The sequence below is a fragment of the Streptomyces sp. DSM 106670 genome (genome assembly GCF_055792845.1).
Window position 1 is genome coordinate 8122709 of the sequence record NZ_CM147704.1, and the last position, 56731, is coordinate 8179439.

53 protein-coding genes and 1 pseudogene (1 of these 54 only partly in view) are annotated in these 56731 nt (G+C 70.0%); 32 read left to right on the top strand and 22 right to left on the bottom strand.

The window, feature by feature from the left end; translation table 11 throughout:
* Positions 1–1132, bottom strand: the 5' portion of a protein-coding gene (locus tag ACSMXR_RS35785; RefSeq protein ID WP_473172488.1) for a helicase associated domain-containing protein. The gene continues 1475 nt to the left of window position 1, outside the view; the window shows 1132 of its 2607 coding nt (coding positions 1–1132); the start codon lies at positions 1130–1132; its stop codon lies off the left edge, out of view.
* 193 nt (positions 1133–1325) lie between these two features.
* Here ACSMXR_RS35785 and ACSMXR_RS35790 point away from each other — a divergent pair, with 193 nt between their 5' ends.
* The 6 genes from ACSMXR_RS35790 to ACSMXR_RS35815 all read left to right on the top strand — a co-directional run bounded on the left by ACSMXR_RS35790 (position 1326) and on the right by ACSMXR_RS35815 (position 7154).
* Positions 1326–2948, top strand: a complete 1623-nt coding sequence (locus tag ACSMXR_RS35790) for a helix-turn-helix domain-containing protein (RefSeq protein ID WP_473170844.1) — start codon at positions 1326–1328, stop codon at positions 2946–2948.
* Complete coding sequence (locus ACSMXR_RS35795; protein WP_137233095.1) at positions 2948–3523, top strand: transcriptional regulator; 576 nt, start codon at positions 2948–2950, stop codon at positions 3521–3523. The genes ACSMXR_RS35790 and ACSMXR_RS35795 overlap by 1 nt, the downstream gene beginning before the upstream one ends.
* A 53-nt stretch (positions 3524–3576) precedes the next feature.
* Positions 3577–4203 carry a methyltransferase domain-containing protein gene (locus ACSMXR_RS35800; RefSeq protein WP_473170845.1) on the top strand — a complete coding sequence of 209 codons (627 nt, stop codon included), beginning with the start codon at positions 3577–3579 and terminating at the stop codon, positions 4201–4203.
* An 82-nt stretch (positions 4204–4285) separates the two neighbouring features.
* Positions 4286–4972 (top strand): response regulator, encoded by a 687-nt coding sequence (locus ACSMXR_RS35805; RefSeq protein ID WP_473170846.1) that lies wholly within the window; start codon positions 4286–4288, stop codon positions 4970–4972.
* On the top strand, positions 4969–6555 hold the full coding sequence (locus ACSMXR_RS35810) for an ATP-binding protein (RefSeq protein WP_473170847.1): 1587 nt from the start codon (positions 4969–4971) through the stop codon (positions 6553–6555). The genes ACSMXR_RS35805 and ACSMXR_RS35810 overlap by 4 nt, the downstream gene beginning before the upstream one ends.
* Positions 6552–7154 (top strand): hypothetical protein, encoded by a 603-nt coding sequence (locus ACSMXR_RS35815; RefSeq protein WP_473170848.1) that lies wholly within the window; start codon positions 6552–6554, stop codon positions 7152–7154. The genes ACSMXR_RS35810 and ACSMXR_RS35815 overlap by 4 nt, the downstream gene beginning before the upstream one ends.
* Positions 7155–7326: 172 nt before the next feature.
* Here ACSMXR_RS35815 and ACSMXR_RS35820 read toward each other — a convergent pair whose 3' ends face one another.
* The 7 genes from ACSMXR_RS35820 to ACSMXR_RS35850 all read right to left on the bottom strand — a co-directional run bounded on the left by ACSMXR_RS35820 (position 7327) and on the right by ACSMXR_RS35850 (position 18094).
* On the bottom strand, positions 7327–10668 hold the full coding sequence (locus ACSMXR_RS35820) for a S8 family peptidase (protein ID WP_473170849.1): 3342 nt from the start codon (positions 10666–10668) through the stop codon (positions 7327–7329).
* A gap of 171 nt (positions 10669–10839) precedes the next feature.
* On the bottom strand, positions 10840–12075 hold the full coding sequence (locus tag ACSMXR_RS35825) for a hypothetical protein (RefSeq protein WP_473170850.1): 1236 nt from the start codon (positions 12073–12075) through the stop codon (positions 10840–10842).
* A gap of 57 nt (positions 12076–12132) precedes the next feature.
* Entirely contained in the window at positions 12133–13389 is a 1257-nt protein-coding gene (locus ACSMXR_RS35830) for a sugar ABC transporter permease (protein ID WP_473172489.1), read from the bottom strand.
* 29 nt (positions 13390–13418) lie between these two features.
* A complete protein-coding gene (locus ACSMXR_RS35835; RefSeq protein WP_381908597.1) occupies positions 13419–14261 on the bottom strand; it encodes an ATP-binding cassette domain-containing protein in 843 nt (280 codons plus the stop codon).
* Between the two features lie 61 nt (positions 14262–14322).
* The gene (locus ACSMXR_RS35840) at positions 14323–15402 is read right to left on the bottom strand and encodes a substrate-binding domain-containing protein (RefSeq protein ID WP_473170851.1); all 1080 of its coding nucleotides are present in this window, start codon (positions 15400–15402) and stop codon (positions 14323–14325) included.
* A 109-nt stretch (positions 15403–15511) separates the two neighbouring features.
* Positions 15512–16984, bottom strand: a complete 1473-nt coding sequence (locus tag ACSMXR_RS35845) for an FGGY family carbohydrate kinase (protein WP_473170852.1) — start codon at positions 16982–16984, stop codon at positions 15512–15514.
* A 54-nt stretch (positions 16985–17038) separates the two neighbouring features.
* Positions 17039–18094 carry a 2-hydroxyacid dehydrogenase gene (locus tag ACSMXR_RS35850; RefSeq protein ID WP_218527279.1) on the bottom strand — a complete coding sequence of 352 codons (1056 nt, stop codon included), beginning with the start codon at positions 18092–18094 and terminating at the stop codon, positions 17039–17041.
* A gap of 205 nt (positions 18095–18299) precedes the next feature.
* Here ACSMXR_RS35850 and ACSMXR_RS35855 point away from each other — a divergent pair, with 205 nt between their 5' ends.
* From ACSMXR_RS35855 to ACSMXR_RS35865, 3 genes are all read left to right on the top strand, one after another.
* Positions 18300–18950, top strand: coding sequence for a histidine phosphatase family protein (locus ACSMXR_RS35855; RefSeq protein WP_473170853.1), 651 nt, complete (start codon positions 18300–18302; stop codon positions 18948–18950).
* A 5-nt stretch (positions 18951–18955) separates the two neighbouring features.
* Positions 18956–19732: a DeoR/GlpR family DNA-binding transcription regulator gene (locus ACSMXR_RS35860; RefSeq protein WP_473170854.1), complete on the top strand. Its 777-nt coding sequence runs from the start codon at positions 18956–18958 to the stop codon at positions 19730–19732.
* Positions 19733–19836: 104 nt separating this feature from the next.
* On the top strand, positions 19837–21321 hold the full coding sequence (locus ACSMXR_RS35865) for an FGGY-family carbohydrate kinase (RefSeq protein ID WP_473170855.1): 1485 nt from the start codon (positions 19837–19839) through the stop codon (positions 21319–21321).
* A 22-nt stretch (positions 21322–21343) separates the two neighbouring features.
* Here the strand turns inward: ACSMXR_RS35865 and ACSMXR_RS35870 are convergent, their stop codons facing one another.
* A complete protein-coding gene (locus ACSMXR_RS35870; protein ID WP_364891459.1) occupies positions 21344–22342 on the bottom strand; it encodes a helix-turn-helix transcriptional regulator in 999 nt (332 codons plus the stop codon).
* 116 nt (positions 22343–22458) lie between these two features.
* The gene (locus ACSMXR_RS35875; RefSeq protein ID WP_473170856.1) at positions 22459–26214 is read right to left on the bottom strand and encodes a S8 family serine peptidase; all 3756 of its coding nucleotides are present in this window, start codon (positions 26212–26214) and stop codon (positions 22459–22461) included.
* Positions 26215–26439: 225 nt separating this feature from the next.
* Here ACSMXR_RS35875 and ACSMXR_RS35880 point away from each other — a divergent pair, with 225 nt between their 5' ends.
* From ACSMXR_RS35880 to ACSMXR_RS35890, 3 genes are all read left to right on the top strand, one after another.
* A complete protein-coding gene (locus ACSMXR_RS35880; RefSeq protein WP_103512629.1) occupies positions 26440–26748 on the top strand; it encodes a GNAT family N-acetyltransferase in 309 nt (102 codons plus the stop codon).
* 101 nt (positions 26749–26849) lie between these two features.
* Positions 26850–27155: a GNAT family N-acetyltransferase gene (locus tag ACSMXR_RS35885; RefSeq protein WP_137233079.1), complete on the top strand. Its 306-nt coding sequence runs from the start codon at positions 26850–26852 to the stop codon at positions 27153–27155.
* Positions 27156–27197: 42 nt separating this feature from the next.
* Entirely contained in the window at positions 27198–28136 is a 939-nt protein-coding gene (locus tag ACSMXR_RS35890; RefSeq protein ID WP_137233078.1) for a zinc-binding dehydrogenase, read from the top strand.
* Positions 28137–28202: 66 nt separating this feature from the next.
* On the opposite strand, the gene ACSMXR_RS35895 is transcribed toward ACSMXR_RS35890, so the two are convergent.
* Together ACSMXR_RS35895 and ACSMXR_RS35900 are read right to left on the bottom strand one after the other, a co-directional pair.
* Positions 28203–29756 (bottom strand): MFS transporter, encoded by a 1554-nt coding sequence (locus tag ACSMXR_RS35895; protein ID WP_473170857.1) that lies wholly within the window; start codon positions 29754–29756, stop codon positions 28203–28205.
* A 396-nt stretch (positions 29757–30152) separates the two neighbouring features.
* Positions 30153–30605, bottom strand: coding sequence for a MarR family winged helix-turn-helix transcriptional regulator (locus tag ACSMXR_RS35900; RefSeq protein WP_137233076.1), 453 nt, complete (start codon positions 30603–30605; stop codon positions 30153–30155).
* Between the two features lie 120 nt (positions 30606–30725).
* On the opposite strand from ACSMXR_RS35900, the gene ACSMXR_RS35905 reads away from it, so the two are divergent.
* A complete protein-coding gene (locus tag ACSMXR_RS35905; RefSeq protein ID WP_473170858.1) occupies positions 30726–31631 on the top strand; it encodes an NADP-dependent oxidoreductase in 906 nt (301 codons plus the stop codon).
* Positions 31632–31743: 112 nt separating this feature from the next.
* Here ACSMXR_RS35905 and ACSMXR_RS35910 read toward each other — a convergent pair whose 3' ends face one another.
* The 4 genes from ACSMXR_RS35910 to ACSMXR_RS35925 form a co-directional block, all read right to left on the bottom strand.
* Positions 31744–32325 (bottom strand): TetR/AcrR family transcriptional regulator, encoded by a 582-nt coding sequence (locus ACSMXR_RS35910; RefSeq protein WP_218527286.1) that lies wholly within the window; start codon positions 32323–32325, stop codon positions 31744–31746.
* Between the two features lie 190 nt (positions 32326–32515).
* Complete coding sequence (locus tag ACSMXR_RS35915; protein WP_473170859.1) at positions 32516–33502, bottom strand: hypothetical protein; 987 nt, start codon at positions 33500–33502, stop codon at positions 32516–32518.
* Between the two features lie 72 nt (positions 33503–33574).
* The gene (locus ACSMXR_RS35920; RefSeq protein ID WP_364891472.1) at positions 33575–35314 is read right to left on the bottom strand and encodes a pyruvate dehydrogenase; all 1740 of its coding nucleotides are present in this window, start codon (positions 35312–35314) and stop codon (positions 33575–33577) included.
* 320 nt (positions 35315–35634) lie between these two features.
* On the bottom strand, positions 35635–36111 hold the full coding sequence (locus tag ACSMXR_RS35925) for a carboxymuconolactone decarboxylase family protein (RefSeq protein ID WP_137233071.1): 477 nt from the start codon (positions 36109–36111) through the stop codon (positions 35635–35637).
* Positions 36112–36172: 61 nt separating this feature from the next.
* On the opposite strand from ACSMXR_RS35925, the gene ACSMXR_RS35930 reads away from it, so the two are divergent.
* Entirely contained in the window at positions 36173–37159 is a 987-nt protein-coding gene (locus ACSMXR_RS35930; RefSeq protein ID WP_473170860.1) for a pirin family protein, read from the top strand.
* 57 nt (positions 37160–37216) lie between these two features.
* On the opposite strand, the gene ACSMXR_RS35935 is transcribed toward ACSMXR_RS35930, so the two are convergent.
* The 3 genes from ACSMXR_RS35935 to ACSMXR_RS35945 form a co-directional block, all read right to left on the bottom strand.
* Complete coding sequence (locus ACSMXR_RS35935) at positions 37217–39010, bottom strand: carboxylesterase family protein (protein WP_473170861.1); 1794 nt, start codon at positions 39008–39010, stop codon at positions 37217–37219.
* Between the two features lie 306 nt (positions 39011–39316).
* Positions 39317–40156 carry an alpha/beta fold hydrolase gene (locus ACSMXR_RS35940; RefSeq protein ID WP_473170862.1) on the bottom strand — a complete coding sequence of 280 codons (840 nt, stop codon included), beginning with the start codon at positions 40154–40156 and terminating at the stop codon, positions 39317–39319.
* A 54-nt stretch (positions 40157–40210) separates the two neighbouring features.
* Complete coding sequence (locus tag ACSMXR_RS35945) at positions 40211–40573, bottom strand: nuclear transport factor 2 family protein (RefSeq protein WP_030089380.1); 363 nt, start codon at positions 40571–40573, stop codon at positions 40211–40213.
* Between the two features lie 392 nt (positions 40574–40965).
* Between ACSMXR_RS35945 and ACSMXR_RS35950 the strand changes: the two genes are divergently transcribed.
* The 6 genes from ACSMXR_RS35950 (at position 40966) to ACSMXR_RS35975 (ending at position 44656) form a co-directional block, all read left to right on the top strand.
* Positions 40966–41529, top strand: a complete 564-nt coding sequence (locus tag ACSMXR_RS35950) for a MarR family winged helix-turn-helix transcriptional regulator (RefSeq protein WP_473170863.1) — start codon at positions 40966–40968, stop codon at positions 41527–41529.
* Positions 41530–41989: 460 nt separating this feature from the next.
* Positions 41990–42715 (top strand): flavodoxin family protein, encoded by a 726-nt coding sequence (locus ACSMXR_RS35955; protein ID WP_137233067.1) that lies wholly within the window; start codon positions 41990–41992, stop codon positions 42713–42715.
* 35 nt (positions 42716–42750) lie between these two features.
* Positions 42751–43707, top strand: a complete 957-nt coding sequence (locus ACSMXR_RS35960; RefSeq protein WP_473170864.1) for a DUF5996 family protein — start codon at positions 42751–42753, stop codon at positions 43705–43707.
* 113 nt (positions 43708–43820) lie between these two features.
* A complete protein-coding gene (locus ACSMXR_RS35965) occupies positions 43821–43997 on the top strand; it encodes a hypothetical protein (protein WP_218527293.1) in 177 nt (58 codons plus the stop codon).
* Positions 43998–44012: 15 nt separating this feature from the next.
* Entirely contained in the window at positions 44013–44330 is a 318-nt protein-coding gene (locus tag ACSMXR_RS35970; RefSeq protein WP_473170865.1) for a hypothetical protein, read from the top strand.
* Between the two features lie 17 nt (positions 44331–44347).
* Positions 44348–44656: a hypothetical protein gene (locus ACSMXR_RS35975; RefSeq protein ID WP_473170866.1), complete on the top strand. Its 309-nt coding sequence runs from the start codon at positions 44348–44350 to the stop codon at positions 44654–44656.
* On the opposite strand, the gene ACSMXR_RS35980 is transcribed toward ACSMXR_RS35975, so the two are convergent.
* Entirely contained in the window at positions 44643–44954 is a 312-nt protein-coding gene (locus ACSMXR_RS35980; RefSeq protein WP_103512646.1) for a MoaF-related domain-containing protein, read from the bottom strand. The two genes, ACSMXR_RS35975 and ACSMXR_RS35980, sit on opposite strands and share 14 nt — an antisense overlap.
* 447 nt (positions 44955–45401) lie before the next feature.
* On the opposite strand from ACSMXR_RS35980, the gene ACSMXR_RS35985 reads away from it, so the two are divergent.
* From ACSMXR_RS35985 to ACSMXR_RS36035, 11 genes and pseudogenes are all read left to right on the top strand, one after another.
* The gene (locus ACSMXR_RS35985) at positions 45402–46472 is read left to right on the top strand and encodes an LLM class flavin-dependent oxidoreductase (RefSeq protein ID WP_137233065.1); all 1071 of its coding nucleotides are present in this window, start codon (positions 45402–45404) and stop codon (positions 46470–46472) included.
* Positions 46469–47125 carry an NADPH-dependent F420 reductase gene (locus ACSMXR_RS35990; protein WP_137233064.1) on the top strand — a complete coding sequence of 219 codons (657 nt, stop codon included), beginning with the start codon at positions 46469–46471 and terminating at the stop codon, positions 47123–47125. The genes ACSMXR_RS35985 and ACSMXR_RS35990 overlap by 4 nt, the downstream gene beginning before the upstream one ends.
* A gap of 66 nt (positions 47126–47191) precedes the next feature.
* The gene (locus ACSMXR_RS35995; protein ID WP_473170867.1) at positions 47192–47701 is read left to right on the top strand and encodes a GNAT family protein; all 510 of its coding nucleotides are present in this window, start codon (positions 47192–47194) and stop codon (positions 47699–47701) included.
* Positions 47674–49005 carry a glutaminase gene (locus ACSMXR_RS36000; protein ID WP_473170868.1) on the top strand — a complete coding sequence of 444 codons (1332 nt, stop codon included), beginning with the start codon at positions 47674–47676 and terminating at the stop codon, positions 49003–49005. Before ACSMXR_RS35995 ends, ACSMXR_RS36000 begins: the two co-directional genes overlap by 28 nt.
* 286 nt (positions 49006–49291) lie before the next feature.
* Positions 49292–49756, top strand: coding sequence for a MarR family winged helix-turn-helix transcriptional regulator (locus ACSMXR_RS36005; protein ID WP_381795874.1), 465 nt, complete (start codon positions 49292–49294; stop codon positions 49754–49756).
* A 176-nt stretch (positions 49757–49932) separates the two neighbouring features.
* On the top strand, positions 49933–50373 hold the full coding sequence (locus tag ACSMXR_RS36010) for a DUF6086 family protein (protein WP_473170869.1): 441 nt from the start codon (positions 49933–49935) through the stop codon (positions 50371–50373).
* A 537-nt stretch (positions 50374–50910) separates the two neighbouring features.
* On the top strand, positions 50911–51579 hold the full coding sequence (locus ACSMXR_RS36015; RefSeq protein ID WP_364886583.1) for a ScbR family autoregulator-binding transcription factor: 669 nt from the start codon (positions 50911–50913) through the stop codon (positions 51577–51579).
* A 28-nt stretch (positions 51580–51607) separates the two neighbouring features.
* Positions 51608–51943 (top strand): annotated as a pseudogene (locus tag ACSMXR_RS36020) (DNA-binding protein); the annotation flags it as partial.
* Between the two features lie 215 nt (positions 51944–52158).
* Positions 52159–52368, top strand: a complete 210-nt coding sequence (locus tag ACSMXR_RS36025) for a hypothetical protein (protein WP_473170870.1) — start codon at positions 52159–52161, stop codon at positions 52366–52368.
* 306 nt (positions 52369–52674) lie between these two features.
* A complete protein-coding gene (locus ACSMXR_RS36030) occupies positions 52675–52884 on the top strand; it encodes a hypothetical protein (protein WP_218523516.1) in 210 nt (69 codons plus the stop codon).
* Positions 52885–52914: 30 nt separating this feature from the next.
* Positions 52915–53709 (top strand): restriction endonuclease, encoded by a 795-nt coding sequence (locus tag ACSMXR_RS36035; RefSeq protein WP_473170871.1) that lies wholly within the window; start codon positions 52915–52917, stop codon positions 53707–53709.
* A 469-nt stretch (positions 53710–54178) separates the two neighbouring features.
* On the opposite strand, the gene ACSMXR_RS36040 is transcribed toward ACSMXR_RS36035, so the two are convergent.
* Positions 54179–55072: a hypothetical protein gene (locus ACSMXR_RS36040; RefSeq protein ID WP_473170872.1), complete on the bottom strand. Its 894-nt coding sequence runs from the start codon at positions 55070–55072 to the stop codon at positions 54179–54181.
* 282 nt (positions 55073–55354) lie between these two features.
* Between ACSMXR_RS36040 and ACSMXR_RS36045 the strand changes: the two genes are divergently transcribed.
* Positions 55355–55696, top strand: coding sequence for a hypothetical protein (locus ACSMXR_RS36045; RefSeq protein WP_473170873.1), 342 nt, complete (start codon positions 55355–55357; stop codon positions 55694–55696).
* Positions 55697–55833: 137 nt separating this feature from the next.
* Here the strand turns inward: ACSMXR_RS36045 and ACSMXR_RS36050 are convergent, their stop codons facing one another.
* The gene (locus ACSMXR_RS36050) at positions 55834–56601 is read right to left on the bottom strand and encodes a hypothetical protein (RefSeq protein WP_473170874.1); all 768 of its coding nucleotides are present in this window, start codon (positions 56599–56601) and stop codon (positions 55834–55836) included.
* Between the last annotated feature and the right edge of the window lie 130 nt (positions 56602–56731).

Here is a 56731-nt window from a genome sequence, read left to right on the forward strand (position 1 = left end):
CCTCCGCGTCCAGCCCGTCCGCGAACCGGCCCAGCACGGCACGGCGGTGCGCGGCCGGGTGCTCACCGCACAGCCAGTCCGCGCCGATCCGCTTCGGATACGCGACCGGGTCCACCGCGTGCAGTTCGGCGGCGGTCCCCGGGAGCCCGCGGGCGAAGGCCATGGCGTCCAGGGTGCGGGAGTGGAACGTCATGAACGACCGCATCCCCGTGGTGTCCGCATGCTTCAGCAGCGCCGCCTGCAGCGCGGCGATCCGCCGACCCCGTCGTTCCTCCGGAGACGCGTCCGGCCCGGGCGGTGCGGGGTCGTGGATTTCCAGTACGTCGATCTCGAACCGCGCCAGGACCCCGCGCTCGACACTCTCCATCAGCCCGAACTCGTACAGCACCGGGCCGTAGAGCTCTTCGTCGTCCATCGAGGCCACCGGCCCGCCGCCGGGCCCGTCCGTCGCGGTGCCGGCACCCGGTGACGCCGCCCACAGGCGTGGGGTGGCCGTCATGTACAGCCGTCGCGCGGCGGGGATCCGCCGCTGGTCGTGGACGGCCGCCCACGCCTTCCCGGGATCGCCGGAGGTCCGGTGGGCCTCGTCGACGACCAGGAGGTCGAAGGCGCCCATGCGCTGTCCGTACGAGCCGAGCAGGGCCCGCTCCAGCACACCCGGGGCCGCGCCGGCCTCGCCCTGGCCGTCCCGGTCGCCCTGGTCGTCCTCCAGACCCTGGGGCGAGAGGCTCGCGTACGTGGCGAACACCAGCATCGGCCCGCTGCCGGCCCACAGCGCCAACTGCGTGGGGTTCGTCGTGCACCGGACATCGAGAGCTTCGAGCAGCGGGTCGGAACCCAGACCGCACACCGCGACCGCCGGGCCGTCGTGCCCCACGGCACGCCAGGACTCGACCGTCTGCGTCAGCAGATCCAGCGTCGGCACCAGGACGCCGACCAGGCCGCGCGGGACCAACCGCCGGGCTGCCACCGCCGCCATGATGGTCTTGCCCGTGCCGGTCGCCATCCGGACCTGTCCGCGTCGGCCCCGAGCGGCCCCCGAACCGTCCGCGGGCGACGCGGTGGGGGAAAGGCCCTCGACAACGGCATCGACGGCCTCCGCCTGATGCGGGCGAAGGCTGATCCCCTGCACACTCACCACTCCTGACTCCCCGTGTCCGACGGATTCGAGGGATACGACGGATCCGACGAGCCCGGACATCAGACAATAGCGAGGCCCCGGTGCTCCGGCCGCGCGCCTCGGCCCGGAGAATCGCATCGGACCTCGCGTCCAACACGCGTCCAATGTATGCGCAGATGATGTCCAATTGTTGTACGGTGGGGCGGTGAGTGAGAACAGTGTCGAAGCGCTCCTCGAAGAGGCCCGACTGACGGCCGCCATTCCGCCGCCGGCCGAGCGGCAGCGGCTGCGTGAAGCGGCCGGTCTGTCCCGCGCCCAGGTCGCGTCGGCGGTCGGCGTCGGACGTTCCACCGTCGCCAACTGGGAGACCGGCGTCTCCGATCCGCAGCCGCCCGCGCGCCTTTCCTACCTGCGCCTGCTGAAGGGTCTCGTCGAGATCTACCCGGCCGCCCCGGCGTCCGCTCCCGCCCCGGCCCCGGACCCCGCGCCTGCTCCCGGGCCCATGTCCGAACTCGCTCCCACTCCCGCGCCTGCTGCGGTCGCCGGCCCCGAACCGACCGTGCCGGTGCCCGCGTTCACCAGCCATGACACGCTGCGCGGCCCGGACGGGCTCGCCGTCGAGGGCGAGCCGGGCCCCTGCGTCCGTTGCGGAGTCACCACCACCTTCCGGTCCACCGGCGGCCACCCGTTGCACGCCGGCGCCTTCTGTGTACCCGCGGCCCCCTCGAACGCGGTCGCGCCCGCCCCCGCCGCAACTCCGGCGACAACCGTCCCCGCCCCGGCGGCCGCCTCACCCACCCCGGCGCCGGTCCCGACCCGCCCGCAGCGCCGGGCGAGGTCCGCCGCCCGCGCCCAGGCCGAGACGACGTCGCTCATCGGCCGGGCCGTCCAGGAAGAGGCCGAGCGCTCCGGAGGGGACGAGGAAGCCGCGCTCAAGGCTCTGATCAAGCGGGCGATCCCGGACGTGATGCACCTGTTCAACGCGACCCGGGCCACCGCCCGCTACGACTACACCGCCTACCCCGCCCTGCCGGACATCCTGAAGAAGCCCTCGAAGAAGGACCCGGACCAGATCTGGGAAGCCCGCCCCCGCTTCCACCACCCCGGCTACTCCCTCAAGGCCCCCGGCGACATCCGGGTCACCGCGCTCGACGTCAACGCCGCCTATCTGTCCGCGCTGAAGTGCTGGCTCCCCATCGGGAAGCTGGACCACAGCACCGGCACCGACGGCGTCGAACCCAAACGCTCCGGTGTCCACCTGATCACCCCCGCCCCCTGGGCCCACCCGCATCTGCCGGACCCGATCGGCGACCGCGACGAACCCGGCGCCCTCTGGGTCACCAACGCCACCCTGCGCCTGCTGCAACGCCTCTCCGGCCCCAAGTACGCGCTCACCGAGGCGCCCGTCATCCACGAGTCGTGGACGTCCGGTGCCACGGAGAACTTCCTCGACGCCCTGCGCAAGACCCTCGGGGCCGCCCGCGAGGAAGCCATCGCCGAGGACGACTTCCTGACGCTGGAGTACGTCAAGGCGATGTACAGCAAGTTCATCTCGACGATGGGGGAGTCGATCCACAACCGGGAGATGGTCCGCCCGGACTGGATGCACATCATCCACTCCCAGGCGTACGCCAACCTCTGGGGCAAGGCCTACAAGGCCCACCAGGCCGGGCTGGACGTCGTCGCCATGACGGGCACCGACGAACTCCACGTCACGGGCGACTGGCGGCAGGTCTTCCCCGAGGGCCGGGGCGTGGCCCAGATGAAGATCAAGTACGGCGAGGGCAAGGCTTCCGGTGAGTACACGATCGGCACGGTGACCCGCTGATGGCAGGCCGCTGGATGAACCTCGGCCAGTACAACGCCAACGGCGTTCCCGGCGCCGACGCCCTCGGTATCGCGATCGAGAACATGGTCACCGGCATCGCCTCACCGGTCGACACCGAGCGCGGCCTCGCCGCCCGCCTGCGCTATCTCACCACCACCGACGCCGGCTACGAGGCCATGGACCGGGCCGGCATCCATGTCTCCCCCCGTACCCTCATCGCCTGGCTCGCCGAGGAACGCACCCCCAACCGCGCCAACCGCACCCGCCTGGACGCCGCCTACTGGGACCTGCGCCGCCGCAACGTCGCCGCCGACCTCAAGCACCGGCTCAACAACAACGGCCGCGGCACCCGCGTCGAGATCAACCCCGTCGACCAGTCCGAGGTGGAGCGCAAGTACCGCCGCGATCTGGCCGGCCGCAGCATCAACGTCCGCGGTGTCTGGGACCGGGCCGTCGACGCCTGGCTCGACGACGACGCCCAGGAACTCGACGCCATCTGGGACCGGATCATCGAGGACCTCGGCTCCGACTACGACAGCTACAGCAACGTCTCCTCCATCGGCTGGGCCGCCTGACCAGGCCCACCGCACACGAACCGGCGGAGCCTGAACGGAAGACAGAAAGAAACATGACTGGGCAACGCGACCGTTGGGCGGAACTGACCGGTGGAGAGGCCGGGGAGGAATACGCCCGGCGGTTCGCCCGGCTCGCCGCGTCGGGCCACGACATCCACGGCGAGGCCACCTTCTGCGACACGCTGCTGGAGCCCGCCGCCCGGGTGCTCGACGCCGGCTGCGGCACCGGCCGGATCGCGATCCGGCTCGCCGAACTGGGCCACCACTGCACCGGCGTGGACGTCGACTCCTCGATGCTCGCCGTCGCACGCCGCGAGGCCCCCACCCAGGAGTGGCGTCTCGGCGACCTGTCCCATCTGGACGCCCTCGGCCTGGAACCGGGCTTCGACCTGGCGCTCGCCGCCGGAAACGTCATCCCCCTGCTGGCTTCCGGCACCGGACCGGCCGTCGTCGCGCACCTGGCAGCCGCACTGCGCCCCGGCGGCCTGCTGGTCACGGGCATGGGACTGGACGCGGCGCATCTGCCGCTGCCGGAACCGCCCATGACCATCACCGAGTTCGACGACTGGTGCGCCCGGGCCGGACTGACGCTGCGGCAGCGCTACGCGACCTGGAGCGGCGACCCCTACGAGCACGGCTGCGGCTACGCCGTGAGTGTGCACTCACGCCCCACCGCATGAGCACACGGCCCGTCCGCCGCACACCTCGTCGCGGTCTTCTCCGTCGCGGCTTCCTCCTCCTCACGACACCGGAGACTCCTCCATGCCACGCGTCCTCCTCGTCGAAGACGACCCTTCCGTACGTGAGGGCGTCGAGCTGGGGCTGCGCCGGCGCGGGCACGAGGTCCTCGCCACCGCCACCGGCGAGACCGGCCTGGAGGCCCTGCACACCTTCCGCCCCGATCTCCTGCTGCTCGATCTGATGCTGCCCGCCATGGACGGCGTCGAGGTATGCCTCCGCGTCCGCGAGACCAGCCAGTTGCCGATCATCATGCTGACCGCGCTCGGCGACGGCCTGGACATCGTCGTCGGCCTGGACGCGGGCGCGGACGACTACATCGTCAAACCCGCCCGCACCGCGGTCATCGAGGCCCGCATACGCGCCGTACTGCGCCGGCTGGAGAGACCGGCGGCCGACGCCAGACCCGCCGTCGAGCACCACGGTGAACTCGACATCGACCGCGCCGGCCACACCGTCCTCAAGGCGGGCGAGCCCGTCGCCCTCGCACCCTCCGAACTGAAGCTGCTCCTGTACCTGTCCGCGACACCCCATCAGGTCTTCAGCCGGCAGCGGCTCCTGGAAGCCGTCTGGGAGCACACTTACCACAGCGACGTCCGGCTGGTGGACGCCTGCGTACGCCGACTGCGCATCAAGATCGAGGACCCGGCCCACAGCCCTCGGTACATCCAGACCCTGCGAGGCTTCGGCTACCGCTTCGGCCCGCTGTGAGAAGGCCCGCGACGAGCGCCGCGTTCGGGCTGCGCACCCGCCTCGTACTCGCGTTCCTGCTGGTGGCCGCCGTCAGCGCCGTCACCACCGCCGCACTGACCTACCGGGAGGCCCGCAGCGCGGTCCTCGAACGCGCCCAGGACACCGCCGTCGTCTCCTTCCGCGAGGAAGCCGAACGCTTCGTCCCCAGCCTGCCCCTGGACCCGGAATCGCTCCGCTGGCACCTCTACGACATCGCGGCACGCTCCAAACCCCATCCATGGATCGTCTTCGCCGAATACGGCACGGTCCGCGTCTCCTCGGGCGACCGCCCCGCCTCCGGGGTGCTGACCGCGAAACTCCGCCGCACCGCGCTCACATCACCGCACGGCAGCTTCCAACGGGTCGTCAAGGACGGTCGCGCCTACCTGACCATCGGGATGCCGGTGATGACCCGGATCGTGGCGGGCGGCGACGCGGTGCCCAGCGGCCTGGTCCTCTACGCCGTGATGCCCATGACGAACGAGGAGGTGGACATCGACGCACTGGTGACCGCCGCCCGCGACGGCGCGCTGCCGGGACTGGCCGTCGCCCTGGTGCCCGCCCTGCTCGCCGCACGCAGCGTGCTGCGCCCCGTCCGCGCACTGCGGCGCGCCGCGCACTCCATGGGCGGCGGGCAGCTCGACACCCGTATCCCCGTCCACGGCCGGGACGAAATGGCGGACCTGGCCCGGACGTTCAATGATTCGGCCGCCCGCCTCGAACACTCCGTACGGGAGCTGCGGGACGCGGGAGGCCGGGCCCGGCGCTTCGCCTCGGACGTCTCGCACGAGCTGCGCACCCCGCTCGCCGGGATGCTCGCCGTCACGGACGTGCTGGACGAGGACGCCGGGACGCTCGACCCGGACACCGCACGCGCGGTACGTCTGATCAGCGCCGAGACCGGCAAACTGGCCGTGCTGGTGGAGGACCTGATGGAGATCTCCCGCTTCGACGCCCGCGCGGCGGAGCTCAACGCCGACGAGGTGGACGCGGCGGAGGCCGTACGCAGCACCCTGTCCGGCAGGCAGTGGCAGGGCCGGGTCCAGGCGGAGCTGCCCGAGGGGCTCCGTATCCGCCTCGACCCGCGCCGCTACGACGTCATCGTCGCCAACCTTGTCGGCAACGCGCTGAGCCACGGCGCCGAACCGGTCACCGTACGGCTCACGGCAGACGGCGGCGCGCTGATCACCGAGGTGCGTGACAGCGGCCCCGGGATCGCCCCCGACGCGCTGCCGCACATCTTCGACCGCTTCTACAAGGCCGACGCCGCACGGTCCCGCTCCTCGGGCAGCGGTCTCGGCCTCGCGATCACCGAGGAGAACGTACGGCTGCACGGCGGCACGATCCACGCGGAGAACGCCCCTGACGGCGGGGCCCGCTTCACGGTACGGCTGCCCTTCGACGGGCCCGCCGCCGGGAACAGCGCGCCGGACGTCCCGGCTCCGGCCCACGACACGGAACCGGCGGACAGCCACGACCGAAGTCGCAACCGAAGACGTGACCGCATGGGCGACCGCATGCGTGACCGAACCCGCGATCGGGGAAAGGAGGCCACCGGATGAGGAAGCAGATGTTCCGAAGGCGACCGGCGGTCGGCCTCGCCGCGCTCCTGGTGCTCGCCGGAGGACCGCTCGCCGGCTGCGGCATCCAGGAGACGGACGTGATCGAGGCGGGCCGGCCGGCCGTCGGCGATCTGCTTCCTCCGCGTGAGGGACGCGTCCTGTTGTTCTTCTTCTCTCCCGACGACGAACTGCTGCCCGTGCCCCGGATCGTCCAGGATCCCTGGGAGAGCGCGAACGCGGGTGCCACCGGACCGGCCACCACGGATGAGGGAACGGGCGCGTCCTCGCCGCTCGCGGCCGTCACCGCTCTGCTCACCGGACCGGACAAGGCCGAACGGCGGGCCGGACTGCGCAACGCCCCCACCCTGCCGCGCGCCGCGACCGCCGCGGACCGGGTCCTGGTGGACGGCTCCACCGTCGAGGTCGAGCTGCGGCTGCCGGTGAGGCGGCTGGCCGCACCCGCCCGCGACCAGCTCGTCTGCACGGCGGCGTACGCGGCGCACACGAAGGGGGCCGTGTCCGTCAGCCTGGTCGGGCAGGACGGACGCCTCGCCCCGGCCGACTGCCCCGTACGCCCGGCCCCGGCCCCGGCACGCTGATCCCGTACGAGAGCAACGGCCGGCCCGTGCGAGACGGACCGGCCCGCAGACGGGAGGCCGACCCGCCCGCACGCACCCACGCAGAGGCAGCGGCTCGCCGGAACCGAAGCTCCGGCGGGCCGCTCTCCTCACCTCACGCCGAGCCGTGTCCAGCCCGCCCGGCGGCGGCGCTTCACCTGCCGAAGAAGGCGTTGTGAATCGTGACCGTCGACTCGTTGTCCTTCTTGTCGATGACGACGGCCTTCAGCGATATCGCCTTGCCCTTCTCCGGGGCGCGTACGGTGACCTTGCCCGCGGTGACCTTGGCGGGCAGCCACTTCCCGTCCTCGTACGAGACCTGCACCCGCAGCGACTTCGGACCGGCGTCGGCCGCCGCGCCCTGCACCACGACGGGGAACGTCTGCGTGCCGCCCGCCGGAACGGTGGAGTCCAGCGCGAGCCGCGGCAGGAAACGGACCGTCGAGACCGGCAGCGTGACCGGCGCTTCGGTGCGGGCCGAGGTGAAGGTCCACGAGGCGTCGATCCGGGTGCCGGCGCGGTGGACGGCCGGATTCCGGCTGATCGTGGTCGCCACCTTGTACGTCGCGGACTCCGGCGGCAGCGCGAAGAACCGCTCGTCGATCGCCGCGTCCTCCTTCGCGTACAGCACACCGTCGCGGTGGATGGTGGTGCTCGCACCGGCGTACCGGGTGAACCCGGGATGGCCCGCCCCGTCACTGACCAGCGTCAGCGAGCCGTGGATGTCGTCGCCTTCGCGGACGATCCCGTCGCCCGCGTTCAGCTTCGGCCCCATCACACCGGTCTGGAAGCTCTCGGTGTGCGTGGTCCCCGGCTCGAACCGCCGCGTCCCGTCGAAGGAGTGGACCGCCTCGATCTGCCGGTTGCCCGCCGGGTCCTTCTCGCCCAGCACACCCGCCGCGATGTTCCAGACGGCCTCGTCGTCCGTCGACAGATACACCTTCCGGGTTCCCGGCGCCTTGTGGACGGAGAAGAGCGGGTCGACGCCCCCGTGGGCCAGTTCGCCGTACGCCTTGACGATGCCGTCGACACCGGGCACGGACGAGCCGATGCCCACCTTCACCAGAGCCATGTTCTTGGTCGTGTAGGTCTTGCCGTAGCCGGTGGCCAGCTCCGGGACCAGGCTGCCCGCGAGCGCGTTGTACTCGGTGTCACCCCGCTCCCAGTGGGCGGACCACTGCTGGTAGAGGGAGGACTCGCCGGTCACCGGGGGTCCCTGGTGCGCGGTGCGGACGTTGTCGAAGCTCGTGAAGTCGCTCCACAGCGTGATGCCCGTCTCGGGCGTGTTGAGGGCGTACATCATGCCCGCGCGCGTCGGCGTGGCCGTCGCGTCCGGCACCGTGAAGGACACCGGCCGGGTGGTCCGGGCGTCGAGCTCGACCGTGGTGGGGCCGGTCACCGAGAACTGCGGGTTGTTGATCAGGTCGGCGCCCTTGCCCGGGGCCGCCGGGTCGACCAGCAGATCGGCCGACAGGTTGTAGGTGCCGCGCGGCAGCCGGACCGTGGCTGAACCGGACGACAGGTCGGGGAAGAACCGCAGGCCCGCGGCGGAACCGCCGTGCCCCTTCAGGTCGGCCTGCCAGCCGGTGCTGGGCGCGCCGTCCCGTCCGGTGGTGTTGAAGGTGACCTCGTACGACTCCGGTTCACGCTCCACCGCGACCGCCGTGCGCACACTCTGCCCGCCCCCGGACGCGACGACGGTGGCCGAGTAGGAACCGTCGACCGTACCGCCCAGGCGGGTGTCGGCCGTCAGGTCCACGGCGGCGGTGCCGCCCGCCGGGACCGTGACCCGCGGTGCCCCGAGGGTGAAGAACCCGGCCGGGGCCGGCTGTCCGTCCGCGCCGGCGGGCGCCGCCAGCGACAGATCCAGCGTCACATCGGCGCTGCCGCCGTTCCGGTAGGTCACCTTCCTGGTGACGGGGGAGTCGTCGGCGTGCGGCCACGGCTGGGTGCCCAGCGAGACCGACACCGGCTCGGCGACGACCGTCTGATCGAGCGCCCGGTCGACCGCGAGCCGGCCCGCGCCCTGCTGGAACACCGAGTGGGAGCCGCCCTCGGCCGAGCCCGTCAGAGCGGCCTTGAGCTGTGCGCCCGTCCACGCGGGGTTCTTCTGCTTGAGGATCGCCGCCGCGCCCGCGACATGCGGCGTCGCCATCGACGTACCGCTCAGGCTGTGGTAGCCGGGCGGGTCCTGCCCCTCCACACCCGCCGCGGCGGCCGCCGTGATGGACACGCCCGGCGCGGTGATGTCGGGCTTGACGGCCTTGTCACCGGTACGGGGTCCGACGCTGGAGAAGTCGGCGATCAGGTCGTCGTCGTCCACGGCGCCGACGGTCAGGGCCGCCTCCGCGCTGCCCGGCGATGCGACCGTGCCCTGCTCCGGCCCGTTGTTGCCCGCGGCTATCGTGAACAGGACGCCCTTTTCCGCGGAGACCTTGTTGACCTGGGCCTCCAGCGGGTCGATGCCGGGGGAGTCGAGGCCGCCCAGGCTCATGCTGATGACGTCGGCGCCCTGCGAGACGGCCCAGTCGACCCCCGCGATGATGCCGGAGTCGTCACCGACGCCATGATCGTCCAGCACCTTGGCGTTGATCAGCCGGGCCCCGGGCGCAACTCCCTTGAACCGGGCGTCCTTCGCCCCGGTGCCGGCCGCCGTGGACGCCACGTGCGTGCCGTGCCCGTCACGGTCGCGGGCGTCCGCGGAGGCGCTGAAGTTGCGCTCGGCCGCGACCCGGCCCGCCAGGTCCGGATGGGTGGAGTCGATGCCCGTGTCCACGACGGCGATCTTCACACCGGTGCCGTCGAGCGACCGGGCCCAGGCCGCCGGGGCGCCGATCCGGCCGGTGCTGCGGTCGAGCGACGCCTTGCGCACACCGTCCAGCCAGATCCGCGCGATACCGGACGTGGTGGCCGCCGAACCGTCGCGCCGCTGACGCGTCAGGGCGTCCCACAGAGCGCCCGTGCTGTCGGTCGCGGCGGACGCGGTGACGGCATCGGCGTCCAGCGCCGGCAGGGTCCTGCGGACGGTGGTCCCGTCGGCGGACCGCACCCCGGCCCGGGCGGACCCGGCCGTGGCTCCCCGGTAACCGACGATCACCTTGAGACCGGCCCGATGAGCCCTGCGGCTCTCCGGCTCGGCGAGCGCGGTGATGTCGAACAGCCGCCGGTCCAGAACGCCGTCGGCGATCAACTGCCGTGCGTCACGCGGCACTACATGGGTGCGGCCGTCGTGGATCTCGGTGAAGAAGGGAATGTCCTCCCGGCCCTCGGCCCGCTGAATGCCACCGACCCGGCCCTCGGCGTCCACGAGAACCCGGTCGCCGGTGATCAGGGTGACGGTGTGCACGGTTCCTTCGGCCGCCGCCAAGCCCGTGGAGGTGGCCGGGGCCGCCGCGCCCGGGCCGTCGGTCTTCCCCGACGCCGGGCCGGTCATGCCCATCGTCACGGCGACGGCGGCCGCCGCGACGGCACCGGCCTTCAATGATCGTTTACGCAAAATAGTCCCTGCTCAGGAGTGATTCGGACGGGTGAAGACCCGCCCGCGCGGGACGTGTTGAAGAGGTGGACGTCCCGGATTCCTGAAGTATGCAGAGGCCGTTCGAACGCACTCAATGATCGTTGTGTAACAGCCGCTCGGCGCGATTCGGCTTACTCGGCCTGCGTGACCTCATCGAGCGCGCCCCGGCGCGGTGAAGGGATCGGGCACCGCTCCCGTCCAGCGCTGCAGCACCGCCCGGCCGGTCTGCAACGTGGTGCCGCCGGAGTCGGCCGTACCCGCCTCGCCCAGGTAGTAGCGGCCGTCGTCGAGCGAGACCAGACCGTACTGCCCCGCCGACTCGTACCCGTACACACCGGACGGCTCGTGGAACAGCCCGCGCGGAAGAAGGGACAGGAGACGGCCGTACTCGGGGCGCGGCTGCCCCTTCACCACTCCCCGGCGGGCGGGCTTCGACCCGTCCACCACGTAGAGCGAGTAGTTCGGGAACGCCGTCTTCTTGCCCTTGTACACGGCCATCAGCCAGTTGCCGCTGTGCCCGTCGTACTCCAGGTTCTGGACGCCGTAGGTGGTGTTGCCGGTGTGGGCGAAGAACTTGCCGTCGGGGGAGCCGGGGCCGCTGGTGTGCTGCGCGTCTTCCGTGAGCGGCCGCTCGTACCTTCGCCAGTCGCGCACGTCGTACTGGAGCAGCACCTGGTGGTCGTTGTCGGTGCGGGCGGTGTTGGAGTAGATCCCGTACGCGACCGTGAGCAGCCGGCCGCCGCCCCTGCGGTTCAGGTCGGGGCCGAAGGCGACCCCGTCGATCCCGCTGCAGCCGTAGCGGTGGTCGGGGGTGTCGCCGGTGTCGCCGTCGAAGACCCCGTCGCCGTTCATGTCGGCGGCGTAGTCCCGCACGACCTCCCGGAGATGGACCGTGGAGACCACATCGGTGGTCCGGGCGTCCATGTTCATCCGCGTGATCCGGGACCCGTCGAAGATCGCGATGTAGAACGCCTCGGCGGCCTTGTATTCGAGAGAGCCGTAGACCCGGCCGTCGCCGGTGTCGAAGTCCAGATCACCCAGATGCCCGGTGAAACCGGTGACCGAGCCGATCGGCCGGCCCGCCAGGTCGGTCTTCACCAGCAGATCGGTGAAGGAGAAGTACATGTGGCCCCTGCGGCGGTCGACGGCCATGCCCTGGAGATGCCCGGACCGCCAGGCCCCGCCGTCGACGGAAGCGGGCGGCGAAGGCGGGCGCGGCGGCACAGCGCCCGTGTGCCCGCTCCGCCCGGTGGCCGGTGTGGCCGGTGTGGCCGGTGTGTCCGAGGTACGGGCATGGGCCAGGCCCCCGCCCGCCGCCAGGAGGGCCGACGCGAGGACGGTGGACAGGAACAGGGCGGCGCTGTGAGCGAGTGCGCGGCTTCGCATGGTTCCTCCGATATCGAGATCCTGGGGTGAGCGGCGCCACCGGATGCGAGCGGTACCTCAGGCCCTGCCGTGCGAGACCCGCGAACGCCGGGCCACGGCATCCAACGACACCGCCAGCAGCAGTACCCCGCCGGTGACCATGAAGCGGTAGGCGGAGTCGAGATTCAGCAGGGTGAGCCCACTGGAGATCGACTGGATCACCAGAACGCCGAGCAGCGCGGCGAACGCCGTGCCCCGGCCGCCGAACAGACTGGTCCCGCCGATGACGGCCGCTGCGATGGCGTTGAGGTTGACGTCACCGCCGCCGCTGCTCTGGTTGGCCGCCGCGAGCCGCGAGGCGGAAAGTATCCCGCCGACGCACGCGAGCGTCGTGCACAGCACGAACGCGGTGGTGAGGACGGCCTTCACCTTCACGCCCGCACGCCGGGCGGCCTCCATGTTGCCGCCGACCGCGTACATCGACTTGCCGAACGAGGTACGGGACAGGACGTAGTGCAACGCCAGCACCAGGGCGAGGAAGAACACGAACATCCAGCCCACCCCCCGGTCCCGGTTGAGATACCAGACCGCTGTGCCGAGACCGGCCAGCAACGCCAGGCTCCGCCCGACGAGCAGACGCCGCGAGGCGGCGGCGAGACCCGCCCGCCGGCGCTCCCCGGCACGCGCCGCACCGGTCGCGTACAGCACCGCCGCTCCGACGACGACCAGCGTGTACGCCAGCCAGGGCGGCAGGAACTGGAGTTGGGCGAACGTCACCAGGCCCGAATCGAAGGGCAGGTTGATCGACCCCTTCGGCCCGAGTATCCACAACTGCACGCCGAGGAAGCCGAGAAGACCGCCCAGCGTGATGACGAAACTGGGCACGCCGATCCGGTTGTGGACCTGGGCGTAGAACCAGCCGATCAGACCCGCCAGGGCCAGCGAGGCGGCCACGGCGAGCCAGGCCGGCAGACCCCGGTCCACGAAGAGGACCGCCAGGACGGCGGCGCTCAGTCCGCTGACCGAGCCGACCGACAGATCGATCTGCCCGACGAGGAGGACGCAGACGACCCCGAGGGCGATGATCCCGACCGGCACGCTTTCGAGGGCGAGGTTCGTGAGGTTCGCGCTCGACAGGAAGATCGGGTTGAGGATCTGCATCACGACCCAGATCACGACGAGCCCGGCGAGAACGGGCAGGAGACCGAGGTCGCCGCCGCGCAGCCTGGCGGAGACCGCCCGCCACCGGTCGCGCACCCCGTCGGACCGGTTCGTCGGCTTCCGTGGCCCGCCCCGGGAAAGCTCCGGGCCCGTGACCGTGGCCGGTTCCGTCACGACGTCTCCTGTGCCCGCGGCCGGTTCCGTCATGACGCTTCCCCCTTGCCCGAGGCTTCCGTTCCGCCGCTCGCGCTCCGGTCCCGGCCGGCGCGGCGGCTGACCACGTTGTCCGTGGCCCCGGTGATGGCCGCCACCAGGTCCGACGCCGTCGCCTCGGCCGCGTCGAAGACGCCGTTGTTGCGGCCGAGCCGCAGGACGGCCACGGTGTCGGCGACGGCCCGCACATCGGCCATGTTGTGGCTGACCATGATGACGCCCAGGCCACGCTCCTTCAGACGCTCGATCAGGTTGAGCACCTCCGCCGTCTGCGCCACACCCAGCGCGGCCGTCGGCTCGTCGAGGATGATCACCTTGGGGTCGCCCAGCAGGGTCCGTGCGATGGCCACCGTCTGCCGCTGTCCGCCGGACAGGGCCGCGACCGGTACGCGCACCGAGGGGATCTTCGCCGACAGCTCGCCGAGCAGGGCGCGGGAGCGGACCTCCATGGTCACCTCGTCCAGCCGCAGACCGCGCAACTCCCTTCCGAGGAAGAGGTTTTCCACCACGTTCAGGTTCTCGCACAGGGCGAGGTCCTGGAACACGGTCGCGATGCCGAGCTGCTGCGCGGTTGCGGGGGAGGGGATGGAAACGATCTCGTCGCCGAAGCCGACGGTACCGGTGTCCGGCCGGTGCACCCCGGAGAGGACCTTGACCAGGGTGGACTTCCCCGCGCCGTTGTCGCCCACCAGCGCGACGACCTCGCCCGCGGCGACGTCGAGGGCCACATCGGTGAGCGCGGCGACCGCACCGAAGGACTTGCTGATCCCGCGCAGCGAGAGCAGCGGCCCTCCGGACGCCTCTCGCGGGGAGGGAAAGGACTCAGCAGACATCGACCGACCTTCCGAGGCGGGCGGGGCAGAGGAGGTGGCGCGGAGTCGTCCGTTCTCGCGTCTACGTGACACCCGCCTCGGCGCAGGCGGCCGCGTACGTCGCCGTGCACACCTCGGCGGTCTTCAGCGGCTTCCCGTCGCCCACCAGAACCTCCGCGATGTTCTTCCGGGTGACCACGGTCGGGGTGAAGAGTTCGGAGGGGGTGCCGAAGAGCGTCGTGTCACCCCGGGGCTTCTTCCCCTGGGCGAAGGCATAGGCCGCGGTCGCCGCCGCTTCCGCGACGATCTTGATGGGCTTGGAGATGGTGTTGTACTGATCGCCCTTGACGATCCGCTGCGCGGCGGCGAGTTCGGCGTCGTTCCCCGTCACCGGCGGCACGGTCGCCCCGGCCGCCTTGAACGCGGCGATGGAACCGCCGCCCGTTCCGTCGTTGGCGGCCACCACACCGGCGATCTTCCCCGGGAACTTGCTGATCTGGCCGCTGACCCAGCTCTGCGCCTTGCCCGGTTCCCAGGCCGGGGTGTCGTACTCGGCGAGCAGATCGAATCCGCTGGAATCGACCGCGCTGTGGATGCCCTTCTTGATCAGGCCCGCCGCCGCGTCGGTCGGTGACCCGTTGACCTGGAGGAGACCGCCCTCGGCTTTCGTGGCCTTCAGGTGCTCCACCAGGGACGCGCCGATCATGGCGCCGATCTTCTCGTTGTCGAAGGAGACGTAGTAGTCCGCCTTGACCGCCGGGATCGGCCGGTCGTACGCGATCACGGGAACCCCTCGTCCCTGTGCCGTACGGACGGTGCTCGCCGCCGCGGCGGAGTCCACCGGATCGATCACGATGACATCGGCGCCCTGCGCGAGAGCGGAGTCGGCCTGCTGCTGTTGCTTCGCGGCATCGCCCCCCGCGTTCTGGTACAGCACCTCGCAGCCGCCGCAGAGATCTCTCACCTTGGCCTTGAAGAGTGGCGCGTCGTACAACTCGTAGCGGGTGGAGGCGATATCGGGCATCAGAAAGGCGATCTTCGCGTTCTTTGACGACCTGCCGTCCGAACCGCTCGGCGCTTTTGTCGTACAGGCAGCGGCGGAGGCGATCACCGTCATCGCGGACAAGGCCGCTGCAAGAGATCTGACAGAGCGTTGCTTCACTGGAATCTCCTCTGTCCTGAGGCGGAGAGCCCTCCTTCGCGTCAAATTAACAGCGGAGATGTTATTAGTGTCAATGGTCATGTCATAAATAACAGGGCGGTTGAGTTCTTCAGCGGCGTACGGGTACCCGCACGGGTGCTGCCCACATGGTCCGGGCCGTCGCCAACTCGGCGCGGTACCGCTCGTATCCGTCCTCGTACAGCGCCCGTACGTCCGCACGCGGGTCGACCACCTGATGGCGCCCGGGCGGCGCCTCGTACCCGGGGGAGATCGAGGCCCTGGCGACCGACACCACACCGAGCGCCCCGACCTGCTCCTCCAGCGGAATGCGGACGGGACGGCCGAGGACGTCGGCGATCAGCCGGGCCCACATCACCGATCGCGTGCCGCCGCCGCACAGCGCGAGCGTGCCGCTCAGCCCCGCCGCGTCCAGGCAGTGCCGGGCCGCGTACCCGATGGCCTCACAGACGGCCCGCACCGCGTCCGCCCGGCCGGTCGCCAGGCTGAGCCCGTCGAGCCTGCCCTGCGCCGACGGCTCGACGAACGGGGCCCGTTCGCCCGCCTCGGACAGGAAGGGGAAGGCGCGGACGCCCCGGGCGCCGGGCGGGCTGTCGGTGAGCAGCGCGTCGACGTCGCCCGTGGTCGCGCCGACGAGGGCCAGCACCCACTCCAGCGCCGCCGTCCCCACCATGGCGGGCATGGCACGCAGCCACCGGCCCGGGTCGGGCGTGCACAGCCACATACCGGCGGGCTCGGCGAGCGGATCGAGGTCGACCCGGTCGGTCAGCACCTGGCTGGCGAGGGTCGTGCCGAGGATGAGAACCCCGTCCCCCACCTCGCGCACCCCGCTGCCGATCGCGCAGGCCGGCAGATCGTACGGCCCCGCCACCACCGGCAGCCCCTCGGGCAGCCCCAGCAGCCCGGCGCCACGACCGTCCAGCCCGAGCACCGTCCCGGGAGCGGCGGGAGACGGCAGCAGCCCCGCCCGCCCCTCGACACCGCACGCGGCCAGCGCCTCAGGTGCGTAGCGGCGGGTACGCGGGTCCAGGAACGGCAGCGTCGCGTCGGAGGCGTCGAGACACACCCGGCCGGTCAGCCGCTGGGCGACCGCGTCCACGCAGTACCCCGCGACGGCGGCCCGGTCCAGCACCTCCGGCTCGTGCTCCTGGAGCCAGTTCAGCAGCGGGCCGTGGCACCCCGGGAACATGCCGGAGCCGGTGTGCGCGTGGGCGGCGGCGATCGTGCCGTCCGCCAGCCACCGGGTCACCAGGTCCGAGGCCCGTGCGTCCATCCAGGAGATGGCGGGCCGCACCGCACGGCCCTCGGCGTCCCGCAGCCACAGACCGTCACCCTGCCCGGTGAGCGCCACGGCGTCCGGCGTACGGCCGATCGCGGCGGCGACCTCGCGAACGACATCGACGACACCGGCCACGACCTCGTCGAGATCCTGCTCCACCCGCCCGCCCGGCAACATCTCCACATGCGAGCGCCGGCTCGCGGAGGCCAGGCCGTCGCCGGTCCCGTCGAACGCCACGGCCTTGGTGACCGACGTACCGATGTCCACGCCGATGATCGTGCTCACGCCTGATACCTCCTGTGCGGGCCGATGGGTCCCGGGCGGCGTCGATGGCGGCGGTCAGGGCCGGCCGGTCGCCAGGACGTCCCGGTTGGCGAGGTGCGCCAGCTTCTCCCCCCGCAGGAAGCGGCCGACCTCGGCGGCGGTGATGTCCGCCGCACGGTGAGCCGTCTGCCGGGTGGCGCCCGCCAGATGGGGCGTGGTGATCACGTTCGGTACGTCCCGCAGCGCCCAGTCGGCGGGAATGGGCTCGATGTCGTACACATCGAGGGCGAGCGCCCCCAGACTGCCGCTGCGCAGCAGCTCCGGCAACGGCGCGTGGTCGAGCAGTCCACCGCGGGCGGAGTTCACCAGGACCGCGCCGTGCGGCAGCAGCCCGAGACGGCGGGCGTCGAGCAGATGGCGGGTCTCCTCGGTCAGACGGGCATGCAGGCTCACCACCGAACTCCGGCTCAGGAGAGCGTCCAGCTCGACGAGTTCGACCCCGTCCGCCTCGACCGCGGCACGATCGGCGTACGGGTCGGCCGCGAGCACCCGGGCGCCGAAGGCACGCATCACCCGGGCCACGATGCGGCCGATGGCGCCGTACCCCACGAGCCCGACCGTGGCCCCGCCGAGCTCGCCGCCGCTCTCCTCGTACGCGTACAGATCGCCCCGCCACACGCCCCGCTTGAGCTCCGCGTCGGCCGTGCCGATACGCCGCATCGCCGCCAGCATCAGCCCCACGGCGAACTCCGCGGCCGCGGGGGCGTTACGGCCGGGGGCGAAGCTGACCCGGACCCCGTGGCGGGTGGCGGCGGCCAGGTCCACATTCACCGGTCCGCCCCGCGAGACGGCGACCAGACGCAACGCGGGCGACGCGGCGAACACCCGCTCGGTGAACGGGGCCATCTGCGTCACACAGACGGACGCCCCGGCCAGCGCCTCGACGAGCTCGTCCTCCGTGCCGCTCGCCTCCTGGACCCCGGCGACCGGACCGAAGGGCTCATGGGGCCAGGGGAGGGTCAGCTCCGCGAACTCCGGTGGCTCCCCGCCCGTGCGGGACAGCTCCTGAATCACTGCCGCGCGAATCAGCGCGGGACGGACGAAGTGGTCGCCTGCGGCGAGGATGCGCATGACGTCGGATTCCTTCTGCGAGGAGAGCCGGTGGGAAGACGTTGGCGAGCAGGTCGGAGCGTGATCCGGGGCGCGACGGGCCGGTCCTGGGCTGTGGAAAGTCTGTTAAATTTAACAGCGGCCGCGTGAGCGGGCAATGCGCCCGGCGCACTCGGCGTGTACGGCGCGCACGGGCCACGGCCTCGATCTCGAAAGGGCGGTCTCGATGACCTCTCGTCTCCTGCTCGTACGGCACGGCGAGACCGAGTGGCACGCGGAGAACCGGTACGCCGGCATCACCGACATCGCCCTGACGCCCCGAGGCGCGGCCCAGGCCGCCGACCTCGGATCCTGGGCCGCCCGCAACGGCGTGGACGCGATCGCCTGCTCCCCGCTCGGCCGCGCCCGCCGGACAGCGGCCCCCGCGGCGGCGGCGCTGGGCCTGACGGTCGACGTCCAGGAGGGCCTGCGGGAGGTGGACTTCGGCTGGGGCGAGGGCCGGACCGTCCAGGAGATGGCCGAGGAGGACCCCGAAGCCGTACGGCGCTTCCGCGAGGACGCCGACGCCGGCGCCTTCCCCAGCTCCGAGCCCGTCGCCCGGGCAGCGGCACGGGCGACCGGAGCCCTCCGCGACCTCGCACACCGTCACCAGGGCGACAGGGTGCTCGTCGTCGCCCACAACACCCTGCTGCGCATCGCCCTGTGCGAGCTCCTCGGACTGCCCCTCGGGCACTACCGGCGGATCTTCCCGCGTCTGGACAACGGGGCGGTCACGGAGATCGAGATCCACGGCACGGACACGGCGCTGCGCTCGCTCAACGTCCCCACCACCGCGCACCCCGCCCCCGCGCCCGGCCCGAGTCCTGCGGGAGACTGACGCCCATGACCAAGAGATCCGCCGAAGAACGCCGACGGCTCATCGCCGACCATGTCGTGGAACAGGGCACGGTCACCGGCGCCGCCCTCGCGCAGCTCACGGGCGTCAGCCTGATGACCGTCCACCGCGACCTCGACGACCTCGCGCGGCAAGGGGTGCTGCGACGCTTCCGCGGCGGCGCGTCGGCCCTGCCCTCGACGGTGTTCGAGTCGAGCCTCGACTACCGGCTCGGCGTCAACACGGCGGAGAAGAACGCCGTCGCGCGCGCCGCCGCAGAACTGGTCGAGCCCGGCATGTCGGTGATGCTCGACGACTCCACCACGGTGCTGGTCATGGCCGGCCTGCTGGTCGACCTCGGGCCGCTCACCGTGGTCACCAACGCCCGCCGGGTGCTCGACGTCTTCACCGACCGTGAAGGCATCCGCCTGATCGCCCTGGGCGGCGAGTATTCGCGCACCCACGATTCCTTCCTCGGGATGCCCTGCGTCGAGGCGGTGGAGGCGCTCTCGGTCGACCTCGTCGCCGTCTCCACCTCCGCCCTCGACGCCAGGTCGGCCTACCACCAGGAGCAGGACGTGGTGCTGGTCAAACGGGCGATGCTGACGTCGGCGGCGACGAAGGTGATGCTCATGGACCACACCAAGCTCGCCCGGACCGCGCTGCACCGGGTGGGGCCCGTCGCCGACCTGGACCACCTGGTCGTGGACGACGGCGCGGACGCCGAACTGCTCGGCAAACTCCGCGAACGCACGCGGGTGACGGTGGCGACCGTCGCTCCGTGAAGCCGCCCTCCCGGTGATGGAAGGCGTGTTAATTTCACACAGGACCACCCATGCGGAGGGTGGGCGGATGAGCCTGGTCCCGCCGGGGAAGGACGCTTTCAGCCATGAGCAGTGACTCCCGCAGCACCGGCCCCCACGCTCCGGCCGTGATCGGCATCGATGTGGCGACCGCGTCCGTCCGCGTCCTGTGCGTCGACGGACAGGGGCAGGTGCTCGCCGAAGCCCGGGCCGATCTGCCGTCCCCCGTACGCACTACTCCGGGGACGGGTACGGGAACGAGCGAGCAGGACGCCCGTTCGTGGTGGCCCGCCGTACGGTCGGCACTGCGCCGCACCACGGCCGCACTGCCCCGGGGCGGCCGCGAGGTGATCGCGGTGGCCGTGTCCGCCACATCCGGCACCATCGTGCCCACCGGGGCCGGCGGCGAACCGATCGGCCCGGCCCTCATGTACGACGACCGGCGAGCCGCCGGCCTCAACGCCGAGGCCCAGCGGACGGGCAGCGCCCGCTGGAACGCGCTCGGCCTGTCCATGGGCCCCACCGCGGCGCTCGGCCGAGCCGTCTGGTGCCGCCGTACCTACGGCTCCGCTCTGCACCAGGTCCTGCACACACCCGACCTCATCGGGCGCGGGCTGACGGGCCACCCGGTCGCCACGGACTGGAGCCACGCGCTCAAGTCCGGCTACGACGCCCGCGGTTCGGAGTGGGCGCACGAGGTCTTCGACGCCCTCGACTTCCCGCTCGACCTGCTCCCCGCCGTACGCGCCCCCGGCACCGAGGCCGGAGTCGTCGGCCCGGAAGCGGCCGAGGCCACGGGGCTGCCCGAAGGGTGTTCCGTACGCCTCGGAATGACGGACGGCTGTGCGGGCCAGATCGCCACCGGGGCGGTCGAGCCGGGCCGGTTCGTGGGCGTGCTCGGCACCACGTACGTCCTCAAGGGGGTCTCCGCGGACCTGGTGCGTGATCCGACGGGTGCGTTCTACAGCCATCGCCACCCCGACGGCTGGTGGCTCCCGGGCGGGGCGTCCAACACCGGAGGCGAGTGCCTGGCCCGAACCGCTCCGGCCCGCCTGCCCACGCTGGACGCCGCGGCGGCGGCCCGGGGCCCGGCCTCGTACGTGCGCTACCCGCTGTGCCGCGAGGGCGAACGGTTCCCCTTCGTCTCCGGTGCGGCACGCGGCTTCGAACGGGGCCGCCCCCGCGACGAGACGGACGCCCACCGCGCCGCACTCGAAGGAGTGGCGTTCGTGGAACGCCTGGCCCTGGACCGGATCGAGCGTCTCGGCGTCCCGGTACTCGGCCCTCTGTACGCGGCCGGCGGAGGCAGCCGCAGCGCGGTGTGGACGGCGATCCGCGCCACCGTTCTGAACCGCCCGGTCCGGGTCGTCGAGCGCGCGGAGACGGCGTTCGGGGCCGCACTCCTCGCCGCGACCGGCACGCTCCACGAGGACCTCACGGCGAGCGCCGCCGCCATGGTGCGCACGGGAGCGCTCGTCGAACCGGTGCCGGCGGAACGCCCCGCGCTGGAGGACGCTCACGCCCGCTTCGTCGAGGCACTGCGCGAACGCGGCTGGCTCACCGACGACTGAAGCAGCCGCGGACCGACGCCCTCTACAGCCATCCGTGGCGCGCCGCGTGCCAGGCGAGCTGCATGCGGGTCGCGGCGTCGGAGCGTTCCATCAGACTCTGGATCCGGCGCTGGACGGTACGACGGCTCAGCTGCATCTGCGACGCGATCGTCTTGTCACTGACCCCCGCCACCAGCAGCGACAGCAGCCGGCGATCCGTGGGGGAGAGGACGTCGGGCGGGAGGGCGCCGTCATCGGCCGGCCGGCCCGTGTCGTCGATGTCGAGCGGTACCGCGTCCTCCCAGTAACGCTCGAAGAGCGCGATGAGGGCCGCCAGCAGATTGCTGTCCCTGACCAGCGCCGTCGTGGGCTCCTCCGGGCTGCCGTGCGGTCCGCCGCTGACGAGCGGGAACACCGCGACGGCGCGATCCACGATCGCCAGGCGCAGCGGCAGTTGCGGCACGGCGCGAGCGACCTCACCGGCCTGCACGCCCGCCATCACGTTGCTCACCGCGTCCTCGTCGTCGAAGAACGCCTTCTCGTACAGCACCCGGTAGCGGACGCCGCGGGCCAGTGCGTCGAACTCGTCCCTGTTGCTTCCCGAGGGCATGGCCACGTACTGCGCCTTGCAGAACCAGAGCATCTCGTCCTGCGCGCCCTTCTGAAGCTGCCGCAAGCAGTGACGCAGCGCCTCGGCCCCGGTGATGACCTCGAGGAGCTGGCCGGCATCGCGGCGACGCATCGTCTCGCGGTAGGAGTCCATCAGCCGCGCGGCCTCGCGCCGGGCGATGTCGAGGGCGTCGGCGCTGTGCCTGATCCGCGGCAGCAGGGCCGCGTCCGGGGCGGCTGCCATATAGAGGTGCGGGGTGCCGTCGGTCGGGCTGGCGAGTCCCTTCGCGGTGAGCGCCCGGAGGACTTCTCCGGTGCGCGCCGCCGTCAGCCCCGCGCGCTCCGCGAGATCGGACGCGCTCGCCCGGCCGGATGCGACGAGGAGCCCGTAGACGGACTCCTCGTCGGGGGAGAGTCCCGCAATCTCCAGCATGGCGCATGCCCTCCCCGAGACCTGGGTCATATTGTTGAATAGCGTACTACGTGGCTGGAGGCGGGACCGGGGGTGCACGACGCCGCTCGCACACCCCCGTACGTCCCGCGCCGGGGCTACCGGTGTACGGCGTAGGCGCGTCGCACCGTCTGCCGCACGGTGCTGCCCGCGCTGTCGCTCGCCGTGACGCGGAGCGTGACCCATGTCCGGCGCTGTGCCGGCGTCGTGAGCTCGGCCCGGAAGCCGAGGTCGCCATGAGCCTTGGTGCGCGCGGTGGTCCAGGTCCGTCCGTCGTCGTACGAGGCCTCGACGCGGAGGGTGACGCCACGCGGAGCGGCGAGGCCCTTCTGCGCGCGGACCTTCACATCGATGTGGTGCGGCCGTCCGCCGTCCACCACATTGCGGGCGTCGACCGGTACGTCGTAGTCCAGTTGGAGCAGGGGGAGCGGCGTGGTCTCCTTGCTGTGGCCCGAACGGAACGACCAGGACGTATCGGTCGACACACCCGCCTTCCAGTCCTCCGATTCGCGCGCCGTCGACAGATCCAGCCGGTAACGGGCGGGTGCGTCCGGAACGCTGATGTCCTGCCAGGCACTGCTCACCCCGGCCACCTTCTCGCCGTCGCGGTACAGGACCGCGCTCGCGAGATCGCCCTGCGGGACCTCGCCGAGACCGTCGCCGGCACTCCTGCGCGACCAGTGTCCGGGCTGCGAGTCGGTGAACTCCGGAATCCTCAGACGCAGCAGGTTTCCCTCGCGCACGGTCGGGGTGGAGGTGCCGACCGGAATGGAGGGCCGCACGATCGCGCCCTGCCAGGTCTCCGAGGGCCGGTGGCCGGCCCGGAAGGTGCGCGGCTGGTCGAGCATGCCGTGGACGAGCGGCTCGTCCACGAAGAAGGTCGTCGTGTGGTGCACCCGGTGCTGCCATACGGTGTCGTCGGCGCTCACGTACTCGGTGCGGGCGAACCCCAGGGGGACGAACCGTGTGTACTGGTTCCAGGCCGTCTGCTGGTAGGGCCGCCAGCCGAAGCGCTGCTCACTGGCCCAGCCGCTGACACCGTTGTCCGCGTATGTGGTGGGAACAACCGCGCTGTTGGACGCGGACACCGTGTGCACCACCTTCCGCGGCACCTGCTGCCGCGCCACCTGCATCACGTCGTAGAGGTAGGGGCTGCGGGCGGTGCCGGAGAATTCCAGCGAGGTCGAGCCGCGGGCGATACGGGCCAGCAGTTCGGCCCCCTCCGACGCGCCGATCCGTATCGTGGGCACGGCCCAGCGCTCGCCCATCGGCTGCCAGCGGGTCCAGCTGTTGTCGTTGAGGTGGACCACCAGCACCGCTCGGGCGCCGGCCTTGGCGGCACGGTCGACGAAATCCTTCTCGTTCTCCCCCGCGGCGTTGTCGACGACCGCGATCCGGCCGCGGACCTTGGTGAACACGGGCTTGTTCGCGGTACCCGCGTCGACCGCGCTCAGGGTTTCGCCGGACTCGGAAAGGAGAGGCGACATCGGAAGGTAGTAGGCGCCCAGGCCGGCCTGCTTCTTCTTCGCCTTCACCTTCGCCTTGAGGAGCGGGGCGACGAGCTGCCAGCGGGAGGCGAACTCGAACGTGCCCTCGGTGACCCGGGCGGTCGGGCTGATGTACAGCCGTTTGGCGATGTCGAAGTACATCGTGCCCTGCGTCAGCCCCCGGCCTCCGATCTCCCGGTACGTCTGGTAGCTCAGGATGCCGCGCTGCTCGGCGGGCCGGGGTGTGCGGATCTCGACCGGCACGGTGGTCCGGGCGTCCAGGGTGACGGTCATGTCCTTGGTGACCTTCACCTCCGGGATCACCGCGTGGCGCAGCTCCTCGCCGTCGTCCGACGTGTCCAGCCAACTGGTGTTGACCTGGTAGACACCCTCCTCGACCAGGGTGGCCGCCGCGGCGGGGTCGGTGTACCCGACGAAACCGTCGGCCCCCCAGATGGTGGGCAGGTCACCGACCCGCTTGCCGTCCTTGTCGATGGTCTTCAGGGTGATCCGGTGGGTCGGCCCCTTGACGAGGACGCTCACCGTGGTCCGCGCGAGCACCGTGCCGTCGGAGGCGCTGGCGGTGACATAGCCGTAGAACTTGCCCTGCCCCACCCGGGCCGGGTCGACGGTCAGGAGGGCCTCGGCGGACGAGTTCGCCGGAATCCGTACGGAGTCGGCGCTGAGACGCACCGATCCGGCAGCGGGCTTCCGGCCGGCTTCCGTGGCCAGCTCCACGGCCAGACTCAGCTGGACGTCCTTGCCGGAGGAGTTGGTGTAGCGGAGCCGGGAGAGACCGGGTTCGGTCGCCTTGGACGTGAAGGGCCCCAGGGCCAGGGTTCCGGTGGCGCTCACCGCGCCGAGCACGGCGGCGCGGGCGTCGATCCGCCCGCTGCCCTGCTCCGTCACCTTCTGACCGGCGACGGTCACCGCGGAGCTGATCAGCGCGTCCTTGAGCTGGGCGGCGGTCCACTTCGGATGCCGCTGGGCCAGCAGCGCGGCCGCGCCCGCCACATGAGGAGTCGCCATGGAGGTGCCGGAGGCGGCGACGTAGTGCTCGTCCACCGGAGTGCCCATGGTGGTGCCGGCCGCGCGCGCGGCCACGATCCCCACGCCGGGAGCCGTCACATCCGGCTTGACCGCCTCGTCACCCGGGCGCGGACCACGGCTGGAGAACGGGGCGAGCGAGTCGTCCCGGTCCACCGCGCCGACCGTCAGGGCCGCGTCCGCGGCGCCGGGCGAGCCGACCGTCCGCGGGCCCTGCTCGCCGTCGTTGCCGGCCGCCACGACGAACAGAACGCCGGAGCGCCGGCTGAGGTCGTTGAGGGCCAGGCTCATCGGGTCGGTCCCGTCGCTGGCGCCCGACGAGCCGAGACTCATGTTGACGACATCCGCGCCCTGCTCCACCGCCCATTCCATGCCCGCGATGACCTGCGACGAACTGCCGAAACCGTCGTCCCCGAGCACCTTGCCGACCAGCAGCCGCGCGCCGGGCGCCACGCCGCGGCGGGTGCTGCCGGACCCCGAGGCGACACCACTGCCGCCGACGACGGACGCCACGTGGGTGCCGTGCCCGAACATGTCCCCGGTGCCGCTGCTGCCGGAGAAGTCCTTGGCCGCCGCCACCCGGCCGGCCAGATCCGGATGGTTCTGGTCGGCTCCGGTGTCCAGTACGGCCACCTTGACCCCGTCGCCGCGATACCCGGCCGACCACACGTCCGGGGCGCCGATCTGGGCCGTGCTGCGGTCGAGGGACGCGCTCACCCGGCCGTCCAGCCACACGCGCGGCGCGTCGGCGGCCTTCGTACGCTGTCCGTCGGCGGAGACCAACGTCTTCCAGAACCGGCCGAGATCGGCGTTGTCGACGCGCAGCGCGTGTGCGTCGATGCTGTCGAGCCTGCGCACGGACGACTGCTCGGCCAGCCCGGTCAGTTCGTTCAGCGACGAGGCGGTCATTCCGTCGGCCTGCTCCACGATCAGCGGGAGGGCGTCGGTGTGCTCCGTGTCGTACTGCTGCGCGAGGAGCGCCGTCACGTCGAAGAGGCCGCGGTCCAGCTGCCCGGCCGCCACCAGCGGGTCGGCGTCGGACGGCAGGACCGTGATGTGACCGTCCTGCTCCAGGGTCCGGAAGAGCAGCCCCTTCCGCCCGGGGCCCGGTGTCACGGACGCCGCCTGGCGGCCGTCCGGGCCGCGGGTGAGCGCCACCCGGTCGCCCGTGATCAGCCGCACCGTCGCCGCGTCGCCCGGTTCGGGGGGCGCGCCGGCCGTCCCTCGGGGCGCTTCCGCACTCGCGGGCAGGGGGACCACGGCGCCGGCGGCGAGCGCGAGACCAGCTGATATGGCCGCCAACAGGCGCAACCGTCTCATCAGGTGCAGCCTTTCCTCTTGATCGACGTAACTGCGTGCCGGGCCAGAATGTGCTGATGGCCGAAGGGGTGTCATGCGAATCCCGTGACGCAGGTGGGACATGTCGCAAGAGCGACAGCCCCGGACCGACCTTATGTTGATGCGTCAACCTCCCGGGGTTAAGGTGAGGTGACGGTCGACGGGTATCCGTCGAGCCGGTGGCGAGCAGGTGTTCAAGGAGGAAACATGGCGGTCGAAGTGAGCGACGTGCCCGGGGCGAACCGCTATGAGGCGTACGTCGACGGCGAGTCCAAGCCGGCGGGCATCGCGCAGTACATCCGTACGGCGGAGCTCGTCGCGTTCGTGCACACCGAGGTCGAGCCGGCGTACGAGGGCAGAGGGGTCGGGTCGGCGCTGGCCCGGGCCGCCCTCGACGAGGCGCGCGCGGCGAACCTGCGGGTGCTGGCCACCTGCCCCTTCTTCGCGGGCTGGATCGCCCGGCATCCCGACTACCAGGACCTGCTGTACCAGTCCCGCAGCAAGGTCAGCGACTGAAGCGGTTGACTCATCAACTATATGGGTGATTGGCTTTCCCGGTAGGTCTCTGCCCCTCGCCGGAGAGGCAGAGGTTCGGCAGTCATCCCGAGGAGGGAACCATGGGAACTCGCGTTGCGGACAACCCCGATGAGTCGCGTTACGAGATCTTCGACGGCGATGAGCGGGCCGGATTCGTCGAATATCACCGATTCCGGGACGAGATCGCCTTCCTCCACACGGAGATCGACCCGCGCTTCGGGGGCCGAGGCCTCGGGGGCACGCTGGCCCGCTCGGTCCTCGACGAGGCCAGGAAGCAGGAGCTCACCGTGCTTCCCTTCTGCCCCTTCATCCGCGGCTGGCTCCGCAAGCACCCGGAGTACACCGACCTGGTGCCGGAGACGCAGCACGCGCGCTTCGGGCTGTGACGCCCGCCGCATCACCGGACACCCGAGGAGGTCTGTTCCGCCGTGCGAGCCCTGATCGTCGATCGCTCAACGCCCCGCGGTATCCGTCTCGGTGAAGCGGAACCACCCCGGCCGGCGCCCCACCAGGCGTTGGTACGGGTGGCCGCCACCTCCCTCAACTTCGGCGAGGTGAGCCACGGCATCGCGACAGCGGCGCCAGGCACCGTTCTCGGCTGGGACGCGGCCGGGCTGGTGGAAGTGGCCGCCGCCGACGGGTCCGGCCCGCCCGTCGGCACTCCGGTGCTCACCATCGGCGCGGACGGCGGATGGGCCGAACTCCGTGCCGTGGACACCGGGGCACTGGGCTCCGTACCGCCCGGCACCGATCCCGGTGCCCTAAGCACACTCCCCGTCGCCGGCCTCAGCGCCCTCCGGGCTCTCCGCCGTTGCGGACCCGTGTCCGGAAAGCGCGTGCTGGTCACCGGCGCGACGGGCGGGGTGGGGCGGTTCGCGGTGCGGCTCGCCCACGCCCAGGGCGCCCGGGTCACGGCGTCCACGGGCGATCCGGACCGCCACGGGGACGCCCTCCGGGCCCTGGGCGCGGACGAGATCGTTCACGGACCAGAGCACGCGGACGGAGAGTGGGACGCCGTCGTGGACACGGTCGGCGGCGAGCAACTGGTGCGCTCCTTCGCGAAGCTGGCGGCACACGGCACGCTCGTCGCCGTCGGCGACGTCACCTCGCGCCCCGTCACGTTCCCGCCGGGCGCCTTTCTCGGCAGCGAGAACCGGCACGGCCGTGCGATCGTCACGTTCCACTCGCTGGACGGCCCCGCACCCGGCCCGGATCTGGAACACCTCGCCCGGTTGATGGCGGAGAAGGTGCTCACGCCCCACATCGGCTGGCGCGGCGACTGGAGCCGCGCGGACGAGGCCATCGACCTGCTGAACTCCCGCCGCCTCCACGGCAAGGCCGTACTGGATGTCCCGGGCGGCCGGTGACCTCGCAAGGAGGGAGCGGGGCACTCCCGCCCGGGCGGGAGTGCCCCGCTCCCTCCTGAACCCGCCTCAGTGGAGCTGACGTTCGTGCTCCTCGGCGAGATCCAGGTTCGCGGACACGCCTCGCAGCGTCACCAGCGCCCAGATCGCGGCGAGGACCATCACCCCGGCGCCGGCGATACCGGTCACCGTGGCCGCCTCGGTGAACGCCTCCTTCGCGGCCGCGAGGACGAGGCTCCCCGTGCCGCCGCCGACCTCCCCGGCCACGATCAGGGCTTCGGCCAGCGTCGAGGACGCCCGGTCGAGCAGGTCCGCCGGGAGACCGAGCGCGTCCGTTCCGGCGGCGGAAGCCCTGGTGTACCAGGAGACGAGCAACCCGCCCAGCACCGCGGTGCCGAGCGTCGTACCCACCTCGTACGCGGTCTCGGAGGTCGCGGCGGCCTGTCCGGCGCGTTCGGGCCTCACGGAACTCATGATGATGTCGTTGCTCAGGGCCAGGGCCATGCCCGCGCCCAGCGAGACCAGCCCCAGCATCGTCGCGACGAGAAGCGGGGGCGATGTCGGCGCCAGGAAAACGGTCAGCCCGAACCCGGTGGCCGTCGTCAGAAGCCCGCCGGTGATGACGTGGGCGGGCGGATGACGCTTGACCAGGGCGGCCCCGACGAACGCGGCGCCGGCGGCGAGCACCGCCTGGGGCATCAGCCAGAAGGACGTCCGGAGCGGGCTGAGTCCGAGGACGAGCTGGAGGTGCTGGGTGAGCGCCAGCAGAGCTCCGGCCATCGCGAGGATGGCCAGCAGATCCGTGATGACGGCGCCGCGGAAGTACCGCACCTTGAACAGCCTGACGTCCAGGAGGGGCGTGGGGAGCCGCAGTTGCCTCCGGACGAACAGCGTGATCGCCAGAAGGCCGATGGCGAGGGCCGTGAGTCCGAGGCCGACGTCTTTGCCTCCGGTGAGGGTCTTGATGCTGTACACCACGCCGATCAGCCCGACGAAGGAGAGCGCGACGCTGGGGATGTCGATCCTGTGCAGGTCGGGGTTGCGGCTCTCGGGCAGCAGGAGCGGACCGAGGACGAGGAGGAGCAGCATCACGGGGATGTTCATCAGGAACGCGGCCTGCCAGCTGAACGTCTCGATGATCCAGCCGCCGACGATCGGCCCCGCGGCTCCGCCGACCGAGGCCATCGCCGCCCACACGGCCATCGCGTAACGGCGCTGCTGCCGGTCCAGGAACATGTTGCGGGCCAGCGACAAGGTCGAGGGCATCATGATCGCGCCCCCGACGCCCAGGAGAGCGCGGGCGGCGATCAGCATCCAGGGCTCGGTCGCCAGGGCGCCGAGCACCGAGGCGAGCGCGAAGAGGACGGCTCCGATGAGCAGGTTCCGCCGCCGCCCGAACCGTTCACCCAGGGAGCTCATCGCCACAAGCAGACCGGCGAGCACGAGTGAGTAGGTGTCGATCATCCACAGCTGCTGCGTGCCCGAGGGGCTCATGTCGGCCGAGATCTCCGGCAGCGCCATGATCAGGACGGTGCCGTCGATGGTGATCAGCAACAGGGGCAGGACGAGTACGGCGAGACCGGTCCAGGTCTTGGCCGTGGCCTTGGGAGGGGGGCCAGGCATGAACACTCCTGATACGAGGGCGGGGATGGGTTACCTACGAGCGTACGGACCATCTGGTCGGTAATGCAACACGCAACAAACTGTAGTGCCGTGTACGTGTTCGGTAGGTGGTCGCCGTGCGTTACCGTGCACACTCGTGCGGTGCTCGCGGTGGTGCCTGATGCGCTTGATGTGCTTGGCCGGCGAGGGGTGGGCGGGGCCCGGCGGCCCGATCCTCGCGGGTGCGGCGCCCCTGTCCGGGCAGGCCGGTGCTACCTGCGGCTGCCGAGGTCGGCGCCGAGGGCGATCGTCGCGCAGCCGCACGCGGGGAGAGGGGGCGTGATCGTGGCAGTGCTGAAGTGGCCGGGCGGGGCGGCCGAGTCGCCCGTCAGGGCGTGACGGTGTGGACCGTCACCCTCATCGGGCCAGCGACCGGGCGACCGTCGCCGTGATTCCGCCGAGCTGTGCGACCTGCTCCTCGGTCAGCCGGTCGAAGAGGTGTTCACGCAGGGTCGCGTGGTAGCCCGGCGCCGTCTCGGCGTACTTTGCCGATCCCGCCTCGGTCACGGAGGCGATGGTGACGCGGGCGTCGGAAGGGTCCCGCTCGCGCGTGAGCCAGCCGTGCTTCTCCAGTCGCGACGCGAGACGGGACAGATGTGACGGGGTGACCCGGGACAGCTCGGCGAGCGAACTCATGGTGTGCGTGCGCTCCCGGTGCTCCGTCAGGCACCACAGGATCAGGAACTCGTGGTGGCAGAGGCCGTCCCGCTTGAGGCGCGCCTCCAGTGCCGCCGGAAGCCAGAGCAGCACCGACAGCATCGAGTCCCAGGTGTCCGACTCGGCCGGGAGGAGTTCGCCGTCTGCTGCCATGTGCGTGATCCTAGCACCAACCCTTGCCTCGGAAAGCAACTCGCAGTTATTTGCCGCGGAAAGGGAATCGCTGTAAGTTAATTTCCGCAGTAAGTAATTTTCGGATCTAGGAGTGACTTCATGCGTGCTGCCCGCTACCACGACTACGGCCCCGCCGACGTGATCGTCATCGACGATGTCCCTGAGCCGCACGCCGGTCCCGGTGAGATACGCATCCGGGTGGCCGCGGCCGGCGTCAACCCCGTCGACTGGAAGCTCCGCTCGGGAGAGGTCCGCGAGCACTTCCCCGTCGAGTTCCCGGCGATCCCCGGTCGCGATGCCGCCGGAGTGGTGGACGAGGTCGGCGAGGGCGTTTCGGGCGTGACTGTGGGTGACGAGGTGTTCGGCCTCGGCGGCATCTTCGGGGCGTCCGCGGAGTACGCCGTGCTGACCGCCTGGTCCGCGGTGCCCGAAGCGTGGACCCTGGAACAGGCCGCCGGAGCCGGTCTCGCGGTCGCCACCGCGGGCCGCGCGCTCGACGCGCTCGGTGACCTCTCCGGCCGCACCCTGCTGATCGAGGGAGCCGCCGGCGGGGTGGGCGGTGCCGCCGTCGCGATGGCGGCGGCGCGTGGTGCCACGGTCATCGGTACGTCGAGCCCGGCCAAGCACGCCTATCTGCGAACGCTGGGCGCCGTGCCCACCGCCTACGGTGACGGACTGGCCGACCGGGTCCGCGAACTCGCCCCCGGGGGAGTGGACGCGGCGCTCGATCTGGCGGCATCCGGATCGCTCGCCGACCTCGTCACCCTCGTCGGCCACGTGGACCGCGTCGTGACGGTTGCCGACGCGGTCCGCTCGGCGGAGCTCGGAGTACGGCACGTCTACGCCGAGAACGACGCGGCGGTGCTGGCGGAGGGTGCCGCGCTGGGCGGCCGGGGCGCGTACACCCCCTACGTACAGGCGACGTACCCGCTGGACAGGATCGCGGACGCGCACCGGGAAGCCGAGGGCGGTCATGTCCAGGGGAAGCTCATCGTCACCCTCTGACGACGGGTGATGCCATCGGCCGATGGCGCCGGTGCGCGTCCACCGCGACGGGATTCCGCATGACGGCTCGGGCCCGGGAGACTCTCCCGGGCCCGAACCGTTGCCCAGGGGTTCAGAGAGGGGTGCGGAAGGTGCCCTCGCTGGCCAGCTCCAGCAGAAGGTCGCGCGCGGTCGAGATGCTGCTCTCGTCCTGCTCTCCGTAGACGGCGGCCATGGCGATCCCCTCGGCGGCCCTCCGCACGATCAGGATGCGTTCGGGGCTGATCCCGTCGAGGGCGAGCTGCTCGTCCCACCACGCGGCGTTCTCCTCCATGACCGGAGCGACCGCGGGGATCGTGTAGAGACCGCCCCACATCGGTGCCGACGTGAAGTCGCGGGCCGTCGCAGCCTCGGCGCTCCCCGCGCAGAGCGCGCGAACGTACGCGCGGAGCATCTTTCCCGGGTAGTTCTCGGACAGGTCGAGGTGGCTGCGGACCGTCTCCCGGAAGCGTTCGTGCGTGTCCTCCACCAGAGCGACCACCAACTGGTCCCTGCTGCCGAAATGGTGGATCAGACCACTCTTCGACACCCCGGCGGCCGCGGCCACCTGAGCCAGGGTCACGGCGGCACCCTTGTCCAGGATCACCTGGACGGCCGCATCGAGCACCGCACGCCGTGTGCGCTCGGCGTTGCGTGTCTGTCGCCCGTCGGTCACCCGATCCACCCGCCCGTCCTGACGTCGCCTACTGACCAATTGGTCCACTTTACAACACGGTAGGACGGTAGATCGGGGTGTGAGGAGGCGTCCTGAGAGCGGACCCGCGGTCATGGACACCCGTACGGCCCGCAGCTTCACCGACGCCGGGCGCAGCGTCCTTTGCCGGCCTCAGTTCTCCTTGCCGACCTCAGCTCTCCTGCTGACCTTGCTGCTCGGCGAGGATACGCAGCCGCTCGCCGGTGCCGTCACGTCCGGCCCGCCATACGCCGTGCTTGGCCAGAATTCCGTTGCCCAGGGCCTGCACGGTCCTGTTCGCCGGTGCGGCCAAGGCCGTGGAGGTGTGGGGGGCGTAGAGAGCCTCCGTATCGCTCCGGGCCGTCAGCCAGCCGGTGAAGGTCATCATGGCCAGACCGACGTTCTGCGGGCGGAAGGAGTGTGCGAGCAGACCCGCGCGCCTCCCGCCGGGCGGAAGCAGACCCGGAGGTGACAGCAGCCGGAACCCGGTGTGGTCACGCCCGACGATCTCGACCGGCACCACCACGGGGTACCCGTCCGCACCCCGGTAGGCCAGCAGCCGGTACGGAAGGGGGTTGATCTTCCGCGAGAGCTTGGCGACGTCGACGCGAGGTGCTGTGCCGTTCTCGGGCGCCCGCTGTTCCGCGGGGGCGTCCGGCCAGGCGGGTCCGGTGACCTCTTGCGGCCCGTAGGCGGCCAGGTCGGGCCAGCTGGCCATCCTCCTGACGTCGACATCGACGCACACCCGGGCTCGTCGGTACTCGTGCAGCAGCCAGTCCCAGGCCCGGCCGCTCTTTCCCGGGCCGAAGAAGCGATCGGACGCGTTGAGAACATCGTCCAGTCGCTGGGGCGAAGGGCGCATGTCCACCACGGCGTCGCCCTGGGCGAGGACGTAGTCCTCCGGGCGGGCGAATCCGTGTTCGCGCGTGTGGTAGGCGAGCGCGATACGGGGATCACGGAGGATGCGCTCCAGCTTCTTGGGGAAGCCGAGCGAGGTAGTGAACCCGATCCGTCCCGCAGTCCGGTCGGTGAGGCCGAGCGGGGAGACGCTGACGACGACGGCGCCACCGGCCGGGGTGACGTAGGCGACCGCGACGTTCAGGTCTCCTGACAGCACCTCGTGTGCCGTGTCGGACCAGCGCAGGGGAGTGGAGGTCATGAGCCGATCCCTCGCAGTGTCTCTTCCATCGATAAAACCTTTCCTGATGCGGATGGTGCTGGCCGGATCCGCTCAGGGGCGGGGGATGTTGCGCAGATTCGCCCGAGCCAGGTCGAGCATCTTGCCGACGCCTCCGTCGAGCACCGTCCGGCCCGCGGCGAAGGCGAACCCCTTGATCTGGGCGGCCGAGATGTGCGGCGGTATGGAGAGCGCGTTGGGGTCGGTCACCAGGTCGACCAGGAACGGTCCGTCATGGGCGAGCGCCCGCTTGAGCCCTTCGGCGACATCCCCGGGGTGCTCGATGCGGATCGACTCGATGCCCACGCTGCGGGCGATGGCCGCGAAGTCCACCGGCTCGTGGTCGGTCTCGTGCTCGGGCAGTCCTTCGACCAGCATCTCCAGCTTGACCATGCCGAGCGAGGAGTTGTTGAAGACGATCGTCTTCACCGGCAGATCGTGCAGCTTCACGGTGAGCAGTTCGCCCATCAGCATGCCCAGTCCACCGTCACCCGACATCGAGATCACCTGGCGCCCGGGTTCGGCGAACTGTGCGCCGATGGCGTGCGGCAGAGCGTTGGCCATCGTGCCGTGCACGAACGAACCGATCACCCGGCGCCGGCCGTTGGGGGTCAGATAGCGCGCTGCCCACACGTTGGACATGCCGGTGTCCACGGTGAACACCGCGTCGTCGGAGGCGAGTTCGTCCAGAACCGAGGCCGCGTACTCGGGGTGGATGGGGGTGTGCCGCTCGACGTCATGGGTGTAGGGGGAGACCACCGCCTCCAGCGAGCGGGCGTGCTTGCGCAGCATCCGGTGCAGAAAGCCGCGGTCCTCCTTCGCCTCGACCAACGGGAGCACGGCCCGCAGCGTCTCCCGTACGTCACCGTGCACCCCGAGCTCCAGAACGGTGCGACGGCCGAGACGGCCGGCGTCGTGGTCGATCTGCACGCTTCGTGCTTGCGGCAGGAAGTCGTTGTACGGGAAGTCGGTACCGAGCAGGACGACCAGGTCGGCCTCGTGCATCGCGTCGAAGCAGGCGCCGTAGCCGAGCAGACCGCTCATGCCGATGTCGTAGGCGTTGTCGAACTGGATCCACTCCTTGCCCCGCAAGCTGTGCCCGACGGGGGCGCCCGCCTTCTCGGCGAGCGCCATGACCTCGGCGTGGGCGTCCCGCACTCCCGCGCCGCAGAAGAGCATCACCTTCCGTGCCGCGTTGAGCTTGTCGGCCAGCTTCCGCACCTGTGCGGCCGGGGCGACGACCCGGCCGCGCTCGGTGACCAGGTGGCCGGCTCCCGTCGGGTTGACGGCCTTGTCGTGTGCGACATCGCCGGGTATCACCAGGACCGACACCCCGCTGTTGCCCAGAGCGCGTTGCATGGCGATCCGCAGAACCCGTGGCATCTGCCCGGGTGTGCTGATCATCTCGCAGTAGTCGCTGCAATCGGTGAACAGCCGTTCCGGGTGGGTCTCCTGGAAGAAGCCGGTGCCGATCTGGTGGGACGGGATGTGGGAGGCGATGGCGAGGACGGGCGCACCGGAACGGTGCGCGTCGTACAGGCCCTGGATCAGGTGCGTATTCCCGGGGCCGCAGCTTCCGGCGCACACCGCGAGTCTGCCGGTCAGCTGTGCCTCCGCCGCCGCGGCGAACGCGGCCGCCTCCTCGTTCCGTACGTGTACCCACTCGATGCCGTCCGTGCGGCGCACCGCGTCGACCACCGAATTGAGGCTGTCGCCCACCACCCCGTAGATCCGCTCAACCCCCGCCTGGCGCAGGACGTCCACCATCTGCTGGGCCACGGTCTGATTCCGCATCGCCGGACTTCTCCCCTCGGACTGCACACCTGTGTTGTGTGACGATCGGCAGCCAATATAGTTGATACGTCTACTTCATGGCGGCCCGGGCGTCGCTGTGCCGGAGAGAGGGGCGGCGAGGACCGGATCGGCCGGACCGTCGACGAGTGTGGAGAAAGGGTCGATACGTGCACGGTGTGGACGCGTGCGAGCCTCGCGTTGCCGGGAGGCATCGAGCGGGCCAGCTGGGAGACGCCGCTACTGACGGCCGTCGGCGCCCTCGTGGAGAGGCCGCGGACTGCGGCTCGTCTCCACGGAGGGGGGCGTCGACCGCTCCGGTGTCAGGCCTCCTTCACCGGGTGCCCGCTCATGATCGACACGCGGTTGAACGCGTTGATGCTGATGGCGACCCAGAGCACGGCCGAGATCTGCTCGTCGGTGAGATCGTCGCGTGCCGCGGCGGCCGCACCGCCCCGCGCGGATCCGTTCAGGCTGGTCGTCTCCTCCGCCAGGGTCAGCGCGGCGCGCTCCGCGGCGGTGAAGACCTCGGTCTCGCGCCAGGCGGGCAGCAGCCCGAGGCGCTCCGGGCTCTCCCCGGCTTCGAGCGCCGCGCGAGTGTGGGCGCGCAGGCAGTAGGCGCATCCGTTGATCTGGGAGACGCGCAGGTTGACCAGTTCCACCAGGGTGACCGGCAGGCCGGCGCGGGCGGCCGCCGCTCCGGCGGCCTGTGCGGTCCGTGCGAGAGCGCGGAACGCTTCGGGGTCGAACTTGTCGATGAACACCTTCTTGGCGCGGCTCGATGCCGAGGTGATGGTCACGGTCTGCTCCCTGCGATCGAAGTAATGTTGAACAGTAAACTATATGTCTGGAGAGTCGAGCATGAGCAACGTCGAACGTGAACCCGTCGGCAGGCACGGCACGCGGGTACCGGAGGCGGCTGAACCCGCCCTCCACAGCGTTGAGATCCTGACACCGCGTGATGTCCCCCTGGGCGGCCCGCGGTCCATGAACGTGCGCCGCACCCTTCCTCAGCGGGCCCGCAGTTTCGTGGGCGCCTGGTGCTTCGTCGACCACTACGGACCCGACGACGTCGCCCTGCGCGGCGGGATGGACCTCCCGCCGCATCCCCACACCGGCCTGCAGACGGTCACCTGGCTGTTCGACGGCGAGGTGGAGCACCGGGACAGTCTCGGCAGCCACGCCTATGTGCGCCCCGGCGAGATCAATCTGATGACGGGGGGCCGCGGCATCTGCCATTCCGAGGTCTCCACCGCTCGCACCACCGTCCTGCACGGCGTGCAGCTGTGGGTGGCGCTGCCGGACGAACACCGCGAGGCGGAACGGGACTTCCAGCGGTACGTGCCATCACCGATCCGGAAGGACGGCGCCGAGATCAGGGTGTTCCTCGGCTCCCTGCTGGACGCGGTCTCGCCGGTCCACACCTTCACGCCGCTGCTCGGCGCCGAGCTGATCCTGGAGGCCGGCGCCTCCCTCACGCTGAGCGTCGACGCCACCTTCGAACACGGCCTCCTGGTGGACGAGGGAGACATCGAGCTCAACGGGACGGCGCTGAGCCCTGCCCAGCTCGGATTCCTGCCTCCGGGCAACGGTTCGCTGACTGTCCGCAACACATCTTCTGCCCGGGCCCGGGTCATCCTGCTGGGCGGTCCGCCTTTCGAGGAGGAGATCGTCATGTGGTGGAACTTCATCGGCCGCAGCCACGACGACATCGTGCGGGCCCGCAAGGACTGGGAGGAGGCGTCCGAACGCTTCGGCGCGGTGGAGGGGTACGCCGGTGATCGGCTGCCGGCCCCGGAACTGCCCAACGCGACGCTCGCACCCCGCCGTAACCCGCCCACCTCCTGAAACCACCGCCCGCGGGAGTCGTGATCCCGCGGGCGGCCGACGCCGGCTCGGGACGCGCTACGCGAGAGGCCCGTCGTAGCGCATCCAGAAGTCGACGGCATCGGGGCGAGGCCGGGGTACGACGGTGCTGCCGCCATCGAACCTCATCACCTTCTCGGCCTCCTCCCGCAGGGTGGGCCAGACCGGCAGCCCCGGCCCGTTGGGATCTCCCGTACGTGCGAAGTTGATCCAGAACCCGCTCATCTGGTCACGCAGGGTGTAGTCGCGCCGCCCGTAGGCGGCGTGCCCGTCCTTGCCGAGGTTGTCGTACGCGTACATCACCTCCGCCCCGTGATAGGCGCCGAACCTCCGGAGACCGGCTTCCGGGGGGACGTGCGCGAAGTAGTAGGAGTAGACGTCCGCCTTCCCCGTCCGCGTCTGCAAGGTCCCCCACTGCCGCATGGCCCGGGTCATGATCTTGTCGGTCTCGGCCCGGAGGAGGGAATCGAGCACCTGCTCCTCCGTGTCGCCGGGGTAGAGGCGCAGGAAGAGCTCCGCGTCCGCACCGTGTTCCTGACGCACCTTCTGCCGGTAGCCGCCCACGTCGGCGTCCGGGGGGCTCAGCAGAGCGAGAGAGGCCTCGTCCGCGTTGCTCCCGACGAGCATGGGCACATCCAGTTGGTCGCCCGCGGCGTATATCTCCGCGGGAGTCCGGTCCAGCACCAGGCCGTCGATGGACGGCCGCCAGTGGCTCTTCAGCGACTTGGCCGCGTCCACCACCCGTTCCACGGGCATGCGGCGCATCTCCTCCACGGTGGCGCCCCCGAGCTTCTCGCTCAGGCGCCGCCCCGCCTCCTCGGCCGCCGGCCCGGTGTCGTACTGATCGCCCCGCTCGGTGTTCCCGCGCGTCCCCATGCAGGCTCCACCGCCGCCGATGATGCCGTGGACCAGCCCCTTCGCGCGCGGTGTCGCCCCGAGGACGCACACGCTCTCGCCACCGGCGGACTGACCCGCGATCGTCACCCGGTCCGGGTCGCCGCCGAAGGCCGCGATGTTCTGACGGACCCACCGCAGAGCGGCGATCTGGTCGAGTACGCCGTAGTTGCCCGAGGCGCCGGCCTCGGACTCCTCGGCCAGCGCGGGGTGCGACAGGAAGCCGAGCACCCCGAGCCGGTAGTTGATCGTGACGGCGATCGTCTCGCCTCTGGAGGCCAGCGACTCACCGTCGTACAGCGGGAGGGCGCCGGATCCGGTGGCGAATCCTCCGCCGGGTATGTAGACGATCACGGGGAGTTTCGCCGATGCGGGCTTCCTGCCGCGCCAGATGTTGAGGTAGAGACTGTCCTCGCTCACCGGATAGGGATTGAGGAGCGTGTTCTCCAAGGGAGCTTCCACCACCTGCGACAGTGCCCGGGTGAGGAAGGTGGAGGCCGGCTGAACGGGAACGTCGGAGAACCGGTCGGCGCTGAGCAGCCCCGTACGAGGTTCGGGGGGCTGCGGCGGACGCCAGCGTCGGTCTCCGACCGGGGGGCGGGCATAGGGAATCCCGGCGAAGATCTCGACATCGCGCTCATCGTTGAGAACGCCCCTGACCGGCCCTTCTTGCGTCACCACGGTCCGGGACGGCCAGGGATCGGCGCCTCCCGCCACGCGGTTCTGCGGCGACGGATAGGCGAGGACGGCCGTGGTGCAGACGAACACCGCCGCCAGCAGCCACGCCCCCGCCTTGAGCAGAGCGGGACCTCGAAGCCACCAGCGCACGGTGAGAACGAGCACCCCCAGGGCGGCGGCGACGAGCACCCACCCCCACCACGGGCTCCGGTTGAGCCAGGAGAGCACGGAGACGACAACGGTCAGAAGAGCGAAGGACACCCACGTCCACGGAGACCGTCCCGGACTGCGCTGACCGCGCCGTCCGCGCGCCGATTCTTCGCGGGCGGTCCGAGCGGTGCCGGTCGTATGCCGCTCTTTTCGCGTTCCCACCACTGTCTTTTCCTTCGTCTCACTCCCTTCGGTCCGTCCGTCGGGTGCACTCGTTCTTCCAGTTCCACCGGAACGGAGCCACGGTGTCGAGGACACCGACGCGCCGACCCGCGGCCGACACAAGCTTCTCCTCGCCCCGCAGCGGCTGATCGGCCGCTGCGGGGCGAGGAGAAGGGGGCCGGTGTTGCGGCCGTCCTAGCCGAGGAAGGCGCGAAGGGCCGCGTTGACCTCGTCGGCATGCGTCCAGAGCAGTCCGTGCGGGGCGCCCTCGACCTCCACGTACTGCGCCTCGGGCAGCTCACGGCGGAAACGCCGGGCGGTCGCGTCGATGGGCAGGATCTGGTCGGCCGTTCCGTGCAGGATGAGGGCCGGCTTGCCGCTGTCGCGGACCGCCTCGACATCGGCGCGGAAGTCCTCGATCCAGGCGGGAACGACCGCGTAGGCCGCCACGGGCGCGCTCGACGTCGCGACGTTCCAGCTCGCGGTCACAGCCTCCTGGCTGATACGGCTGCCGAGGTTCTCGTCGAGGTTGTAGAAGTTGGCGAAGAACTGGGTGTACCAGGCGTACCGGTCACCCTTCGCCGCTGCCGCGATTCCGTCGAACACCTCTTGCGGCACCCCGTCGGGGTTGTCGTCGCGAGCGACGAGGAACGGCTCCAGCGAGGCCAGGAACGCCAGCTTCGCGACTCTCTCGTGCCCGTACCGCGAGACGTAGCGAGCAAGCTCGCCCGTGCCCATCGAGAAGCCGACGAGAACGACATCGCGGAGATCGAGATCTTCCAGCAGGGCGTTCAGGTCGGCGGCGAACGTGTCGTAGCCGTATCCCGTACCGACCTTCGACGACCGGCCGAAGCCACGACGGTCGTAGGTGATGACGCGGTATCCGGCCTCCAGCAGGTCCCGGGTCTGCCGCTCCCAGCTGTGACCGTTCAACGGATACCCGTGGATCAGCACGACGGGCTGACCCGTTCCCTGGTCCTCGTAGTACAGCTCGATCGGCGTGCTGTTCTCACTGCCGACGGTGATGTACCCCATGTTCTTCTCCCTTTCCGAGATAGACGAACGTGCTGGTCGAACGATGTCCCCGCGTCAGACCATCGGGTTGCCGCTGACGGTCCGGTCCGCCTCGACGTACGGCTGGACGACGTCCCAGTGCTCGACGACGCGGCCGTTCTCGAAGCGGAAGATGTCGACGATCGCCGCGTCGCCGTCGGGATGCCAGCCGCTCACCCGGCTGTGCGCGATGACGAAGTCGCCGTCCTCGAACACCCGCTCGGGATTCCAGCGGAAGCCCTCCAGCGTCGGCACCGCGGCGCGGAGTCCGTCCAGCCCGTTGGGCAGGTTGGGGCTGTGCTGGATGTACGGCTCGGCCCAGTAGCGGTCCAGAGCGGTCACATCCTTGTCGTGGAAAAGCTCCCGCATGGCTGTGAGCAGGGTTTCCTTGTTCGACATACCTGGACTCCTTGAAGGTTCCGGTCGGCCGGTACGGCCGACCGTCGAGGGCCACGACCGAATACGGCGTCATGCCGGGGAACGAGAATGGCCTGCGGGTGAATTCCCACGATCTCGACGGCGACCGTTCCGGTGTGGACCGTAGGCCGTCATTCTGCCGCTGGTCACCGTGAACATCGTTCGCGTGTCGGATTCGTTGGCCGGCCTCACCCGCAATGCGCCGGGGTATGCCGCGAGCGTCTTAGCGGAGAGCTGACGTGCGGCACGACTAGATTCCTCTTACGAGGGTAGTCATAGAGGTGAGTTGAACGCGCAACTCACTGATGGACCCAATAATACGAAGGCTTCGCTGTTTGGCAAGCCGGGCAGAGCCGGAGAGGTGGCGGACCCGATTGTCCGATCTCGTATCGCCGCAGCCCGGCGGACAGGACCGACTCCTTCCCTCTGCTGAATCCGCCGACGTCGCGAAGCCCTGGGCGGCAGGAGAGCATCGGGAGAACTGGCAGTCGCTGGTGATTCTCGCGCACCTGGTCGAAGCCGAGCTGGAGCGGAAGACGCAGTGCGACGCGGGCATCGCGCACAGCCACTTCAAGATCCTTGCGCTGCTCGCGGGTGCGGACCGGTACACGATGGGACTCACCCGCCTGGGTCGCGCACTGCGGTTCCACAAGAGCCGGCTCTCCCACGCACTCCGTTCGCTGGAGGAGGCCGGTCTGCTCCGTCGTGAGGACACCCCCGACAAGGGCCGCGCCTATCAGGCCGTCCTCACGCGACGCGGCCTCGACCTCGTGGAACGAGTGCTTCCACTGCAGGACGTCTTCGCCCGTGACGTCGTGCTCTCGGGTCTCACCGCGACCGAGATCGCGCAACTGCGCACGCTCGCCGAGAAGATCATCGCCAACCTGGACGCCGACAGGAGTGGCCAGGTCTTCCGGCGCGGAGAGGCATCTAGTTGACACGTCAAGTGTCGGTGCTAGTGTACGGCGGCATGCGCAAGCCGTCGCCCGAGGGGAGCATGGTCGGACAATCAGTGCGAGGTGATCGCAGGATTCGACGACGAATTTTCTCCTGTCTGCACACAGGAGACAGAAATTTCGGAAGTTACGGGGCAGGGTCCGGTTCGGCGTGAAGGGTGAACAGGACCGTCCCAGGGTTTTGCACGCCCGGATCCAGGGAATCTCCGGCCACGACGTCGGTCAATTCCGGAACGAGTCGTGGCACATCGCCGAGTCGCCTCCGGACCCACCTTCCGGAAGGCTTGTCTTTTCCTGCGCGGAGACCCTGGAAGCGAAGTAGGAGCGCGGTCCTCGCACACTGCCTGCCGCCAGGCTGCCGTGCCGGATACGCATAAGGCCGGACACGAAGAAGTCGGCTCTCGGGGGCCGACAGCACCGAATACCCGGAAGGACCACCGCGATGAACGCTCCCGTGATCGAAAAGCCCGACTTCAGCGGGCTGAGCGCGATGTACATCAACTGCACCCTGAAACGATCTCCCGAGCGCAGCCACACCCAGGGTGTGATCGACCGCAGCGTGGCCATCATGGAGGCGAACGGAGTCAGCGTGGACCAGATCCGCGCCGTCGACCACGACATCGCCACCGGTGTCCGCCCGGACATGACCGAACACGGCTGGGACACCGACGAGTGGCCCGCACTCCTTCAGCGGATCCTCGCCGCCGACATCCTCGTCATCGGCGGATCGATCTGGCTCGGAGACAACAGCTCGGTGACCCGGCGCGTCATCGAACGGCTCTACGGCTACTCCGGCGTGCTCAACGAGCAGGGGCAGTACGCCTACTACGGACGTGTCGGCGGCTGCCTGATCACCGGCAACGAGGACGGCCTCAAGCACTGCGCCATGAGCATCCTCTACAGCCTGCAGCACATCGGCTTCGCCGTCCCGCCCCAGGCGGACGCCGGCTGGCTCGGCGAGGTCGGCCCGGGCCCTTCCTACCTCGACGAGGGATCCGGCGGGCCCGAGAACGACTTCGCCAACCGGAACATCTCGTTCATGACGTACAACCTCCTCCACCTCGCGTCGATGATCCGCGACACCGGCGGCTTTCCCGCCTACGGCAACCAGCGCTCGGCCTGGGACGCCGGCTGCCGCCCCGACTACGCCAACCCCGAATACCGCTGACCCGCTTGCAGGCGCTACCGAGGATGTGAGCTGCGATGACCGCACCGGCTGCCACGAACTGGCCGAGCCTGAGAGTCTCCGACTGGACCGCGACCCGCGACACCCTGCACATGTGGACCCAGATCGTGGGCAAGATCCGCATGGCCCACGCACCCCTGGTCAACCACTGGTGGCAGGTGACCTTGTACGTCAGCCCCCGCGGGCTGACGACATCGACCATCCCGTACCGCTCCGGGGCGTTCGAGATCGAATTCGACTTCGTCGGTCACCGGCTCGAAGTCCGCAGCAGCGACGGCGGTGTGCGCGGCTTTCCGCTCCGGCCCATGGCGGTGGCCGAGTTCTACGCCCAGGTCCGGCACACGCTCGACGCGCTCGGGATCGAGGCCCCGATCCATCCGCACCCCAACGAGGTCGAGCCGGCGATCCCCTTCGCCGAGGACCACGACCACGCCTCCTACGACGGTGAGGCGGCGACCCTGTTCTGGCGACAGCTGCTGCAGGCGAACCGGGTCATGGGGGAGTTCCGGTCGCACTTCGTGGGCAAGGTCAGCCCGGTGCACTTCTTCTGGGGAGCGATGGATCTCGCCTGCACCCGCTTCTCCGGGCGGGTGGCTCCTCCGCACCCCGGCGGCGCACCCAACTGCGGGGACTGGGTCATGGTCGAGGGCTACTCCCGGGAGCTTTCCAGCTGCGGATTCTGGCCCGGCGGCGGTGAGGAAGGAGCCTTCTACGCGTACGCCTATCCCGAACCCGAAGGGTTCGCCGATGGGCAGGTAGGTCCCGAAAGCGCCTACTTCAGCCCCGAGTTCAAGCAGTTCCTGCTGCCCTACGAGGCCGTCCGCTCCGCGCCCGACCCCGACCGCGCGGTCGCCGAGTTCCTGCACACCACCTACGAGGCCGCCGCGGTGCTCGGGGAGTGGGACCGCGCCGCGTTGGAAGACGACCCCTTCCGGTGGGACGGAACCTCCACGCCCCGCTGGTCGCCCAAGTAGCCCGTCGCGAGCTCCGGCTGCTGACATTTGTCATGCGCGGCGATGACAGCTGTCACCGCGAGCCGTGACAGCTCGCCCTGCCGCACGGGCATGAGCAGGGCGATCCTGGACTCATGACTCAGAACGTGATGGAGGCCGGGAAGCCGCGGCGCATGTTCGCCGCTGGGTACGAGGCCGTTCGCAGCGTCTCCTTCCCGGCCGCACGCGGCCGACTGCCCGCCCTGCTCGGTACGGACAGGGCGGGCGGGAGCTCGACCGCCGAGCTCCGCCAAGAGCTCCGGGCTCGCTGACGGGAGCCGGCCCTGGTGCCCCTCGGCGACGCCGATGCGCTGTTCCTCGACGAACCGGCAATCGGCCAGGACGCCGAAAGGCGTGATGACGAACGGGAGTTGGATCGCGACCTCCGCGACGAAGCCGCGATGCTCCTGCTCGCCACGCACGATGCTCTGCTCGCCGGGCCGAGGACCTGGCCGACCGGCTCGGCGGGCACCACCGGGCACGAGGCTGTGGGCCGGCAGTCGGCTCTGCCTTTCCGGCCATGGTGGGCGAGCAAAGGACATGGAAGCACGGTTCGCGGTGGCCGGGGGAGGGACTGCGGTTCGGACACGATCCGCGCGAAGTGATGGGAAGGAACCTCACGGTGAAAGCGCTCGATCGCGAGCCGGCCGGTATGAGCGACGAGGGTGGGACCGAGCCGGACGCGCGGTCCGCGGACACGCGGCCGCTCACCGGCGACGGACACTCCGTCCTGTTCACGATGGCCGCCATGCTGTCCCTGGAGGACGACATGAGGGTCGTCTCCAGCCTGAACGAATGCCTGACCCCCATGGAGGGCTCCCGGGATGCGGAGCTCGGCGAGGGCCAGGAGGCCAGGGCCGCTCAGGCGGCGACCACACCGCCGCTGCTCGCCGATGACGAGCAGCGCGGTGAGGTCGTCAGGCCTCCTTGATGGTCCCGACGAAGTTGTAGAGGGTGCCGTCGACGGTGACGTTGGAGTACACCGTGGCGTTCGCGAAGTCCTCCACATGCGTCACGGTGGCGCCACTGGCCTCGGTCCAGGAATTGAGGTACAGACCCTCGCGGATCTCCTTGAGATCCAGCTCGACGGTCTCGGCGTGGCCGTCGGGTGCGAGCCCTCCACCCTGCTCGACCACGAAACTGCCCTGGGAAGGCGAGTCGAACGTGAAGTTCACTTTGAGCGGCCCCAGTTCGAACCTGTAGCTCTTGCCGACCAACGGATGGGTCATGGCGTTTCCTTCTCTTGAATGCCGGGGGATCCGACTGGCGAGGTCAACGCTCGGATGGCGGTTCACGGGGCTGTCTGAGCGCCTGACCCATGCAAGGTCGCTCGCAACTGACGGCAGTCGCAGCTTGCCGGACCTCGGGGGAGCGGTACTGACCACTTTGCCGCTCAGGTCGGCGCCTCGCCCGCCGTGGGGCTGTCAGGCCGACTGCGGACTCCCCGCCAGGTCGCTGACGTGCGGATACTCCGCCGCCCGCCCACCTCTTTGTTGACGCATAAACAATAAAATGGCAGAGTTGATGTGTCAACTTAATCGCAGGGGGATGACGGGGCGCCCAAGGGGGCTGTGATCGGGCGGACCTACCCCCCCCCAGGGGCAGGCCCCGGCCTCGCCTCGCAGCGGCGTGCGATCTCGCACTGAGCCCACGTAAGCGTTGAAGGAAGGCCCACGATGGATGCTTCGCCAATCGAGTTCGGAATCGACAGCTTCGGAGACCTGCCCCGCAACGACCGGGGCGCGATCGTCTCGCACGCGGAAGCGATCCGCGCCGCGGTGGCCGAAGCGGTCCTTGCCGACGAGGTCGGTATCGACGTGGTCGCGCTGGGCGAGCACCACCTGCCCGAGTTCGCCATCTCCAGCCCCGAGACCGTGCTCGCCGGTATCGCGACCGTCACGAAACGCATCCGGCTCGCGTCGGGCGTGACGGTGTTGTCCTCGGACGACCCGGTGCGGGTGTTCCAGCGGTTCGCCACGGTCGACGCGCTGTCCGGCGGACGGGCCGAGGTGATCCTCGGACGCGGCTCGTTCACCGAGTCGTTCCCGCTGTTCGGGTACGACCTCAAGGACTACGAGGTGCTGTTCGAGGAGAAGATCGACCTTTTCCACCGGCTCCTGGACGAGACGCCGGTCACCTGGGAAGGAACCACACGCCCCGCCCTGCACGCCGCGGACGTGTACCCGAAGACCGAATCGGGACGCCTCAACACCTGGGTGGGCGTCGGCGGGACACCGCAGTCCGTGATCCGCACGGCACAGTACGGATTCCGGCTCATGCTCGCCATCATCGGCGGCGCTCCCGACCGGTTCGCTCCCTACGTGGATCTGTACCGGCGGGCGAGCGAGGAGTTCGGCACGACCGCACGGCCGGTCGGGCTGCACTCGCCCGGCTTCATCGCCTCCACCGACGAGGAGGCCAAGGAGCTCTTCTACCCCGGGTACAAAGAGACACGGGACCGGATCGGGGCGCTGCGCGGCTGGCCGCCGCTCCGCCGGGAGGAATTCAACGCCGAGGTGGACCACGGGTCGCTGTACGTCGGTTCGGTCGAGACGGTCGCGACCAAGATCGCGCACGCCGTCCGGGTGCTGGACGCGGGCCGATTCGACTTGATCTACTCCGCCGCCGGCACCGTTTCGGCGTCGGCCCGGCTTCGGGCGGTCGAGCTGTACGGTACCCAGGTCATCCCCCGGGTCCGCGAGCTTCTGGCTGAACAGCCCGCGGCCACGGCCGGAGCGAAGCGATGAGCACCATCGGGATTCTGGGGGCCGGGAAGATCGGCACCGTACTGGCGCGTCGGGCTGGCGCTGCCGGCTATCGGGTCCTGATCTCCGGGTCCGGCGACCCCGCCAAGATCGTGCTGACCACCAAGGTCCTCACCCCGGGGGCGACGGCCGTATGGCCGGCCCAGGCCGCGGAAGCCGCCGACGTGGTGATCCTCGCTCTTCCGCTCGGCAGACACCGAGAGCTCCCCGTGCCCGAACTTGCGGGGAAGCTGGTCATCGACGCGATGAACCACTGGTGGGAGGTCGACGGCCCGCGCGACACGATCCTCCCGCCGGAGGCCTCATCGAGCGAGACCGTGCAGGGGTTCCTGAAGGGCGCCCGCGTCGTGAAGGCCTTCAACCACATGGGCTACCACGACCTCGAGGGCGAGGCGCGTGCGGCAGGCGCCCCCGGGCGCAAGGCGATCGCGATCGCCGGCCGGCTGCCCGAGGATCTCGCCACCGTGTCCGCACTGGTCGACACGTTCGGATTCGATCCGCTGATCATCGGCGACCTCGCGGCAGGTATCCGGCTCGAACCCGGAACACCCGCCTTCGGCGCCAACGTCGATACCGCTCAGCTCCGAGTCCTTACCGGGACCCCCGCTCAGGCAGGACTCGTCGAGCACTCGTAGACCGAAAGCACCTGAGCTGGATCACGATGTTTCCGATCCAGTCGTGATCTCCTTCCAGGAGAAGACATGCATATGACCCGAGAAACAGCCGGAGAAACCGGCGCTTCCGTGATGGTCAGGGTCGATATCACTCCATCGATCAGTTCCTACTCCCTTCGTCGTGCGGATGAAAGCGTTGTCGGCACGGCGGACTTCGTGATCTCTCCCGGGGAATACGAAGAGCGAATATTCTTCCGCACCGAAATATATCCAGATGTTCACGAACGCGGCCTGGAGAGGCTGCTGATGCAGGAAATCCTGTGCAGCAGCATCGACGAAAAATACACCGTCGTGCCGTTGTGCCCGCTGCTGGCTCACCATCTACGCCTGCACGGCAAGGGGTTCGTCGGGGAAGGTGGCGCCTTCCGCGAGCCCCTGCCTGACGACATCAGACTGATCACGCGTGCCGCGCGAAGCGAGGCGCAGAACTGCGGATCCGATGCGTCGGTGATACGGCGGCAGGATTATCCGGCAACGCCGAAGTTGCCGTTTTCCACTGAGGGGGACGAATGCGGTCGATCATTCCCGACTATCTGACCGAGGTATTGGGCGCTGTGCAGCCGGACACGTCCGGAGAGCTGGCGGGATACATCCCCGAGCTCGCTGCAGCGGACCCCGACCGCCTCAGTGCGGCCTTCGCCATGATTGACGGAGAGGTCTACGGGGCCGGTGACATCGACACCGAATTCACGATTCAATCGATATCCAAGCCGTTCGTGTATGCGCTGGCATTGGCGGATCGCGGGTTCGACCCTGTGATCGCCAAGGTCGGTGTCGAGCCGTCCGGAGAGGCGTTCAACGAGATCTCCCTCGAAAGCGACACCGGTCGCCCGCGCAATCCGATGATCAACGCTGGCGCGATCACCGTCCACTCCCTGGCCGGCGCGGAAGGGCTGAACGCGACCGAGCGGCTGGAACGTGTGGTCGACGGCCTCTCGGCCTTCGCGGGACGTCGACTGGGAACGGATGAGGCCGTATACGCGTCGGAGATGAAACACGCCCACCGGAACCTCGCCATCGCGCACATGCTCCGCAGCCACCACATCCTCGTCGAGGACGCGAGCGCCGTCGTCGACGGCTATACCCGCCAGTGTTCCGTGCTCGTCAGCACACGTGATCTGGCCATCATGGCCGCGACGCTGGCGAACCGCGGGATGAACCCTCTCTCGGGCGAGCAGGTGGTCCCGGAACCGGTGGTACGCCAGGTGCTGAGCGTCATGTTCAGCTGCGGAATGTATGACGCGGCCGGCGATTGGGGCACCCAGGTCGGCATCCCCGCGAAGAGCGGGGTCGCCGGGGGCCTGATCGGCGCACTGCCCGGACAGATCGGCATGGCCACGTTCTCACCGCGACTGGACAACCACGGAAACAGCGTTCGCGGGGTGTCACTGTTCGAACGATTCTCGTCGGACATGGGTCTGCATGTGATGGAGGTCCCCGCCACCGCGCGCGCGGCCTTGCGGACCAACCATGTCGTCGGCAGCGGACCGGACGCCCTCCGGGCTCTTCACCTGCAGGGCGGCATCGGCTTCGCCGGAGCCGAGAGGATCATCCGGGAGACCGTGGGCACCTCGTACCCGGAAACCGGGGTGGCTCTGGACCTCACCCGGGTCCATTCGATCGATGACGTGGCCCGGCGCATGCTGCTGGAAGTCGCGCGTCGGCTGACACTCGACGGCCACGAGGTCTACTTGGTCGACCCGGAATCGATCATGCCCGACCCCGATCCGGGCGACGGCGGACGAGTGACCGTAGTGGACAGCCTGGACAAGGCCGTGGTCGCGCAGCAGGGCATGTCCCGAGACAGGAGCCGACTGCCGGGGAGGGGCTCGTCGATGTAGCAAGTACAACAGCGGCAGCGCCGTCGCGTCGGTGAGCAGTCCAGTCGGACGGCTCCACGCGGGCCATCGCCGGCGGGAGACCTCGGCCGGGCCCCGGATCGACGCCCCCGGGGCGAGCGGCAGCAAGATCCTCTGCGAGGCCAGGACTTCTTGTGAGAGGCGCCACAAGCCGCAATTCATGAATATCGCCAACGGTGCGAGCAGACCAGCATGTTCTGGGCAATCACCGGAAGCGGCCGCGTCAGCGGTATGGAGGACCTGCCGATGGCCTCGATACGCTTGGCCCATGAACGCAACACCGCGCTGGCTGACCCCGGAGCAGCAGGCCGCCTGGGACGGCTTCATCCGCATGCAGGAGAAGCTCATCGGACGTCTTTCCCGCCACGTCCAGGCTGACTCCAGCATGTCCGCGGCCGACTTCATCGTGCTGGCCAAGCTCACCGAGGCCGGTGGGCGGATGCGCTTCATGGACCTCACCAAGCTGGTGGAGTGGGAGAAGAGCCGCATGTCCCACCAGGTGGGTCGGATGGCGAAGCGCGGCCTGGTGGCCAAGGAGGAATGCCCCGACGACGGACGCGGGTCCTTCATCGTCGCCACCCCGGCCGGCTATCAGGCGATCGAAGGCGCCGCACCCGTTCACGTCGAACATGTCCGCCGACTGTTCATCGACGCCCTCACCAAGGACGAGCTGGACACGCTCACCAAGATCTCGAGCCGCGTCGTCGCTCACCTGGAGTCACAGCCCGACTGAGGCGCCTGGCCGGGGAGACCTGCCCCGTCACGGTGAGCGCCGCCGCCATGGTGCGCACAGGCGCCCTGCCGGAGCCGGTGCCGACGGAACGCCCTGCCCCGCCATGGAAACCCTGAAGACTGGCAATGATCATGCTGGATACGCTGGCTCGTCACAACCGAGCTGGAGGCGCCGGGATGAGCCAGTACTTCGACATGGGCGACGAGACGCTGTGGAACCCGTCGAACGGGGCGTCACGCATGTTCCAGCGTCAAGCAGCCATCTTCGAGGCGGAATTGGCACTCCCATCGGGCATCGGACCGATGGAGAACGACGAGTGCCAGATCAGCCCCGACACCTTCGACACCTTCGTCAACGCCCTTCTGACGAGACACCGAAGAACGAGCCACGCCGTCTGGCTCGCACTCTCCGAAGGTTTCATAGCCACCACGCTGGTCCTCGCGGAGCGAGCCGGGGTCGAAGTGAACTGGGCACAACACGGAGCCACTCCGGAAGCCCCGTTCGAGGACGTGCAGGTTTCCACCGCGACAGGAATGTCGACTCCGCCCGAACACGAGGTCTGGGCCGCGGGCCTGCGTGAGAAGGCACGGGAACTGGAACGACGCATGCCTCGCTGACGAGGAGGGGCGGATGGTCTCCGGGGTGGTGTTTATATGTTGAATGCCCAGGGCGGGCTTTTGGTGATTTGATGTCGGGGTAGCGGAGAGCCCGACGCCGGCCCCCACCCCCTCTTGGTCTATTTCTGGGTTTGTGGTGTGCGGGCTGTCCGACGAACACCACGCAACCTTTTCATTGCCTACCCCTTTTCTCCTCCGCGGTTTTTCGCTGCGCAGGATTTTGCTGCTCTGGTGTGTTTGAGATGTGTGGACGCTTGCTGCCCTCTCTGTGGCTGGCCGTGTTCGTCGTATGTCGGTGTGGTGCGGGATGCTGTTCATCGCCGGGCTGGCTGTGTCTTGGAGCTTACTGTGGTTGGGAGCGGTGAGGGGCTGATGGTGTTCGGTGTGCTGGTCGAGATTTTTTGAGGATCGAGGCCCGGGCCCTTCGTGGTTGGTGGGGGTGTCTGTGCCCGGGCGGGCCCCTTGCCGCCTGGGGACTCTGGCGCTGGGGGGTGTTTTGGGGTGGGTGTGGTGGTGGGGTTTCGGGTAGCGTCGGGCATGGCTTTGGGAGGCGTGGCGGTGGTGCAGGAACGCGGTGAGCGGACTGTTCAGCGGATCGTTGAGGCCGCGGGGATTGTGTTCGACCGGGAAGGTTATGCCGGTGCGACGACTCCGGAGATCCAGCGTCTGGCGAATGTTTCCCGGGGGGGTTTTTACCACCATTTCGCGTCGAAGGAAGATCTTGGTGACGCGGTTCTGTCGCGCCAGCATGATTACTTTCAGCAGGTTTCCGAGCAGATGGCGGCGGGTCCGGTCCCTGAGTTCTGGCTCCAGGCTCTGATTGATATCAGCCATCATTACACCGCCGGTATTCTGGAGGATCCTGTCCTGCGGGCCGCTGTGCGTTTGTCGATCGAGCCGGGCCCGTACCAGACCGCCGACAGTTACGCGGGGTCGTTGGGGGCTGTCACTGCTGTCCTTGAATCCGCCCGGGATGCCGGCGAGCTCCAGGATCATGTCGATCCCGGGGAGGCTTCCCGCACACTGGTCGGCTGTTACAGCGGCGTGCAGTTGCTCGCTCTTGCTCTTGCCGAGCGTGATGCTTTGCATCAGCAGGTCAGCGCGATGTGGGCCCTGATCATGCCCGGCCTCGCCCGCCCGGCTGTGCTTACCCGACTGCGTCTGGGTCCGCCACGCCGCCCGGCGGGTACGACCCGCTCGCGGTGAGCTGGGGCCCGTGCGCCTCCCCGCTGAGGCCATCGCGGGCAGGGACATGCTGACGCTGGAGTACGTGAAGGCGGTGTACGGCAAGTTCATCAGCACGATGGGGGAGTCGGTCCACAACCGGGAGATGGCCCGCCCCGACTGGATGCACAACATCCATTCCCAGGCATACGCCAACCTCTGGGGCAGGGCGTACAAGGCCCACCAGGCCGGCTTCGTCGTCACGGTGATGGGCACCGACGAACTCCACGTGACCGGCGGCTGTCGGCAGGTCTTCCCCGAGGGCCGGGGCGTGTCCGAGCTGAAGATCAAGCACGGTGACGGCAAGACCTCCGGCACGTACCTGGCCGGGAAGGCGGGCGGCTGATGACCGGACGGTGGATGGACTTCGGCCAGTACGGCGCGGCCGGCACACCGGGGGCGGAGGCGCTCGGCATCGGGCCGGAGAAACATGGTGGGCGGTATCAGCTCGCCCGTGGACAGCGACCGCGGCCCCGCCGCCCGCCTGAACCACCTCACCCGGTCCGACGCCGGGTACGAGGCGATGGACCGCGCGGGCATCCACACCCCCCGCGCACCCTGATGGCCTGGCTCGCGGAGGAGCGCACCCCGAGCCGGGCGAACCTCGCCCGGCTCGACGCGGCGTACTGGGACCTGCGCCGCCGCAACGTCGCCGCCGACCTCAAGTACCGGCTCAACAACAACGGGCGGGGGACCCGGGCGGAGGTCAGCCCCGTCGACCAACCGGGATTGACCACAAGCACCGACTCGCCCTGTCCAGCCGCAGCGTAACTGTCCGAGAGATCGGGGACCGGGCCGCCGGCGCCTGGATGGACGAAGACCTGCACGGGCTCGACGTGGTGTGGGACGAAGTCCTGAACCTGCTCGGCTCGGACTACGGCGGATGCAACTACGTGTCCTCGATCGGCTGGGCCGCCCTGGTCCCGGCCGCGTGTGCGTCCACGTGCGGCTCAGTGCGCCGGAACCGGCCAATCAGTCACTTTGCGTCATCATCCGGCGACCACGGGGCGCGTCCAGCTGTGGGGCAGTTACACAGGAGGGTCGGAACAGGACCGAGGGTGATCCGGGGGCGGAATCATGATGACGATCAATGTGGGTGTGCTCCTCGCCGTGATCGTGGTGCTCCGGCTGCGCCGCCGGACCGAGGCGAGAAGCCGGAGCGACGAGAAGCTGACTGTGGTCATCGTGCTCGCCCTCGGTGTCGTCATCGCCCCCACCCCGGTCGGCGAGGGGATCCTCGACTTCATCGCCCAGCTCGCCACCGGCATCACCGACTCCTCCCGCTGAACAACCCTTCTGCCTCCCGGAGCCGCCTCGATGCCCACCCGCCGCCGCTACCCCCGCCGCCGGACCACCCGCCGCCCCACGGCCCGGCGGACCACGCCACGCCGCCGCGCCCCCTACCCCTACCCCTACCGCTACCGCTACCGGTCCCGGCGCGAGGGCTGGGCGCGTCGGCGCGGGCGGCAGTCCGACGTCCAGGTCCTGGTGCTCGGCGGGGTGCTCCTGGTGGCGGCCGCCGTGTGGATGCTGGTGTCCTGGCTGCTGGCGCACTGGTGGGTACTGATCGTTCTCGCTGCGGTGGGAGCAGTCACCGCGACCGGGTGGATTCACCGCCGCCAGCAGCAGCGGGCCTGGGACCGGACCCGCCAACAAGCATTGCGCTACGGCCTCCCGGAGCTGGACGCCCTGCACCACCGCGACTTCGAGTACGCCGTCCGCGACCTGATGCACCGCGACGGCTGCACAGACGCCCGGCAGATCGGCGGAGCCGGAGACAACGGAGCCGACGTCCTGGCCACCGACCCTCTCGGCCGCACATGGGTCATCCAGTGCAAGCACCGCCGCGACGGAGACCGCGGCTCCGCCGTGGGCACCCCCGACCTCCAACGCGTCAACGGCACCGCCCGCCAGCTCTACGGCGCCGACGTCGTCCTGGTCGTCACCAACGGCCGCTTCTCCACCCGCTGCCAGCCCCTCGCCGTCCAGCTGCACATGCACCTCGCCGACCGGCGGACCCTCGCCACCTGGGCGAGCAGCGGGCGCCCGCTGTGGGAGCTCCTGCCGAAGGTCCCACCGCCCCGCAAAGGCCGGCAAGACTCAGGCGATTGACGAAGAGTGCTCTTCTGTGGGGAAGTGCCAGTCGGGCCTCGTCACCTGCGTGTCAGTGACGCAGGCACAGTGACCTGGTGATTGACGCTGACAGGCGGTGTGCACTTGGTGCTGCCATAAGTGACGAAGTACCACGTCATTCTCATGCCGACTGCCACACCTGCCCCCGGAGTACGCGACCCGCCTGTCCGACGCCCAGGCCGGCACCACCGGTGAGAACCCCAACGAGGTCCTGGCCGAAGCCGCCCAGGAGCTGTACTTCCAGACCGACAGAGACACCGGCGGCGCCCGCGCCGCCGACCTCGAAGTCGAGATCACCAACATCGACTACATCGCCGCCCGTTACTGAACTGACGGGCCACCACGCACCACCAGCAGACACAAAAGGGCGGGTCCCCGGCATCGCAACTGCCGGGGACCCGCCCCTTTTCACGCAACCATCCCACCCCGCCCCACCGCAACGGGGCGGTCACGGTGACCCGGCGTCCTCGCGCTGCATGGCACGCAGCGCACGCCCCGTCGGGCCGTCGGGCCAGCGTTCCCCCTGCTGAACCCCGATCTCAGTGCCGCCGACGTAGAACCAACTGGTCAGTTCCCGCCGGCCGTCCGTGCCCAGCACCGGGTGGGCGGCGATATCGAGAGCGGCTGGCGGGGCGGGCCACAGCATGGTCACCCAGCCCGACGACTCGAAGGGATTCACGACGTCGACCAGGGGGTGGAAGAGCAGTTGGAACACAACCGTCCGGCCGTCCGGCAAGGACAGCCCCACCGTCGCGCCCGAACAGTCGGAACCATCCTCGCCCGGCCGGACGATCCGCGGCAGCCCCACCCGGTCGACCACCGGAAGACGGCCCGGAGGCCCGGCAGGATCGATCACGGCCATCCAGAGCGTCAGATCATCGGGAAGCTTCCCGGTCCGGCGCATCGCGGGCAGAGCCAGGTCCGGGAGCCTGAGCACGCTCCTGCCGACGTCCAGGTGCCCGATCTCCGAGTTCCAGGCGAGAGGATGCGCATACAGCAGCACCGTCTTCACCGCCCAGCGGGCGAAAGCCGCCACCGCATCGCCCTCGATGCGACGGAGGCCATCGATAACCGCCCGGACCTGCGGCTTTCCCGCATCCTCAAACGTGCTGTTCAGCCACCCGTTGCAGTCCAGAGGATCCCCGCTGCCGCACACCGGCAGCATGATCCGGGGCAACAGATCACGTTCCGTCACCCCGTCGCGCTTGGCCACGGGCTCACCGTTGACCAGGACCGTGAACGGGCCCTGCCCCTCCCAGCGACGGAAGAGCCAGCGCGGAAGGACATGCTCACCCTGCGAACGAACGAGGGCACCACAGAACACGCACTCACCAGCCGTCATGCACACAGAGTAGCGCCCAACACCTGCACAAATCACCCGAATTATCACCGAAGCGGGATCACCCACACGCCACCACAACCCACCCCCCGCGCCCTTCGTGATCAAACCCGCCCCAGCACCCGATGCACGCCGCTACGCTCACCCCCAACCCGCGCCGACATGGAGCGCACGGGCCAGGACCCGGCCCCCTGGAGTACGGCCGGAGCCGAACCGGTCCGGTGCCGGCCCCCCCGTCCGGCACCGGGCCAAACCCCCACGCCCGCGCTGTTAGATTTTGTGTCCATGAGCCGCTTATCTGACCCGCCCGTCCCTGACGCGGTCTGGAGCCCGGAAGTGCTGCACGCCGCGAGAGCAACACCCGCGCCGCTGTTCGCCGTGGCCTACCCGGCCGCCACAGGCAACGGCTGGCGGGTACACCTCCTCCAGAGCAAGGACACCACCGTCCGCGACGAGTTCATCGCCGTAGACCTGGAGACAGCCGACCACGAACTGCAACAACGAGGATTTCTCTCCATGGCCTGCGCGATGGGCCGCGACTGGGAACGGCTCACCCAGCAGCGCAGCGAGAAAGGCAGAGGAACCCCGGTCTTCCGGGACCCCGAAAAAGACTCTTGCTCCCCGTGACCAAACTGCCCGGCCACCCCCAGAAGGGAGGGCCGGAGCGTGTTGGCGAAGCCCGTTCAGGAGCGCGTTGTTGAGGGATTTGGCCAGGGTTTGGGTGGTCTGTGGGCTGCGCAGCAGCGCCTCGGTGCCCGTGCCGATCAGCCGGACTGATGCAATATCTCCAGGGCGACGACCCTGCAACTGCGGACGAAATCTTCGGCAGCCGTGACGGTCACCTCCTCGCTGTGCATCGCCTGGTTTCGCAACTTGCGCAGCCGTTTGTAGACGTCCACTACCTCGTCAGGCAGCCCCATGCTCGCGAGCGCCATCACTCCACGCGAGGACAAGGCACCGGGGGGCGAGCACCGCCCATCGCCCTCGACCGCCCGAGCCCACATCACCTGCTGGAGGGCCATGTCGAGCGCATCCCACGCGCGGAGCACCGCGGCCCTGGGGGCATCGACCGCCGTATCCATCGCCTTCCTGAAGCGCCTGTCCAGTTCACGAGACGCGAGGAAGAGCGGATCCGCGACGAGAACGCGCTCTTCCCTCTGACGCGACCGCAGAATCCCCCGCGCCCGCCCGTTGGTCTCCGGCTCCCGCTCAGAGTCCAGGACGACTCCAGGCTCCCCGCCGACGTCGGCAGGCACGTGGTTGTCCACTCCCGGGACGGTGGAGTTCTGCCTAGGCTTCACCACGCTCACAGGATCCGAATGTTCTGCTGCGGACAGAACCAGATCCTCCGCGTCATCGAGTGCGTCGGCAGCCGCTGCGGCGAACTCGGCGCTTCCCGCGACCGTTTCCACCCGCGTCAACCGTCCCATGGCATGCCTGATCTGAGTTTTGAGCATCCATACGAGAGCCACGGCGAACACCGGCCACGCCAAGGCCTTTACGTATTCCAGGACGAGCTCGGCAATCTCCACGACAGCATCATGCCGCTTGTTCCGTAGCTTCGTCCCGAGCTCCGATCCGTCGTATTCTCCGGATCGGCCAGGACCGCGCCGAGCATCGCCTCGGCCTGCGGCCACGCCCGCCGCCGAACATGCCCGGCAA

Coding starts and splice junctions, on each gene's coding strand:
- ACSMXR_RS35795 (WP_137233095.1), top strand. CDS start 2,948: ATGGCAGGCCGCTGGATGAACCTCGGCCAGTACAACGCCAACGGCGTT.
- ACSMXR_RS35800 (WP_473170845.1), top strand. CDS start 3,577: ATGACTGGGCAACGCGACCGTTGGGCGGAACTGACCGGTGGAGAGGCC.
- ACSMXR_RS35805 (WP_473170846.1), top strand. CDS start 4,286: ATGCCACGCGTCCTCCTCGTCGAAGACGACCCTTCCGTACGTGAGGGC.
- ACSMXR_RS35815 (WP_473170848.1), top strand. CDS start 6,552: ATGAGGAAGCAGATGTTCCGAAGGCGACCGGCGGTCGGCCTCGCCGCG.
- ACSMXR_RS35825 (WP_473170850.1), bottom strand. CDS start 12,075: ATGCGAAGCCGCGCACTCGCTCACAGCGCCGCCCTGTTCCTGTCCACC.
- ACSMXR_RS35835 (WP_381908597.1), bottom strand. CDS start 14,261: ATGTCTGCTGAGTCCTTTCCCTCCCCGCGAGAGGCGTCCGGAGGGCCG.
- ACSMXR_RS35850 (WP_218527279.1), bottom strand. CDS start 18,094: ATGCGCATCCTCGCCGCAGGCGACCACTTCGTCCGTCCCGCGCTGATT.
- ACSMXR_RS35855 (WP_473170853.1), top strand. CDS start 18,300: ATGACCTCTCGTCTCCTGCTCGTACGGCACGGCGAGACCGAGTGGCAC.
- ACSMXR_RS35860 (WP_473170854.1), top strand. CDS start 18,956: ATGACCAAGAGATCCGCCGAAGAACGCCGACGGCTCATCGCCGACCAT.
- ACSMXR_RS35865 (WP_473170855.1), top strand. CDS start 19,837: ATGAGCAGTGACTCCCGCAGCACCGGCCCCCACGCTCCGGCCGTGATC.
- ACSMXR_RS35870 (WP_364891459.1), bottom strand. CDS start 22,342: ATGCTGGAGATTGCGGGACTCTCCCCCGACGAGGAGTCCGTCTACGGG.
- ACSMXR_RS35875 (WP_473170856.1), bottom strand. CDS start 26,214: ATGAGACGGTTGCGCCTGTTGGCGGCCATATCAGCTGGTCTCGCGCTC.
- ACSMXR_RS35880 (WP_103512629.1), top strand. CDS start 26,440: ATGGCGGTCGAAGTGAGCGACGTGCCCGGGGCGAACCGCTATGAGGCG.
- ACSMXR_RS35885 (WP_137233079.1), top strand. CDS start 26,850: ATGGGAACTCGCGTTGCGGACAACCCCGATGAGTCGCGTTACGAGATC.
- ACSMXR_RS35895 (WP_473170857.1), bottom strand. CDS start 29,756: ATGCCTGGCCCCCCTCCCAAGGCCACGGCCAAGACCTGGACCGGTCTC.
- ACSMXR_RS35900 (WP_137233076.1), bottom strand. CDS start 30,605: ATGGCAGCAGACGGCGAACTCCTCCCGGCCGAGTCGGACACCTGGGAC.
- ACSMXR_RS35905 (WP_473170858.1), top strand. CDS start 30,726: ATGCGTGCTGCCCGCTACCACGACTACGGCCCCGCCGACGTGATCGTC.
- ACSMXR_RS35915 (WP_473170859.1), bottom strand. CDS start 33,502: ATGACCTCCACTCCCCTGCGCTGGTCCGACACGGCACACGAGGTGCTG.
- ACSMXR_RS35920 (WP_364891472.1), bottom strand. CDS start 35,314: ATGCGGAATCAGACCGTGGCCCAGCAGATGGTGGACGTCCTGCGCCAG.
- ACSMXR_RS35930 (WP_473170860.1), top strand. CDS start 36,173: ATGAGCAACGTCGAACGTGAACCCGTCGGCAGGCACGGCACGCGGGTA.
- ACSMXR_RS35940 (WP_473170862.1), bottom strand. CDS start 40,156: ATGGGGTACATCACCGTCGGCAGTGAGAACAGCACGCCGATCGAGCTG.
- ACSMXR_RS35945 (WP_030089380.1), bottom strand. CDS start 40,573: ATGTCGAACAAGGAAACCCTGCTCACAGCCATGCGGGAGCTTTTCCAC.
- ACSMXR_RS35955 (WP_137233067.1), top strand. CDS start 41,990: ATGAACGCTCCCGTGATCGAAAAGCCCGACTTCAGCGGGCTGAGCGCG.
- ACSMXR_RS35960 (WP_473170864.1), top strand. CDS start 42,751: ATGACCGCACCGGCTGCCACGAACTGGCCGAGCCTGAGAGTCTCCGAC.
- ACSMXR_RS35965 (WP_218527293.1), top strand. CDS start 43,821: ATGACTCAGAACGTGATGGAGGCCGGGAAGCCGCGGCGCATGTTCGCC.
- ACSMXR_RS35980 (WP_103512646.1), bottom strand. CDS start 44,954: ATGACCCATCCGTTGGTCGGCAAGAGCTACAGGTTCGAACTGGGGCCG.
- ACSMXR_RS35985 (WP_137233065.1), top strand. CDS start 45,402: ATGGATGCTTCGCCAATCGAGTTCGGAATCGACAGCTTCGGAGACCTG.
- ACSMXR_RS35990 (WP_137233064.1), top strand. CDS start 46,469: ATGAGCACCATCGGGATTCTGGGGGCCGGGAAGATCGGCACCGTACTG.
- ACSMXR_RS35995 (WP_473170867.1), top strand. CDS start 47,192: ATGCATATGACCCGAGAAACAGCCGGAGAAACCGGCGCTTCCGTGATG.
- ACSMXR_RS36000 (WP_473170868.1), top strand. CDS start 47,674: ATGCGGTCGATCATTCCCGACTATCTGACCGAGGTATTGGGCGCTGTG.
- ACSMXR_RS36005 (WP_381795874.1), top strand. CDS start 49,292: ATGAACGCAACACCGCGCTGGCTGACCCCGGAGCAGCAGGCCGCCTGG.
- ACSMXR_RS36010 (WP_473170869.1), top strand. CDS start 49,933: ATGAGCCAGTACTTCGACATGGGCGACGAGACGCTGTGGAACCCGTCG.
- ACSMXR_RS36015 (WP_364886583.1), top strand. CDS start 50,911: ATGGCTTTGGGAGGCGTGGCGGTGGTGCAGGAACGCGGTGAGCGGACT.
- ACSMXR_RS36025 (WP_473170870.1), top strand. CDS start 52,159: ATGGCCTGGCTCGCGGAGGAGCGCACCCCGAGCCGGGCGAACCTCGCC.
- ACSMXR_RS36030 (WP_218523516.1), top strand. CDS start 52,675: ATGATGACGATCAATGTGGGTGTGCTCCTCGCCGTGATCGTGGTGCTC.
- ACSMXR_RS36035 (WP_473170871.1), top strand. CDS start 52,915: ATGCCCACCCGCCGCCGCTACCCCCGCCGCCGGACCACCCGCCGCCCC.
- ACSMXR_RS36040 (WP_473170872.1), bottom strand. CDS start 55,072: ATGACGGCTGGTGAGTGCGTGTTCTGTGGTGCCCTCGTTCGTTCGCAG.
- ACSMXR_RS36045 (WP_473170873.1), top strand. CDS start 55,355: ATGAGCCGCTTATCTGACCCGCCCGTCCCTGACGCGGTCTGGAGCCCG.